The sequence below is a fragment of the Dethiosulfovibrio peptidovorans genome, assembly GCA_002748665.1.
Taxonomy (GTDB): Bacteria; Synergistota; Synergistia; order Synergistales; family Dethiosulfovibrionaceae; genus Dethiosulfovibrio; species Dethiosulfovibrio peptidovorans_A.
In genome coordinates this window covers 1-57671 of sequence record PDTB01000022.1, presented here as the reverse complement: position 1 = coordinate 57671, position 57671 = coordinate 1, and the positions used below count along the sequence as shown (strand labels likewise).

General features: G+C 53.9%; 54 protein-coding genes, 2 tRNA genes, 1 pseudogene and 1 riboswitch (1 of these 58 running past the window's edge). Of the genes and pseudogenes, 26 read left to right on the top strand and 31 right to left on the bottom strand.

Annotated elements, in window-relative coordinates; genetic code table 11:
• The 7 genes from CSA35_06500 to buk (CSA35_06470) form a co-directional block, all read right to left on the bottom strand.
• Nucleotides 1-657, bottom strand: the start of a protein-coding gene (locus tag CSA35_06500; GenBank protein ID PIE54400.1) for a histidine ammonia-lyase. 930 nt of this gene lie to the left of the window's left edge; 657 of the gene's 1587 nt are visible here — the first part of the coding sequence; it begins with the start codon at nt 655-657; its stop codon lies off the left edge, out of view.
• A gap of 28 nt (nt 658-685) precedes the next feature.
• A complete protein-coding gene (locus tag CSA35_06495) occupies nt 686-1987 on the bottom strand; it encodes a sodium-dependent transporter (GenBank protein PIE54361.1) in 1302 nt (433 codons plus the stop codon).
• 302 nt (nt 1988-2289) lie between these two features.
• Complete coding sequence (locus CSA35_06490; GenBank protein ID PIE54360.1) at nt 2290-3240, bottom strand: hydroxyacid dehydrogenase; 951 nt, start codon at nt 3238-3240, stop codon at nt 2290-2292.
• Entirely contained in the window at nt 3237-4310 is a 1074-nt protein-coding gene (gene buk / locus CSA35_06485) for a butyrate kinase (GenBank protein ID PIE54359.1), read from the bottom strand. Before buk (CSA35_06485) ends, CSA35_06490 begins: the two co-directional genes overlap by 4 nt.
• A 76-nt stretch (nt 4311-4386) precedes the next feature.
• A complete protein-coding gene (locus CSA35_06480) occupies nt 4387-5316 on the bottom strand; it encodes a phosphate butyryltransferase (GenBank protein ID PIE54358.1) in 930 nt (309 codons plus the stop codon).
• 128 nt (nt 5317-5444) lie between these two features.
• Nucleotides 5445-6338, bottom strand: coding sequence for a phosphate butyryltransferase (locus tag CSA35_06475; protein PIE54357.1), 894 nt, complete (start codon nt 6336-6338; stop codon nt 5445-5447).
• Between the two features lie 6 nt (nt 6339-6344).
• A complete protein-coding gene (gene buk / locus CSA35_06470; GenBank protein ID PIE54399.1) occupies nt 6345-7433 on the bottom strand; it encodes a butyrate kinase in 1089 nt (362 codons plus the stop codon).
• Nucleotides 7434-7621: 188 nt separating this feature from the next.
• Between buk (CSA35_06470) and CSA35_06465 the strand changes: the two genes are divergently transcribed.
• Complete coding sequence (locus CSA35_06465) at nt 7622-8239, top strand: hypothetical protein (GenBank protein PIE54356.1); 618 nt, start codon at nt 7622-7624, stop codon at nt 8237-8239.
• Between the two features lie 76 nt (nt 8240-8315).
• On the opposite strand, the gene CSA35_06460 is transcribed toward CSA35_06465, so the two are convergent.
• The 10 genes and pseudogenes from CSA35_06460 to CSA35_06415 all read right to left on the bottom strand — a co-directional run bounded on the left by CSA35_06460 (nt 8316) and on the right by CSA35_06415 (nt 16768).
• Complete coding sequence (locus CSA35_06460; protein PIE54355.1) at nt 8316-9320, bottom strand: hypothetical protein; 1005 nt, start codon at nt 9318-9320, stop codon at nt 8316-8318.
• A gap of 42 nt (nt 9321-9362) precedes the next feature.
• Nucleotides 9363-9986 (bottom strand): hypothetical protein, encoded by a 624-nt coding sequence (locus CSA35_06455; protein ID PIE54354.1) that lies wholly within the window; start codon nt 9984-9986, stop codon nt 9363-9365.
• Between the two features lie 115 nt (nt 9987-10101).
• The gene (locus tag CSA35_06450) at nt 10102-10461 is read right to left on the bottom strand and encodes a dinitrogenase iron-molybdenum cofactor (protein PIE54398.1); all 360 of its coding nucleotides are present in this window, start codon (nt 10459-10461) and stop codon (nt 10102-10104) included.
• A gap of 19 nt (nt 10462-10480) precedes the next feature.
• Complete coding sequence (locus CSA35_06445) at nt 10481-11359, bottom strand: ATPase (protein PIE54353.1); 879 nt, start codon at nt 11357-11359, stop codon at nt 10481-10483.
• The gene (locus CSA35_06440) at nt 11356-12201 is read right to left on the bottom strand and encodes an ATPase (GenBank protein PIE54397.1); all 846 of its coding nucleotides are present in this window, start codon (nt 12199-12201) and stop codon (nt 11356-11358) included. Before CSA35_06440 ends, CSA35_06445 begins: the two co-directional genes overlap by 4 nt.
• On the bottom strand, nt 12198-12506 hold the full coding sequence (locus CSA35_06435; GenBank protein PIE54352.1) for a BMC domain protein: 309 nt from the start codon (nt 12504-12506) through the stop codon (nt 12198-12200). The genes CSA35_06440 and CSA35_06435 overlap by 4 nt, the downstream gene beginning before the upstream one ends.
• Before the next feature lie 476 nt (nt 12507-12982).
• Nucleotides 12983-13267 (bottom strand): annotated as a pseudogene (locus CSA35_06430) (hypothetical protein).
• Nucleotides 13268-13433: 166 nt separating this feature from the next.
• Nucleotides 13434-14600, bottom strand: coding sequence for a hypothetical protein (locus CSA35_06425; GenBank protein ID PIE54351.1), 1167 nt, complete (start codon nt 14598-14600; stop codon nt 13434-13436).
• A 33-nt stretch (nt 14601-14633) separates the two neighbouring features.
• Entirely contained in the window at nt 14634-15668 is a 1035-nt protein-coding gene (locus tag CSA35_06420; GenBank protein PIE54350.1) for an AI-2E family transporter, read from the bottom strand.
• A gap of 200 nt (nt 15669-15868) precedes the next feature.
• Nucleotides 15869-16768, bottom strand: coding sequence for an EamA family transporter (locus CSA35_06415; GenBank protein PIE54349.1), 900 nt, complete (start codon nt 16766-16768; stop codon nt 15869-15871).
• A 177-nt stretch (nt 16769-16945) separates the two neighbouring features.
• Here CSA35_06415 and CSA35_06410 point away from each other — a divergent pair, with 177 nt between their 5' ends.
• From CSA35_06410 to CSA35_06390, 5 genes are all read left to right on the top strand, one after another.
• A complete protein-coding gene (locus CSA35_06410) occupies nt 16946-17482 on the top strand; it encodes a transcriptional regulator (GenBank protein PIE54396.1) in 537 nt (178 codons plus the stop codon).
• Nucleotides 17479-18432: a hypothetical protein gene (locus CSA35_06405; protein ID PIE54348.1), complete on the top strand. Its 954-nt coding sequence runs from the start codon at nt 17479-17481 to the stop codon at nt 18430-18432. Before CSA35_06410 ends, CSA35_06405 begins: the two co-directional genes overlap by 4 nt.
• The gene (locus CSA35_06400) at nt 18429-19526 is read left to right on the top strand and encodes a UDP-N-acetylglucosamine 2-epimerase (non-hydrolyzing) (protein ID PIE54347.1); all 1098 of its coding nucleotides are present in this window, start codon (nt 18429-18431) and stop codon (nt 19524-19526) included. The genes CSA35_06405 and CSA35_06400 overlap by 4 nt, the downstream gene beginning before the upstream one ends.
• A gap of 104 nt (nt 19527-19630) precedes the next feature.
• Nucleotides 19631-20074, top strand: coding sequence for a hypothetical protein (locus tag CSA35_06395; protein PIE54346.1), 444 nt, complete (start codon nt 19631-19633; stop codon nt 20072-20074).
• 64 nt (nt 20075-20138) lie between these two features.
• The gene (locus CSA35_06390; protein ID PIE54345.1) at nt 20139-22037 is read left to right on the top strand and encodes a hypothetical protein; all 1899 of its coding nucleotides are present in this window, start codon (nt 20139-20141) and stop codon (nt 22035-22037) included.
• Between the two features lie 79 nt (nt 22038-22116).
• Here the strand turns inward: CSA35_06390 and CSA35_06385 are convergent, their stop codons facing one another.
• Entirely contained in the window at nt 22117-22803 is a 687-nt protein-coding gene (locus CSA35_06385) for a methyltransferase type 11 (GenBank protein ID PIE54344.1), read from the bottom strand.
• Between the two features lie 79 nt (nt 22804-22882).
• Nucleotides 22883-22988: riboswitch (SAM riboswitch) on the top strand.
• A 92-nt stretch (nt 22989-23080) separates the two neighbouring features.
• On the opposite strand from CSA35_06385, the gene CSA35_06380 reads away from it, so the two are divergent.
• Complete coding sequence (locus CSA35_06380) at nt 23081-24274, top strand: methionine adenosyltransferase (protein ID PIE54343.1); 1194 nt, start codon at nt 23081-23083, stop codon at nt 24272-24274.
• Between the two features lie 129 nt (nt 24275-24403).
• On the opposite strand, the gene CSA35_06375 is transcribed toward CSA35_06380, so the two are convergent.
• Nucleotides 24404-25528 (bottom strand): glutaconyl-CoA decarboxylase subunit beta, encoded by a 1125-nt coding sequence (locus tag CSA35_06375; protein ID PIE54342.1) that lies wholly within the window; start codon nt 25526-25528, stop codon nt 24404-24406.
• A gap of 142 nt (nt 25529-25670) precedes the next feature.
• Here CSA35_06375 and CSA35_06370 point away from each other — a divergent pair, with 142 nt between their 5' ends.
• On the top strand, nt 25671-26621 hold the full coding sequence (locus CSA35_06370; protein ID PIE54341.1) for a C4-dicarboxylate ABC transporter substrate-binding protein: 951 nt from the start codon (nt 25671-25673) through the stop codon (nt 26619-26621).
• Nucleotide 26622: 1 nt separating this feature from the next.
• On the opposite strand, the gene CSA35_06365 is transcribed toward CSA35_06370, so the two are convergent.
• On the bottom strand, nt 26623-27450 hold the full coding sequence (locus CSA35_06365) for a hydrolase (GenBank protein ID PIE54340.1): 828 nt from the start codon (nt 27448-27450) through the stop codon (nt 26623-26625).
• A gap of 104 nt (nt 27451-27554) precedes the next feature.
• A complete protein-coding gene (locus CSA35_06360) occupies nt 27555-28532 on the bottom strand; it encodes a hypothetical protein (GenBank protein ID PIE54339.1) in 978 nt (325 codons plus the stop codon).
• Between the two features lie 88 nt (nt 28533-28620).
• Between CSA35_06360 and CSA35_06355 the strand changes: the two genes are divergently transcribed.
• The 13 genes from CSA35_06355 to CSA35_06295 all read left to right on the top strand — a co-directional run bounded on the left by CSA35_06355 (nt 28621) and on the right by CSA35_06295 (nt 45054).
• On the top strand, nt 28621-31242 hold the full coding sequence (locus tag CSA35_06355; GenBank protein PIE54338.1) for a pyruvate, phosphate dikinase: 2622 nt from the start codon (nt 28621-28623) through the stop codon (nt 31240-31242).
• A gap of 238 nt (nt 31243-31480) precedes the next feature.
• Nucleotides 31481-32317, top strand: a complete 837-nt coding sequence (locus CSA35_06350) for a hypothetical protein (protein ID PIE54337.1) — start codon at nt 31481-31483, stop codon at nt 32315-32317.
• 580 nt (nt 32318-32897) lie between these two features.
• On the top strand, nt 32898-33299 hold the full coding sequence (mce, locus tag CSA35_06345; protein PIE54336.1) for a methylmalonyl-CoA epimerase: 402 nt from the start codon (nt 32898-32900) through the stop codon (nt 33297-33299).
• A gap of 277 nt (nt 33300-33576) precedes the next feature.
• A complete protein-coding gene (locus CSA35_06340; protein ID PIE54335.1) occupies nt 33577-34944 on the top strand; it encodes an aspartate aminotransferase family protein in 1368 nt (455 codons plus the stop codon).
• A 1-nt stretch (nt 34945) separates the two neighbouring features.
• Nucleotides 34946-35653 carry a branched-chain amino acid dehydrogenase gene (locus CSA35_06335; protein ID PIE54334.1) on the top strand — a complete coding sequence of 236 codons (708 nt, stop codon included), beginning with the start codon at nt 34946-34948 and terminating at the stop codon, nt 35651-35653.
• On the top strand, nt 35637-36332 hold the full coding sequence (locus tag CSA35_06330) for a succinyl-CoA--3-ketoacid-CoA transferase (GenBank protein PIE54333.1): 696 nt from the start codon (nt 35637-35639) through the stop codon (nt 36330-36332). Before CSA35_06335 ends, CSA35_06330 begins: the two co-directional genes overlap by 17 nt.
• Before the next feature lie 2 nt (nt 36333-36334).
• Nucleotides 36335-37525 carry an acetyl-CoA C-acyltransferase gene (locus CSA35_06325; protein PIE54332.1) on the top strand — a complete coding sequence of 397 codons (1191 nt, stop codon included), beginning with the start codon at nt 36335-36337 and terminating at the stop codon, nt 37523-37525.
• 43 nt (nt 37526-37568) lie between these two features.
• Entirely contained in the window at nt 37569-38525 is a 957-nt protein-coding gene (locus tag CSA35_06320; GenBank protein ID PIE54331.1) for a TRAP transporter substrate-binding protein, read from the top strand.
• Nucleotides 38526-38622: 97 nt separating this feature from the next.
• Nucleotides 38623-40560 carry a hypothetical protein gene (locus CSA35_06315; protein PIE54330.1) on the top strand — a complete coding sequence of 646 codons (1938 nt, stop codon included), beginning with the start codon at nt 38623-38625 and terminating at the stop codon, nt 40558-40560.
• Between the two features lie 689 nt (nt 40561-41249).
• Entirely contained in the window at nt 41250-41537 is a 288-nt protein-coding gene (locus CSA35_06310) for a hypothetical protein (protein PIE54329.1), read from the top strand.
• 89 nt (nt 41538-41626) lie between these two features.
• A complete protein-coding gene (locus CSA35_06305; GenBank protein PIE54328.1) occupies nt 41627-42052 on the top strand; it encodes a flavodoxin family protein in 426 nt (141 codons plus the stop codon).
• 482 nt (nt 42053-42534) lie between these two features.
• Complete coding sequence (locus tag CSA35_06300; protein PIE54395.1) at nt 42535-43932, top strand: symporter; 1398 nt, start codon at nt 42535-42537, stop codon at nt 43930-43932.
• A gap of 42 nt (nt 43933-43974) precedes the next feature.
• Nucleotides 43975-45054, top strand: coding sequence for a lactate dehydrogenase (locus tag CSA35_06295; protein ID PIE54327.1), 1080 nt, complete (start codon nt 43975-43977; stop codon nt 45052-45054).
• Between the two features lie 121 nt (nt 45055-45175).
• On the opposite strand, the gene CSA35_06290 is transcribed toward CSA35_06295, so the two are convergent.
• On the bottom strand, nt 45176-45997 hold the full coding sequence (locus CSA35_06290; GenBank protein PIE54326.1) for a radical SAM protein: 822 nt from the start codon (nt 45995-45997) through the stop codon (nt 45176-45178).
• Between the two features lie 165 nt (nt 45998-46162).
• Here CSA35_06290 and CSA35_06285 point away from each other — a divergent pair, with 165 nt between their 5' ends.
• Nucleotides 46163-46702, top strand: coding sequence for a hypothetical protein (locus CSA35_06285; protein PIE54325.1), 540 nt, complete (start codon nt 46163-46165; stop codon nt 46700-46702).
• Here the strand turns inward: CSA35_06285 and CSA35_06280 are convergent.
• Nucleotides 46699-47481 (bottom strand): hypothetical protein, encoded by a 783-nt coding sequence (locus CSA35_06280; protein ID PIE54324.1) that lies wholly within the window; start codon nt 47479-47481, stop codon nt 46699-46701. The two genes, CSA35_06285 and CSA35_06280, sit on opposite strands and share 4 nt — an antisense overlap.
• Before the next feature lie 206 nt (nt 47482-47687).
• Here CSA35_06280 and CSA35_06275 point away from each other — a divergent pair, with 206 nt between their 5' ends.
• Complete coding sequence (locus tag CSA35_06275) at nt 47688-48266, top strand: protein tyrosine phosphatase (protein ID PIE54323.1); 579 nt, start codon at nt 47688-47690, stop codon at nt 48264-48266.
• Between the two features lie 128 nt (nt 48267-48394).
• Here the strand turns inward: CSA35_06275 and CSA35_06270 are convergent, their stop codons facing one another.
• The 3 genes from CSA35_06270 to CSA35_06260 form a co-directional block, all read right to left on the bottom strand.
• A complete protein-coding gene (locus tag CSA35_06270) occupies nt 48395-49366 on the bottom strand; it encodes a hypothetical protein (protein ID PIE54322.1) in 972 nt (323 codons plus the stop codon).
• A 50-nt stretch (nt 49367-49416) separates the two neighbouring features.
• Nucleotides 49417-49491 (bottom strand) — tRNA-Gly (locus CSA35_06265).
• 12 nt (nt 49492-49503) lie between these two features.
• Nucleotides 49504-49580: transfer RNA gene (locus CSA35_06260), tRNA-Asp, on the bottom strand.
• 78 nt (nt 49581-49658) lie between these two features.
• On the opposite strand from CSA35_06260, the gene CSA35_06255 reads away from it, so the two are divergent.
• The 3 genes from CSA35_06255 (at nt 49659) to CSA35_06245 (ending at nt 53017) form a co-directional block, all read left to right on the top strand.
• Nucleotides 49659-49997 (top strand): hypothetical protein, encoded by a 339-nt coding sequence (locus CSA35_06255; GenBank protein PIE54321.1) that lies wholly within the window; start codon nt 49659-49661, stop codon nt 49995-49997.
• A gap of 179 nt (nt 49998-50176) precedes the next feature.
• Nucleotides 50177-51064 carry a methyltransferase gene (locus CSA35_06250; protein ID PIE54394.1) on the top strand — a complete coding sequence of 296 codons (888 nt, stop codon included), beginning with the start codon at nt 50177-50179 and terminating at the stop codon, nt 51062-51064.
• A gap of 42 nt (nt 51065-51106) precedes the next feature.
• Nucleotides 51107-53017 carry a hypothetical protein gene (locus tag CSA35_06245; protein PIE54320.1) on the top strand — a complete coding sequence of 637 codons (1911 nt, stop codon included), beginning with the start codon at nt 51107-51109 and terminating at the stop codon, nt 53015-53017.
• Nucleotides 53018-53068: 51 nt separating this feature from the next.
• Here the strand turns inward: CSA35_06245 and CSA35_06240 are convergent, their stop codons facing one another.
• The 5 genes from CSA35_06240 to CSA35_06220 form a co-directional block, all read right to left on the bottom strand.
• A complete protein-coding gene (locus CSA35_06240) occupies nt 53069-54499 on the bottom strand; it encodes a hypothetical protein (protein PIE54319.1) in 1431 nt (476 codons plus the stop codon).
• Nucleotides 54500-54535: 36 nt separating this feature from the next.
• Nucleotides 54536-55144, bottom strand: a complete 609-nt coding sequence (locus tag CSA35_06235; protein PIE54318.1) for a hypothetical protein — start codon at nt 55142-55144, stop codon at nt 54536-54538.
• 33 nt (nt 55145-55177) lie between these two features.
• Nucleotides 55178-55702 (bottom strand): hypothetical protein, encoded by a 525-nt coding sequence (locus CSA35_06230; GenBank protein ID PIE54317.1) that lies wholly within the window; start codon nt 55700-55702, stop codon nt 55178-55180.
• A gap of 268 nt (nt 55703-55970) precedes the next feature.
• Nucleotides 55971-56912 carry a carbamate kinase gene (gene arcC, locus CSA35_06225; GenBank protein ID PIE54316.1) on the bottom strand — a complete coding sequence of 314 codons (942 nt, stop codon included), beginning with the start codon at nt 56910-56912 and terminating at the stop codon, nt 55971-55973.
• A 48-nt stretch (nt 56913-56960) separates the two neighbouring features.
• Nucleotides 56961-57665 (bottom strand): hypothetical protein, encoded by a 705-nt coding sequence (locus CSA35_06220; GenBank protein PIE54393.1) that lies wholly within the window; start codon nt 57663-57665, stop codon nt 56961-56963.
• Between the last annotated feature and the right edge of the window lie 6 nt (nt 57666-57671).

Genomic DNA, 57671 nt, shown 5'->3' with positions numbered 1-57671 from the left:
AGCATCATAGCAGTTAAGTGCTCCTAATCCTGTAAACATGGTTGTTCCATTTATTAGAGCAAGGCAATCTTTAGCTTTAAGTTGAAAAACAGAAGGGAAAATCCCTGCTTGTTGGAGTGCATCAGGTGCCGAAAGCCTTCGTCCCCTGTAAAAAGCCTCTGCTTTCTCGTATCCGATGAGCACTGACGTCATATGCGCAAGAGGCCCTAAGTCACCGCACGCACCAACAGAGCCCTGATAAGGGATAACAGGATGAACCCCTTTGTTGAGCATTTCCAACAGCCTGTCAACAACTTGTATGCGCAGGCCTGAAAAACCTAAGCAAAATGCATTAAGCCGCACAAGCATTGTGGCACGAACAACTTCTTCCGGGGCAGGCTCTCCTACACAACCACAATGACTCATCACAATATTGTTTTGAAAAATATCCTTTTGATCCATGTCGATATTGAAGTCTTTAAGTTTTCCAACTCCAGTATTAAACCCATATACCGGAGGGGCTTCAGGGGAAAGCCAATTCTCCTCGATATAATTTCGCACACGGCAAATTTCAGCCCGCGCTTCTGGAGCAATTTCCACAGGTACATTATGGCGTGCAACCGCAACAACATCAGGAATAGTTAAGTCTCGACCGTTTAACGTTACCGTCTTAGGCAACAATTTTCTCACCCCTTAGGCTTAAACTTTAAAAAATCCATGATGCCCATACAAGTAAAATCGCTACTGGCACAAAGTATTTTAAAAGGATAATCCATGTTTTGTGTCCGCTCTCGATAGACGCAGCTTTCATCATAGCAGGAACCTTCCACTTCCAGCCAACAAAGAGTGCTAGCAGCAAAGCACCTCCGGTCAAAAAGATATTACTTGTAACATAATCAAATATACTAAATATCTTCATAAAGTTTGCGTTGATGTAAATGAGCACACATAACAGCGCAGCTAGAATCCAAATAGCTCTTTCTCTTGCTACTTTAAGCGTCTCTTCCATAAAGCAAACAACCGTTTCAAAACAAGCTACTTGGGATGTGAGCATGGCAATCATAAAAAGGAGAACAGTTGCACAACCAATCATAGTGCCCATCGGAAGTTGGTTGAAAACATTGGGGAGAGTGACAAAAAGCAGCCCACCACCAGAGTTAGGTTCCAGGCCAAAAGCAAAGACACTGGGGAATATCATAAGCCCTGCCAGAAAGGCTACTAGCGTATCACCGACACAAACAACAGCGGTTTTACGAGTGATGGAGGAATTGTCTTCTGGTAAGTAACTACCAAATACAATTCCAACTCCCACAGCAACACCAACAGAAAAAAGAGCTTGTCCTAAAGCACCGAGTACGGCCTCAAGAGAGAGTTTAGAGAAATCTGGTTTCAGGTAGAACTCCAGCCCCTTAGCGGCCCCAGGAAGCGTAAGGGCCCGAATAATTAAAACTACGAGGATCACAAACAAAATAGGCATAAGAATATTGTTTGTCTTCTCAACTCCCTGGCGAACTCCTTTTCTCACGATAAAAACAATCAACGCAACCAATGAGAGAGAGAGCAAAAATACTATATTACCCTGGGCAATAAATGATGGGAAATGTACTGCAATTTTTTCTGGAGGCATGGATTTGAACGTACCCATAGCAATTTTAAAGAAATACCCTAAAAACCATCCGAAAATAGGGGTCAGGTATGCAAGCCACATAAAGGACACAGCCACATTCAGATATCCTCCCAAAAACCATCGTGTGCCGGGAGCAAGTGTTTGAAACGCTCCCACAGGATCTTTGCGTGTTTTGCGTCCCATAGCGACCTCGGCGGTCAAGAGGGGGAAGCTGATAAAAGCTACAATAGCAACGTATACAAAAAGAAACGCTGCTTCACCATACTTGCCCACCATGTATGGAAAACGCCATAAATTACCACAACCAATAGCTGCTCCCATAGTTGCAAGAACAAAACCTAGTTTGGTGCCCCAATTTTCTTTGGATGCCATGTAAACCATCTCCCTTCTCTATATATTTTGCTAGTAACAAGCTTATGTTTTATATCATGCACATAAGACGTCAAAAAATCGTCAAAAAATAGGGGAAAAACGAGGCACTGTTCAGCAATTTTGAACTTTAATACCTCAAGCCAACAGGCTCATTTTAAAGACATCTATACCAGTGTACGACAGCGGTTTTTTCGCTCTCGTGTGATGAATTTCCCGGTTTAGTCGTTCCAACAAATTGCTCTGTGAATATAATCAACATAAACGAGGGGGCCTGAAGAACCAGGCCCCCTCGTTTATGTTGATTATATTCACTATATAACCACGTTGATCGGTGTCCCCGAAAGCCAGTTGATCACGTTAGAGAAGGCCATGGCTGCGCGCTTCTCCAACGCCTCCGCCGTGGCGAATGCCACGTGAGGGGTGAGAACGCAGTTAGGAGCATCCAGAAGGGAGTGTCCCTCCGGAAGGGGCGGCTCCACATCGAATACGTCGATCCCGGCACCGGCCAAGTCGCCGGAACGAAGTCGGTCAGCCAGAGCCTGGGTATCCACCACGACACCGCGGGCGGTGTTGATGAGTACCGACGACGATTTCATGATAGCCAGTTTTTTCGCATCAAGAAGGCCTTTAGTCCGCTCGGTGCCAGGCAGGTGAAGAGTGACCACGTCGCTGACAGCAAGAAGCTCTTCCAGAGAAGCATACCGTATCCCCTCATCGATCAGCTCGGGTCGCTCCGTCCGGCTGAAGGCCACCACGGAGCACCCAAAAGCTCTGAACAGCTGAGCCACCCGGGAGCCTATAGCTCCCGTCCCAACGACGCCCACAGTCTTACCCGCCAGCTCCCGTCCCGGCAACCCCATCCTGGTACCGCCGCTGCGCACTGCCCCGTCAGCTGGGACGATTTTCCTCAGCACTGCCAGGGTCAAACCCAGCGTGAGTTCCGCAACCGAGTCGGTCGAGTATCCGGCGCAGTTAGAGACCACGATATTCCTGTGATCACACGCCTCCATATCCACGTGGTCATAGCCCGTGAAGGCAACTGATATCATCTTGAGACAGGCTGAACTCTCTATGACCACCCCGGGCAGAGGCATGTCGGCGATCATGGCCACGTCGGCATCGGATAAGCGACGAATGCTCTCATCAGGATCGTCGTTCCGCTCGTGGATGACGAACTCGTGTCCCTGTTCGATCAGAGGAGCAGCCAAGTCATCCAGAGAGGTCTGATGAATCCCAAGAGGCTGGAGGAGAACGACCTTCATCGTGTGTAGACCTTAGGCTCTTCCTGACCAGACAGGACTCGAAGAGCCCCTTCAGCCAGAGCCTTGAGCTCGTCCTCGCCAGGGTATACCCGCACAGGAGCGATAAAGGCCACCCGACGCCGAATCTCCTCGACAAACCGATCCGAGTAGGCCAACCCACCGGTAAGGAGAATAGCGTCGACAGCTCCATCGAGAGCGACAGACCTCAAACCTATTTCCTTGGCCACCTGATACGCCATACTCCGAAAGACAAGGTCGGCCTTACCGTCACCATCGGCGATGCGACGCTCAACCTCTCGAAGGTCATTGGTTCCCAGATGAGCCACTAAACCACCCTTGCCATTTATTTTCTTCCTCATCTCGGGCAAGGTGACCGAACCGCTGAAGCAGAGCTTGACCAGGGCACCAGTTGGAAGAGAGCCTGCCCGATCCGGTGAGAACGGGCCTTCACCGTCCAGGGCGTTATTGACGTCAATAACCCGTCCCTTACGGTGGGCACCGACGGAAATTCCGCCTCCCATATGAGCGACCACGAACGACATATCCTCGTAGGGTTTTCCCATCTCGTTTGAGGCCCGACGGGCAATGGCCTTTTGGTTCAGAGCATGAAAGACAGAACGCCGGGGAATTTCCGGCAACCCTGACAAGCGAGTCTCCTCTATGAGTTCGTCCACCACCACGGGATCCACTATAAACGCATTTTCCGGATGCCCTGCCTGGGTGGCCAGACGAAGAGCCAAAGGGGCTCCCAAGTTACTGGCGTGAGAACCATACGATGCCAACGCCAGATCCTCCAACATAGCATCGTTCACCCGATAGGTGCCTCCTGGAATAGGGCGAAGAAGGCCGCCTCGGCCCACGACACCGTCCAGATCGGCGGCAGTGACGCCCTTACTCTCCAGGGCTTTTTCAATTTTCTTGAGTCGAAAGTCCTCCTGAGCTGTCACCGAGGCGAACTGCCCGATCACGTCCAAATCGTATCTCTGGGTATTCTCCCAGAGTTGATTCTCATCCTCGAACAAAGCTATTTTAGTACTGGTGGAACCGGGGTTGATAGCCAGTAGTTGCACTGAAACAACACCTCCTTCAGTCAGTTAAGTTCGAGCTTTCTTTTATGTAGATCACTTTCTACATCTGCCTACCATTTTATTTACTGAAATCAGCGTGAACGACCGCAGCGGCTATGGAGATGAGCTTGGCCCTCGGAGAGTCGGCCCGGCTTGTGAGGATGATGGGTGCCGCCGCCCCCAGGATCATGCCGGCCGTCTCGTTCTTTGAAAAATAGACAACGGCCTTGGCCAGCATGTTACCTGCATCGATGTTGGGAACCAGGAAAATATCGGCTTTCCCAGCCACAGGAGAGGATATGCCCTTGGTTTTGGCCGATTCTTCGCTGACGGCGTTGTCCAAAGCGAAGGGACCGTCGACGATGCAGTTTTTGATCTGGCCCCGAACGTTCATCTGAGCTAAGGCTGAGGCATCCAACGTAGCGGGCATATCGGGGTTCACGACCTCCACAGCCGCCAGAACGGCCACCTTAGGGCACTCCACCCCGAAGGCTCGCGCCAGGTTTACGGTGTTCTGGATGATCTGAGCCTTCTGGTTCAGGTCGGGATACATGTTGAAGGCAGCATCGGTGATGAAGAATATCCTGTCAAACCCCTCAATTTTATGAAAATAGCAATGGGAGATAACGTTCTTGCCCCTACGAAGCCCGACTTCCTTGTTGAGCATGCCCCGGAGGAAATGATTCGTGTGGATCTGACCTTTCATGTAGACGTCAGCTTGACCGGAGGAAACGAGCTTGACGGCCTCAAGGGCCATCTCGGGCTCACTGGCAACATCCACCATCTTATAGTTCGCCAAATCCACACCAGCCTCTTTTGCAGCTCCCTCGATAGCCGACGCCTCACCAACCAGGTAGAAGTCCGCAATACCTGCCGTCCGGGCCTCCTCAAGAGCCCCCAACAGCCCCGGATCATCAGCCTTGGCGACGCTGATTTTCTTCCTGCCCTTCTCGACACCGATCTTCTTTGCATATTCCAACAAAGCGCTCAACGAACGAAGCTGTTCCATAAAAAATAACCCCCTATAGATTAGTATATATCCGCTGCCGTCCTCAACGCCCTCCCGTTTAACCAAAACGAGAGCAACTCTTCGTACATTATACAACGAAGAATCGTATGACAACGCGCACAAGCGACTCAGGAGATGGAGGCCCCCAGAGCGATGGACAGTAACTTCGTATCCATGGAGTCGAAGCGACTGGTCATGACAACAGGGCAACGAGCACCCAGGAGGACACCGGCAATTCGGCATTGAGCAAGAAACATCGCTGTCTTGCCCACCAGGTTTCCCGCCTCAATATGGGGCATCACGAGCAAATCTGCCTGCCCGGCTACAGGCGACCGAATGCCTTTGATGGCAGCTGCCTCGGGGCTCACGGCGTTATCCAGAGTCAGGGGCCCATCGATGAGACAACCTCTGATCTGCCCCCGAGCGCCCATGATCGTCAGAGCTGCGGCATCTAAGGAGCAGACCATATCAGGGTTCACCGACTCCACAGCGGCCAAGACAGCGACTTTAGGGCAATCGATACCCAGCCTGTGATAGCAGACCACAGCGTTTTTGATGATCCCCACCTTGGCCGTCAAATCGGGATACATATTCATGCCACCGTCGGTAATCCCCAGCACCCGCCCCAGAGTCGGGACCTCAACCAGAACCAGGTGAGACAGGAGAGAGCCTGACCGAAGGCCCCATTCCTTGTTCAGCACGGCTTTGAGCAAAGTCGCCGTCTTGACAAGCCCTTTCATGATCAGATCAGCCTCACCGGAAGAGACCAACCGAACGGTGGCCTCGATGGCTGCATAGTCATCGGAGGCCTCTACCATCTCCATACCCTCCAGGGAGAGCCCCAACGCCTGAGCCTTGTCAGCAATTTTTTCGGGCTCTCCGACAAGAATCGCCGTCACAATATCCTGTTGATGGGCCACCCGTACAGCCTCAAGTACGTCATGGCCGTATGGACAGGCAACAGCAATTCTCTTTTTTTCCCGGGATGAACACCGATCGAGCAAAAACGAAAGATCCTTCACCTCTGATCACCGCTCTCCTCTCACCGTATCCCCGTAGGACAACGGTCGTTCCTGGCCTTTGAGCACCCGGAAAGCTCCTTGGGCCAGAGCCTCCATCTCTCCCTCGCCCGGATAGATAAAACATGGAGCGATCCACTGCACTTTTTTTTGAATGGACGCCACAAAATTCTCATCGTAGACGACACCACCGGTGAAAAGTATCCCATCAAGCCGTCCTTCCAGAAAAACCGCCATAGCACCAATAGCTCCTGCTATCTGGAATACGAGACTCTTCCAAACCAGCCTGGCCTTGTCGTCTCCTGATCGGGCACGCTCAGACACGGTTCTCATATCGCTGGTTCCCAAATAAGCCATAACTCCCCCCTGACCGACCAGACGTTTTTTCAGGCTGGGTAGATCGGTGGAGCCATCAAAGCACAAGGACATCAACCCCTCCGCGGGAAGTCCTCCGGCCCTCTCAGGCGAAAAGGGACCACCGTCGTTGCCGCTGTAGAACTCGGCCAATCGACCGTTTCGAAGGGCACAGACGGAGAGCCCTCCGCCGATGTGAGCCACCACGAATCTCGTCTTCCTCCAGTCCTTCTCCAGATCCCTGGCCGCCTTTCGCACAGTGGCTTTGACGTTCAAAGCGTGATTCAGGGATATACGGGGCAGTTCGGGCAATCCACTGAGCCGGACGACATCGTCCAGCTCGTCCACCGAAACGGGGTCCACGATCACAGCGGGAATCCCTCTGGGGGATGCGATAGCCTCAGCGATGATGCCGCCTAAATTGGAGGCATGATCCCAGGGCTTACCACTCCGAAGCCGCTGAAGAAGAGCCTGATCAACGGAGTACGTTCCCCCGGGAATGGGATCGACGATCCCACCCCGACCGACCACGATATCCAGACTATCCAGGGAGTATCCCTTGGTTTGCACGGCATCTTCAATGGTATCCATTCGAAAACGGTATTGGGCTACGGTACTCGGGAAAGAAGCGATCCGACTGGGATCGTGACGAACGGTCTCGGACCATCGCTCCCGATCACCGTCGAACCAGGCTATCTTGGTACTGGTCGATCCGGGGTTGATGACGAAGATCTCACTGGACAACAGGACCACCCTCTCTGTTCACCTGAATTGAGTCGGCCAAAATCCAAGATCAGGTACACCATACCATAAAATACTTAAAATCCGGAAAAGCCCTTGCATACTGATGCGAGAACCCCTATGATATGATCTATCTCAAAAATTGATGGCTCTAAGGGGTCTATTTTAACTTTAAAAGGAGAGTGTTTAATATGACCGGAAAAAGTTTGTTTGCGGGGATCGCCGCATCGCTTCTGGCCGTCGTAATGGGCTCTATGGCCTCGGCAGCGACTATCTCAGGGACATTGGTCATGTCCAACGGAAAGGCTATGATCCTGAATCAGGCTACGGTTCAGCTCGCCGTTTGGGAAAATTCGTCTCAGTCAGATGAGCGTCTTGTCTCCCAGTCGGTAATGTGCGCCGAGAGCCAGGTTCCGCTGCCCTTCTCCATCGAGTACGACCCAGCCAGCCTGAAGGACGACAAGGCCTACGAGGTGACCGCTACAATATCGGCTATGAATGGACGACTTCGCTGGATCGGCAGCGTACCGTTACCCCAAAAGGGCACCTCGACCTCGAACGTAACCGTGCCCTTGGTCGAGGTGGATCCAACAGCTGAAACTGCGGAAGTCCTCACCTATGTCTTCGACGGATTTCGCATCCTGGCCCGCTTCGGTGACGACTCGGTAACGCTGTACATGCCCGAGGGGACCAAAACTTTGCCCCTTGCCGTTTCTGCCTCGGGAGCCCGATTCTCCGACGGAGAGACCACCTTCTGGACCAAGAGAAAAGAGGTCTACCTGGAGACCTCGGGGCACCTTGTGGAATAGATCACTTCATAACCACACTGACTGAACCGGAGGCATGTTCACACGCCTCCGGTTCAGTCAGTACGCCTCTATACGCTCAGTTCCACCGGGTCTCCCCAGGAGAGCGCCTGGCCTTAGCCAGGATCTCTGCTTCCAGCCGATCCAGATCTTCAAGCTGATCGGGGTCCATAGTCCGCCTGATTTCCTCCCTCATGGCGGCCCCTAGCGCCATTCTATCTATTTTCCCCCCGGAGTTGACGTCAGTCCAGCTGATCTTGCGCTTGGTCTCGTACAGGTCGAAGTCAGCAAATCGTTGATCACCCTCAACGTACTCAAGACCGATCAAGACTTTTTTGACGATTTTGGGATCAAAATAGGAGAAGAGGCGGAGGCAGTAGACCGAGACCGGCATAAGGATATGTGCGTAATCCTTCCCCCATCCCTCTCCCACAAGTAACCCAAGCTCCAGGTCCTCCAAAGCCTTGGTCAGACGTTCCACGTGAAGACGGTACCGTCCGTAGGCATCGTAGATACGGATCTCCAGATACCGCCACTCGGATTTATCCATACTTCGGTTGAAGAGATAGAGCGCCCGTCGACGAAGCCTGGTCCTCAAAGCCTCGTGAGGCATAGGTATGCATACGACGTGGTCCGCTACATCGCTGGTGACCAGGGACTTCGTCAGAGACTTTTCCGTAAAACAGATGAGCACACCGTGATCCGAGCTCCAGTCCCAGAGTCTATCCAGAGGAGCGATCTCGCCGTGAAAGTCCTTAGCGATGTCCTCCATAACCGGTCGGTAGTCGCCGTGAACCCGAAACAGGATGCTTCTCGGGAAACGCCGGACTGACGACACCATGGAGCAAGCCCTCTCGGTTAACATGGTTGCCATGATCACGTCAGGGAAACTATCAACAGCCACATATCTCTGGGGTTCCTTTGCCCCAAGGATCAACACGGTACTGTCTTCCCCCATACCGTCGAATACATGTTCCTTCGGAGCCTGACGACAGGAAAAACGAGGCTCCAACCATTTCAGAATGGCATCCTCATCTCCCTCTATTTGAACAACCCTCGGGCCGCTTCTGACTATGGACAACATAGCCGAGACCTCCTTTCGTTCGTCTCCATCCCTTACGAACGATTACAAACTGACTCGTCTCTTGAGCTGACGCATATCGTCGAGATACCCCGGGTATTTGATGCGATAGACTCCTCCGGTCTTAAGGGAAAAAAGGTTGATATCGGTCAGGCCGTTCAATCCTCGAATATCACCCGACGGAACTGAGAGATCGTGGCCGAAGAGCCCTACCGCCTCAGGACGGTCGGGCAGTTTCCAGGCGTAGTGACTCACGACAAAATCCCAACCGTAAACCTGAAAAGCCCCCACATCGTTCACCACATGACAGTGAGGGAAAAAATCCTGAACCGTCGGCCCATGATCGTGGTTTCCCAGCACAATAACAGCCTGGAAAGCCCCCCGAGCCGAACCACCATCCAACAGTTTAGCCAGTCGGCGAAGCTTGGTCCGATATCCTTCAATCCGAGCAGGATAGATCTCCAGCTTGATTTGGTCCACCAGATCTCCGGTGTGGACCACCCAAGCCGGTTTCACCTTAGCAATGATCCGAGCCAAATCCGAAAAAAAGGGCGACGGCGTATCCGAGATGTGAAGAAGGAACTCCCCCGGACGATCCATCACCTCCTCTGGAACGTAGACCGCGCCCAAAAGCCGGCATGCACCCGCCAGCCATCTTCCCATACGCATACCCCCCCATACACATTTTCTCTCTAGTAAAGGCTCTTTGTCAAAGTGAGTATACAGCCCTTTCACAAAAAGGTGGACGTTGGAGGCTCAAACCAGCAAGGGTGTCACGAAAACCTCAATCTCCACATTCATCAGAGTAGGAATGCTCCTGACAGACCGCCCCTGTCGAGACGAGCTCGCCTTTGAGATACGCTTCGACCGATTCTCTACAATCACCTGAGGCACCCACAACAACCTTTATGCCACGTCCCTCAAAAATTTCCACGGCTCCCCTCCCCATACCGCCGCTGATGATCACGTCCACACCCCGATCAGCCAGAAAGTTGGGCAGGAATCCTGGCTTGTGGCCGGGATTGCTGACCAACTCCTCCGATCTGAAGTGATCGCCCTCCACGGTGAAAATCCAAAAGCCCTCACAGTGGCCGAAATGTTGGGCTACTTTTTTCTCCTGACACGCCACGGCAATTTTTTTCATAACACTCTCCCTCTCATCGTTATTTTCCATCCGAATCCCTCATCAAGAGACGGAGGACTCGATCGAACAGACATCTCACAGCCATACCTGCAGGACAATCCACGTCCACCAGCGTTATCCCTCTGTTTATAGCTTCTCCCGCCGCCTCATCGAAGGGAATTCGCCCAAGACAGAGGAGTCCTCTCTTTTCACAGTATCTCTCGATCCGTTCGGTATTCTTTTCATTGATATCCCATCGATTGACACAGACAGCCATGGCGATACCAAAATGCTGACCGGTTCGTACGATACGCTCCAGATCACTGAGCCCCGAGATGGACGGCTCGGTGACAACAAGAGCCATGTGGACACCACTCATGGAGGCGACGACAGGACAACCGATTCCCGGCGAGCCATCGATCACGGCCAGATCGGTCCGAGGAGCCTCCTCGATCATCCGCCTCTTGACCCGAGAGACCAATTTCCCCGAGGTTCCGCTACCCATCCGAAGCCGAGCGCTGGAAAAAACCCTGTCGTTGTCTCGGTATAGCGTTAGATCGCCAGCGACAGACGGCTCCATACGGACAGCACCCTCTGGACAGAGGGCTGCGCAAAGTCCACATCCTTCGCAGGCGTATGGATCGACCACCCATTTTCCATCGGTTTCCCTGATCGCATCAAAGCGACAGCTCTCCCGACAGACGTCACATCCCACACACCTATCTTCGTAAATAACGGCCGTGGGCATTCCGTAAAAATCGCTCATCTCGGAGCTCATCCCAGGGTACATCAGATGAAGGTTAGGAGCGTCGACGTCACAGTCAGCAAACGCTCTGGCCTCGGAGAGACGGATGAAGGCTCCGGCAATGGTCGTCTTTCCCGTACCGCCTTTTCCACTTATGATGAGCAGCTGTTTCATCTGTTCATCCCAACCGTCTCGACAGCTTCCAGGATCGCCGCAAACCGGTCCCTGTAGTCTGGAAGTTCCCGAACGGCGATACCACCGTCGGAGTTCAGGCTCCCCAGATCGGCGTCAAAGGGAATTCGAGCAAGGACAGGCAGTCGATCACGGACACAGATATTTTCCGATGGGTTTACTTTGCCGTCGCATTTGTTCAGCACGACGCCGAAGGGTTTCCCGAACTTTTCCACTAACTCACGGACCATAACCAGGTTATGGGCCCCGAAAACCGTGGACTCTGCCACCAACACGCAGACATCGGCGTCCCTGATGCTCTCCATGACTAAACAGGCGCTTCCAGGCGGGCAGTCCAGCACGACGAGATCGTCTACCTCCTTCGCCACCTGATGATAGAGCTCTCGGATAACAGGCGTTCCCGATACTGTTCCTGTCTTCATGAACCCGCTCAGGACGGTTACGTTGCCGGACCGGCCTTTTCGGACCTCTCCAACCACGTGAGGGACCTCCGTCACGGCTCCGTGGGGACAGAGGCTCAGACAACCGCCGCAGGAATGACAAAGATCCGGGAAAAGACGGGGTTTCGCCCCCACAAAAGCCAGGGCGTTAAAGGCACAGAAGTCAACACAGATCCGACAACCGGTGCATCGGCTCTGGTCGAATTGAGGCAGGGGCACGGTGACGACGCTCCGTCCCTCCGGATCGGGCCGAAAGAACAGATGACCGTTAGGCTCCTCCACATCGCAATCCACGTACACAGACCGATCGGCTGCAGCCGAGAGATTCACCGAGACAAAGGTCTTACCGGTTCCTCCTTTTCCGCTGAGCACAGCGATCTTCAATTTTTTTCCGAAGCTCCATAGCATGTAACGGCCTCAAGAGCGTTTTCGACGGCACTGGTATCCCCAAAAATCCCCAGACATACTATATGTTGAGGGCAAGTTCCCTGGATCTCAGCCACCCAAACGTTCGAACTCTTCTCCGCCATGTCCCCGGCAACCAGAATATCGGCCAACAAGCCCTGACAGACCCCGAGAGCACTGAACTCCCCCCGCTTTATGCGTTCCCGGATGGCCTGATCGGGAACCTTTCGGAGAATGATATTCCACGTCCCAGCCGACACGTTTTTTATGAATCGAGTCTGCATGGTCAATCTCCCCCGCGACCATGATATCCCTCATGAACCTCACTGAGTTTTTGCAACGTCCCTTCCCGATAAGCCGACACGTTGTCCGAGAGATCGCCTCCTCGGGCCAGAAACAGCTCCACCTCTCCAGCCTGAAGCACGTTGGCGGCATTTTCACCGCACTGAGGCGTCACCACAGCCTGAACGCCCCAATCCAAAAGGGTCTGGGCAACCTTGATTCCAGTGCCACCCTGACTATCGGCTCCAGGGTTGATTTTGAATTGAACCTGATCAGCTTCCAGGTCAATCAAGGCAAACAATGGAGCTCTCCCCAAGGTTCCGGCTACGGTAACTCGGTCGTCATTGACCGGGATAGCAACGCTCATTCTCCAACTCCCTTCTCGTCTATCGCTCTGGTGCATAAGACAGAGCTCGTCTCTCTTTTCTCGAGCCCAACAACACGCCCGTCTTCGAGATCTCCCATGATTGCCCGAACAGAGGGTAAACTCTCCCCCCTCAATGAGTAGGCGCTTCCCATTAACCAGACAATCGGCCAGCTTTCCTCTCGCCCGGTCGTACATGGCCTGTACGGTCGTTCGCCCTACGCCAATATGTTCGCAGCATTCCTGCTGTGTCAATCCCTCGTCGTCGATAAGCCGAAGAGTCTCGTACTCGTCTACTGTTATAACGACAAGTCCACGCCCTCGATACCATCCAAGAGGTCCAAAGACCTTATTTTTCGGCAAAGCACACACCGTTCTGGATTTTATAGGTCGAACCATCGACACACCTCCAAATCATTTCGTTATCTCCTTCAGTCATCTTACCCGAGTTTTTGACATATATCAATAACCATATCAAGCATAGCATAGCCCTTCAAAAACAAACGGGAGAAAAGGTCCTGGACGGACTTCTTCTCCCGAGAGGATTTGCGACAAATTTCAGGGTTCACGTCACAGAACAGGCATCAGAACAGGCTTTTAACCAAACATCCAGAGAACGACATTTCGTTTGGCCGGAGAGGATTCCACCTTTTCCTCCTCCACGAGCCCCTAAAGCCTCGCAGTTCAAGAGTGCCCTCACATCCACATTCACAGAACCTCCCCAACATAAAATAAAGGGAACTGCATGGCTCTCTCCGTTGTCGGCGATGGCCAGAACTAACCGATCTCCAGCTTCCCGCATTTTCTTTCGAGCCTCGGCAGCAACGAGCTCCCGAGGAAGTCCCACGACATGGACCACATCGCAGGAGAGCGAACCGATAAGACGTTCCTCCCAAGGCAGGAATACGTAGGGCTGGAGCTTCTGAAGCTGCTTCCTAAGTGTGGCGTTCTCGGTGCCCAGACGCTCCACCAGCTTGACGATCTCGTCGGGACGACAGTGAAGCTGGGAGAGCACTCGACGCATTCCTCTCGCCAAGTCACGATCTCGATCACTTGATATGGAGAAGGTGACCTCCCATTCGGGAGCCGATCCTTTGAAGGACTCGACCGAGATGGTACCAATTTCCCCTGTATCGGAGACGTGGCTGCCTGAGCAGGCGTTCAGGTCGAAGCCGGGAATACGGACCACCCGGATAGTATCGTCTGACACCCGATCCCACCGGGCCTTGAGTCCCGGTAGGGCTTTAGCCTCGTCCAGCGAGAGCTTCACAATCTCAACGGGCAGCTGAGCGTCGATGATTGTGCGGGCCTGGTTCTCGGCGTCAAAGAGAAAATCCCAGTCGACGACCCCCTCATACCGGAAAAAAATCGTGGTGAGCTCCTCCCCCACAGCCACTTTATACACCCTGAGATCTGGACGGATGTTTTCCATCACACGGGACAGAACATGCTCTCCCGAATGCATTCGGGAGAGCAGCCAACGACGCTGCTCGTCTCTTTGAAGGGTGATCTCGCACCCCACATCGATAGCACCAGAAAGCCTCGAAACATCCAGATACAGCAGACCGTCCCGAGCCTTTCTGGTATTGCTCACCGAGCCAGAGCCCCCTGTCCAGGAGATGCTCCCCGAGTCCCCGGGCTGCCCGCCGCCCTCAGGACGCCAGACGGCCCCTTCCACCAGGAAGACAGCGTTCTTTTTTTCCCTTCGTACCTCCATGACCCGAATCGACACGTATACCCCCCCTAATTCAGAACCCCAGCTTTGCTAACACAGATCTCGACGATAGGAGCGCCCCGAACCCATCATTACTCCGATGACGTGCAAAGACTCAACGTTCTCACAGATAATCTTGATGATGGCAGCGATGGGGACGGAGAGCAAAGCACCCACCACGCCCCAGAGCCACCCCCAAAAGAAGAGGGAAATCAATATGACCACCGGGCTCAGATCCAAAGTATCTCCCATGATTTTCGGGGTAACCACGTTGCCGATGATCATCTGGATGAAAAGCAGAGCGACGGCAGCTCCCACGGCCGGAAAGGTGTTGGGATAGTATTGGACAAGAGCCAGAAGGATGGGGGGCACCGAGGCCATGATGGAACCGATGGTAGGGATAAAGTTCAAAGCGAATGCCAGGACACCCCAAGTGGCTGCGAAATCCACTTTCAGATACGACAGAGAAAGCCAGACGAACAAACCTGTGACCATGCTTATGAGGAACTGAAGGGTCAGATACCGACCAATCTGGGCCGAGACGGCCTTAAGGATCAGGAGAACCCGAGCCCCTGAATCAATTGAAAATGCTTTTTTTATTTTGAATTCCACATAGGGGGTTCCCAATAACATGAAGACCAGAAAGACCACGACCAAAACCAACTTGGACAAAAGGGAAACCAAGGAGCCGGACAGGGACAGGAGATATCGCCCCACGCTCTCACCCCAGTTGATACTATCCCAAAAGTCAGGAGGCAGATATTTGCTGTTAGTAAAACTCTTTGTCAAAGCGATCAGTTGATCGTAGTACTTCGGGTAGGCCGAGGCAAAGGCCACGATCCTGGTGTTCATGAACACGGCCACGAGAAAACAGACGCCCAACAACACGGCAAGAACTAACGCCATGGAGATGACCATGGGGATTCTTCGCCGCGCCATAGCACGGACGACCGGACTGAAAATATATGACAGAAGCCATGCGATGACGAAGGGAAGAATAACGCTCTGAGTAGCTTTTAAAACACTCCCCACAGCGACCAGGGTCAATATAAAAACACAGGCAACCACAATATTGACGTTTTTCATCAAGCCACTCCTTAAAAACCGTCTGTGTCGTCCAATTATACATCCTTCTTGCCATTCCGAAAGCAAAAAAACCCCACAGAAACCACAAAGATTTATCACCAAACAAAAATACAATAAAACCGCTTCCAACTTGACCATCCAGGGCCTCGTCCAGAGCCGCATTTTAGATTACGAATTTTTATAAAAATCTTAAAAATTTCTCAAGTTTCTCCTCGCTGCTTCGCCCACCCTATCAAATCCAGCTCAGCGATCAGAATGGAGACAAAAATAAGCCCACAGCCCATCACAAGGCGGAGCGTCAAAGCCTCTCCCAGAAAGATCACCCCGATGATCATGGCAAAAACCGACTCCATCATGAGGAGAAGGGTGACATGGGTAGGGGATGTGAGCTGTTGAGCTTTTATCTGAAGGGAGTATGGAATTAATGTACATCCTACCGACAGATAAACAAGCCACCACAGCCCTGTGAGTGAATCCAGCCTGGGCAGGGGTTCCATGATCAGAGCACCGATCAGGCAGGCTACGGCGCTCAGTCCCATCTCCACCATGCTCAAGGTCAAAGCATCTCGACCCTGAGCCAAGCGATCTATCGCGACGATCTGGAGAGCAAACCCAACAGCACACATGAGAGTCAGCATCTCCCCCAAACCGGGCCTCAAGGCCCCATCCAAAGAGATAATCCCTATACCGACCAGGCATATTCCCGATGCGATAAAGGGTTTAAGACCAGGACTCTTCCGAGCAACTGCCCAGGTGGAAAAGGGCACCATCACCACACAGCAGGCTGTGATGAAGGCCGATTTCCCCGTCGTGGTGTATTGAAGTCCTATCGTCTGAAGAACCATGGCGACCAGAAGCAGAAGTCCTATAGTCCCTCCGCGTACCCCATCCCGTCTGGTCATATGCCGAATACGCCGTGGAGAGACGATCCCGATCAGAAAGGCACTGAACCCGAAGCGAAGAGTCAACAGCCACAGAGGTCCCATGTATACTAAGACCTCCTTGGTGGCCATAAAGGAGACTCCCCACAGGAAAGCACACGTCAGGGTCGCCAAATCCCCCAAAAACATCTCTTTTCGATCATACACTCGATCAGCCATATTTTCTCCGGCGCCTGATGCGTCCCGTCCCTCCCGTTATGTCGATGAACGACATGTATTTTGCTAACTGTACCATAAGAGGACCTCAAGGGCTTCTCTTTAGCAGCTGTTCGAGTTATATTATGACTCGACCCGTTTTTTGAAAGGGTGGATTGGAGCAAGTACCGTACCAGATTCATTGATCACCTCAAAACAAGAGTTCGATTATTATTAAAACTATTCCTGAACCCCGACGTATCAGGATATCTTCGGGAGCTGGCCGAGGAATTCGGCGAGTCCACCAACACGATTCGAGTTGAGCTCAATCGTCTGACCGACGCCGGACTGCTCGAATCGTCGTCTGAGGGCCGGACCAAGATGTATCGGGCCAATAGGCGGCACCCCCTGTTTCCTGAGATTCAGGGGGTCGTCCGAAAAACTTTGGGAATTGATCACCTTGTGGAGTCCGTGCTGGTAAAGCTGGGGGACGTGAGCCTGGCCTTCATGACGGGCGACGACACTCGAGGTGTCAATTCGGGACTCATGGACCTGGTCTTAGTCGGACAAATGGTGGACCGAAACTATCTTCAGGACCTGATCGCCCGGCTGGAAAGCGAGTTGGGCATAAAAATTCGTTGGCTTATACTGAACAGAGAGGAGTTCGCCAGACTTCGGGAAACCTTTGATTCTCAGAATACCCTGGTCGTTTGGAAAAGAGAGGATGATGACTTATGATTCGTAGAGCCCTCGTAACAGGGGGTGCCGGATTCATCGGCTCGCACTTGTGTGATCGCCTCATCAGCGATGGATGGTCTGTCACGGTGCTGGACAACCTGTCGTCGTCAGATGGGACAAATCTGGAGCACCTGAAGGGATCGAACCTGGCGATTCACCATGGAGATATCCGTGATCTGGACCTCATTGTCAGGCTCTTGCACCAGGCCGATATCCTGTTTCACCTGGCTGCCATGATATCGGTGCCTCAATCCCTTCAGGAACCTCGCCTCTGCTACGACGTGAACGTAAGGGCTTTTGCCGACATATTGGAGACCCTTCGGGATCGCCCTATCCCCGTGCTGTATACTACCTCGGCGGCTGTCTATGGACCCGGAGGAAAGGGGCCTCAGAGAGAGGATTCGTCCCTCGCTCCCCAGTCACCCTACGGTGCCAGCAAGGCAATGGACGAGATTTTGGCAGCGGCATCAACGGCCGCCTGGGGTATCCCCACGCTAGGCTTTCGACTCTTCAACGTCTACGGTCCCAGACAAAACCCCGAGGGGCCTTATGCCTCTGTGATCCCCCGATTTGTCACGGCTTTTCTGAGGAGAAGGCCCGTGACGATCTACGGCGACGGAGAACAGACAAGGGACTTTGTCTACGTAGGCGATGCGGCCCGTGTAATGGTACTGGCAGAGAGCAAGACCGAGATCCTGGCGGGATCGGTTATCAACGTGGGATGCGGACGAAGCACCTCGGTTACCCGAGTTCGGGAGATTCTCACGGAATTGGTCCCGTCATCGACGCTCCCTGTATATCAGGACGAACGCCCCGGCGACATTCGCCACAGCATAGCGGATGTCGACCGCCTGTCCAGGATATGTGACCTGGACACTTTTTATCCCCTAAAGGACGGCATCGTCAAAACCCTCGATTGGTACCGATCCCACGAGGAGAAGGACAGATGACCTCCCCAGTCGTCGTGCTGGCTCTCGGGACCCGCCCTGAGGCCATAAAGATGGCTCCCGTCTACGGAGCCCTGCGTCAGGAAAGGCTGATCCCCAAGGTCCTGGTCAGCGGCCAGCATGGAGACCAGATCACTTCCGTCCTCAGGCTCTTCAACGTACCGGCTGACAAGAAGCTGGACGTGCTTGTTCAGGGGCAGTCCTTGACCGAGCTGGCCGCCCGGATACTTCCCAGTACAGCGGCGGCCCTCAGGGAGATGGAAGCTAACTACGTGCTGGTTCACGGTGACACCCTGACCACCTTCGCCGTCGCCTGGGCTGCTTTTCTGGAGCGGATCCCCGTAGGGCACGTGGAGGCTGGTCTCCGATCAGGCTCCATGACGGAGCCCTTCCCAGAAGAGGCCAACCGGATTCTCACCGATGTCGTCTCCGATCTGTACTTTGCCCCTACCGAGGGAGCGAGAGCCAACCTTCTGGCAGAGGGGAAACCGGACGAGCGAATCGCGATTACCGGACAGACAGGTATCGACGCCGTTTTGTATGCAGCCAATCAAGGGGACCTTCCCGTGCCCATGCCTGCATCGGGCAAGCTGGTCACGATAACCCTGCATCGTAGAGAAAACTGGCCGATCCTGTCCGATCTGGCTCAAGCCCTGGCACGAACAGCTCAAGAGCATCGAGATCACCAGTTCGTCTGGCCCGTTCACCTGAACCCCCAAGTGGCCCAGGCTGTCACTCCAGCTCTTGAGGGCAAGCCCAACATCACAGTACTTCCTCCCCTGGAGTACGGCCCTATGGCAGCCTTGCTGGCGGCCAGTCGACTCATCGTGACGGATTCTGGAGGACTCCAGGAAGAGGGGGCAGCCCTAGGTATTCCCGTGGCGGTCGTCCGAAACGTAACCGAACGTCCCGAAGGGCTGGCTGCCGGTATACTGACCCTGGTCGGCACTGATCCCGATACCGTAGGTACCCGAATCTCGTCCCTACTCAGCGACGACGACAGGCTGAGACGAATGGCCGCCTCACCCAACCCTTACGGTGACGGCCACGCAGCTGATCGAGTGGCTCATGTTCTGGGGGAACACATGCGTTCTTAGCTCTTCTTTCGGTGGTGCATACTCGGTAAAACTGGTACACTGAACGCGAAGCTCTGTATGTGGGGCTGTTGGACGGCGGGCTTCTCTCGTCGAGAAGATGTACAATGGGGGAGGTCAAAACTATGAATAACGGGTATCGTGAAAAGAAAACAATCATCATCCTGAACGCCAAGCTGAAAGTCGGCGTTGCCTTAACGGCTGCCGCTCAATTAGGAGCTTCTATGGGATTCCACGGAGAGGAACACATGGGGCAGGAATGGCTCACCGATAAGTCGGGCATCCGGCATCGTGGGATGTTATGTCACCCTCTGGTGGTGTTCAAGGCCAAGGTAGCCCAGCTTCGGGAGGCTCTGAACAAAGCCCGGGAGATCCCTGAGCTTCTGGTGGTCGATTGTCCGTCGGCTCTCATGGAGACCGCCGGGGATCAAGAACTGGCTGAGAGCTTGGAGTCCATGGACGAACATGAGATTGAATATCTCGGGATCCTTATCCACGGTCCCAGAGACACGGTTGAAAGCCTGTGCGGGAAGCTTCGCCAGTGGTGGTAATTTCTCAAGAATTGAGCGGAGTCGACCACGTCGGTCGTCTCCGCTTTTTTAAAGGAGTGAGAGTATGAACACTACCAAAAGACTCTTGAACGTTTTTTCGATGGCAACGATTATCACGATAGCCTTGGCATCTGCAGCCTGGTGTCGCGTGGCCCCCCTGAACCCCACCTTTGAGGAGTTCATCCTGGAGCAGCAGACGGGACGAAAGGCAGGCGACATAACATATGGTGCTCGTATCCCTTCGCCTGTGGATCTCAGCCACCTGGCAGGGGTTCATCTGTTTCCTGATATCCAGAGTAACAAAGCTGTCACGTCTTTTCCGGTCTCATTCGACCTTCGAACGCAAGGTTTTGTAACCCCCGTTCGGAACCAAGAGCCCTATGGGACCTGCTGGGCCTTCAGCGCCCTGGGCTCTCTGGAATCGACAGCTTTGAAAGCCGGTGTGCCAGACCCCGACTACTCGGAACAGTATTTGGCGTATTTCGGGAGTGTGAACCAGACATCGACCCTGGTGGGGTTCGGGAACCACGATCCTGAGGACTTCCCCCGCTTCATGAACTTTGGTGGCGATGACTTTCAAGCCATCGCACTCCTGGCCCGGGGAACCGGTGCCGTTCCCGAGAGAGCTGCGCCCTACGGTCGCATTCCAGCAGCCGATACCCCTGCGTCGTGGAGCCTGCGCCACGCCTATAATTTTTACTTTAACTATGAAAAAATAAATGGCGTAAATACACGATTTCAAAAGGCCAACGAGGCAAACATAAAGGAAGCACTCATGACCTACGGTGCGGTCTCCGTGGGCATGTTTGCCAATGATCCCCAGGGAGGAAAGTGGGAGAGATCCCCCTATTTCAACCCCGAGACGTTCGCCTCGTACACACCTCCGAGAAACTCCGATGGATTGACGGTGGGCAGAGCCAACCACGGCGTCACGGTGGTCGGATGGGATGACACGTACCCCAGGACCAGGTTCAACCTGGCCAATCAGCCAAGCTCGAATGGCGCCTGGATCGTCAAGAACTCTTGGGGGCCTGATTGGGGCGACAGGGGATATTTTTACCTCTCTTATGAGGACACAGTAATGGACACAGGGGTCGCTTACGTAGGGGGCAAGCCCCGTCAATTCAACACGATCTACCAGTACGATCCTCTGGGATGGTGCAACTCGTATACCCCGGCACCCAACGAGAACGAGAGCGCCTGGATGGCCAACATCTTCACGGCAGCCACCGACTTCGACCTCAAAGCCGTCTCGTTCTACACCGGAGGCGTAGGGACAACCTATTCCCTCTCGGTCTATACCGGAGTGATGTCGAGCCCGACCTCGGGGAGGATCTCTCTTCAGGCACAGACGGGAACCCTGCAAATGCCAGGCTATCATACGGTGGAGCTGGATCGGGAGGTACGAGTCCCCACAGGAGAGACCTTCTCCGTCGTCGTGCATCTCACCACACCAGGATACGGCTATCCCATCGCTCTCGAGACTCGGGTACGAGGCTACAGCGACAAGGCCTCTTCCTCAAAGGGACAGGGGTACGTCTCCCTTGACGGTACAACCTGGACCGACATAACCTCTGAGACTCCCGGCGCCAGCATCTGCCTCAAGGCCCTGGGAAATCACGTTGGGAGCTCGGCGCCCGGATCCATCACAGTGACTCTCTGGCCAGCGGAGGCCGTGAACGACGGAGCCAAGTGGAGCCTGGACGGTGGCAAGACATGGAACAAATCGGGGACAACCGTTCGGGGCCTGAGCCCCGGTCAATACACCGTCACCGTCACCGATCTTTTTTTCTGGAAAAAAGAAGAACCTCAAACCGTCACGGTGGTGACAGGAAGGGAAACATCTCTCAAGATGACCTACGAGGGAGCTCTTCCGTTCATAGGTAGCGGGGGCTGTTCTGTCGGCTTCTCTCCCTGGATTCTCGTTATGGGGATGCCTCTTTTATTCTTCAAAAAGCCCTAGCCTTGACATCACAAAAACCTTCAAGCAATCCACAAGGGTGGGAACAATTCAATGACGGAGGGAGATGCCCCTTCGTCATCTATGTTTTGATGGCCACAAGGTAGACAGCCGAGGCCTCCTCGGTCTGGAGAAGCTCTCTGTGAGTGACCAGGAAACCAGCTTCCTCCAGGAGCTCCTTCGTCGAGGCCACAGTGAGAGGATCTCTCACCTCAGGCGGTGGCCCAAAAGCCTTGAGGTACCGCTCGATCATGCCCTCAAGGGCCTGGGGAGTCATGCCGTCAATGGTGAAGCTCAAAACTATAACCCGACCACCAGGCCTGAGCACTCGATGTGCCTCAACCAGAGCACCCGATGGATTGCCGATCACGTGGAGCAGATTACCCATGAAGACCGAGTCGAAACGGCCATCGCTGTAGGGAAGGTCCATACAGTCCGCTAATTCGACCGTCACGTTGTCCATGGAGGCAGTCATCTTTTTTGCTTCGGTCACCATGGGCCTGGAGCAGTCTGTCGCCACGATGGATCGAGCCTGTCCAGCCAGGGATGGGGTGAACCCGCCGTCACCACATCCCAGCTCCAGGAGGTCGCCCAGGTCGGTAAGTTCCTCCAGGATCCTCTTGATGAGGGCAATCATGGCCTCGCCGGTTATGAAGGCCTGACGCCTGTGGAAATCCGAGGCCAAGTGGCCCCAGTGATCTTTTGTCGCCATCGGCTTTTGCCTCCTCGTTTTTGTAAGTATATACAAACTTTCTCGAGAGCATACCATGATTCCGATACGTCCACAAGCGATCCTTTCTTGACACCACCGGTTCGACGGTGTACTCTTTGGGTCGATACAATTGAATCTCTTATCGAGAGTGGCGGAGGGACTGGCCCGATGAAGCCCGGCAACCTGCCCGCAAGGGTGTACGGTGCCAACACCAGCGACCGGCGGTGGTCGAATGATGAGAGGAAGGCCACGAATCTGATCACGAGACGGGACCCTTCCTCTGGATGGGTCCCGTTTTTCGACCCTGATTTTTCTGTGTATGGAGGTATGAGATATGAGTGAGAAGATTTTGATCTCGTCCGAGTCCGTGACTGAGGGACATCCCGACAAGGTGGCCGATCAGATTTCAGACGGCATTCTGGACGCCATCCTGGTCGAGGATCCCATGGGCCGGGTGGCCTGCGAGACCCTGGTGACAACCGGTCTCGTGCAGGTGGCTGGGGAGATTTCAACCAGCACGTACGTGGATATTCCCAAAATCGCTCGGGAGATCGTCAAGGGCATCGGCTACACCCGGGCCAAGTATGGATTTGACGGAGAGACCTGCGCGGTCCTCACCGCCATCGACGAACAGTCAGCCGATATCGCCATGGGCGTGAATAAGGCTCTGGAGCTTCGGGAGGGCGATATGAGCGAGGAGCAGATCAACGCTATCGGCGCAGGCGATCAGGGGATGATGATCGGCTTCGCTACTGACGAGACCGAGGAGTACCTGCCCATGCCCTTCGCCCTTGCCCAGCGCCTGGCCCGACGGCTTACCAAAATCCGTAAAGAGGGAGCACTGGAGTATCTCAGGCCCGACGGCAAGACCCAGGTCACCATGGAGTACCAAAATAATCGTCCGGTACGAGTAGACACGGTGGTGGTCTCCACCCAGCACAGCCCGGACATCTCCCTGGGAGAGATCCGGGAAGACCTCATCAGACAGGTCATCACCCCGGTTATTCCTCGAGAGTTTATCCAGGGTAATTTCCGCATTCTGGTGAACCCCACGGGGCGCTTCGTCAAGGGCGGTCCTATGGCCGATTCGGGGCTCACAGGGCGCAAGATCATCGTGGACACCTACGGCGGCATGATCCCCCACGGAGGCGGTGCCTTCTCCGGTAAGGATCCTACCAAGGTTGACCGTTCTGGGGCCTATATGGCACGATATGCGGCCAAAAACGTCGTGGCCTCAGGATTGGCCTCCCGCTGTCAGATCCAGGTAGCCTACGCTATTGGCGTAGCCCATCCTGTCTCCGTGTTTGTTGAGACTTTCGGCACCGGAAAGGTCTCCCAGGAGGAGATGACTGCCTTGGTTCGGCGCCACTTCGATTTCCGTCCCGCCGCCATGATCCGTGACCTGGAGCTTCGGAAGCCTCAGTATCGCCGCATCGCCGCCTATGGTCATATGGGGCGGATCGACCTGGCCCCCCAGCCAGCCTGGGAGAGGCTGGATCGGGCGGAAAAGCTCAAGGCTGACGCCTAGGTCTCAAGCTTTCGCTCCATGATCGATCATCGATCTTTCGGCGTCACCTCTCACGGTGGCGTCGTTTTTCGATGCACGGAGTACGACGGGGAGGTTCTGTCGCGATCTGGCGATTCTCCACTCTTTGAGCTAGCCCAGGAAAGCAAGGAGCAACCCACCGGCCAATACCGAGCCAATCTGCCCCGAGACGTTTGCACCTACGGCCTGCATGAGGATGAAGTTGCCTTTATGAGCCTGGGTCGCCATCTGCTGGACCGTCCGGGCCGACATAGGAAAGGCCGAGATCCCTGCCGCACCAACCATGGGGTTGATCTTATGGAGACGAAAGATATTCAAAGCCTTGGCCGAGAGGACCCCCACCGCTGTATCCAGGACGAAAGCCAAAAGCCCCATGACCAGGATGAGCAGGGTTTGAGGCTGGATGAACCGCTCGCCCGTCATGGATGCCGAGATAGCCAACCCCAGGAGAATGGTCACGATATTCGCCAATTCATTTTGAGCACCCTGGGCCAGCCGATCCACCACACCACTCTCTCGTAAGAGATTGCCGAACATGAGGAATCCGATAAGGGCCGCTGACGGTGGGGCGATCATCCCGGCGACCACTGTGACGACGATGGGAAAGAGAATTTTCGTCCGTCGGGAAACCGGCTTTTCCGAGCAGGTCATGGGAAGACTCCTTTCCTCTTTAGTGGTCAAAAGCCGGATCACCGGAGGCTGAATCAAAGGGACCATGGCCATATACGAGTAGGCCGCCACCGAGATAGGGCCTAGCAGGTGAGGAGCAAACCGAGCCGAGACGTAGATGGACGTAGGACCGTCGGCGGCGCCTATGATGCCGATGGACGCCGCCTCTTTGAGGTCAAATCCAAGCAGAAGAGCCACACCCAAGGTGAGAAAGATGCCCGCCTGAGCGCTGAGACCAAAGAAAAAAGTGATCGGCGTCTGAAACAATGGGGTAAAATCGATCATGGCCCCCACAGCTATAAAGATAAGCAGGGGGAAGAGCTCGGTGGCGATGCCCATATCAAACAAGAGACTCAGCGCCCCATGCTGGATCTGCCCCCCGGCCATGTGGGTGAGGGCTGACGACAGGGGGATATTCACCAGAATGGTCCCGAACCCCATGGGGAGCAGGAGGGACGGCTCAAATTTCTTTACCGCTGCCAGATAGATCAGGGCGAAGCCAACGGCTATCATGACGATTTGCTGAGGCGTGATCTGGATCAGGGACTGCAAAAGGGTTTCGACCATCGGTTGGGCCTCCCATACATTCGTATGAGGAGCAGGCTGGCTGCTCCATCGAGGCTATTATACAGGGACCACGCACAGCTTTCACCCCGACGCTGTTCATGTCTGTCTACAATACAGAGAGAATTTAGAGGAGGGACTCGTAATGCGTACAACTCTATCCGTACTCGTGCTTATTGGAATTCTACTGACCACCTCAACCGAGGAGGCGTCTGCCAAAATACTCATCTCGTTGGCGACAGGAGAAACGGGGGGGACATACTATCCCGTTGGGATCGGTCTGGCTAAGTTGATTTCCCGTCATTTGCCCGACATACACATGGTCTCCGAAAAAGGGAACGCCTCTGTGGCCAATCTGAACCTTATCGGCACTCACGAGATCGAGATGGCTTTCGTACAGAACAACGCAGCGCATTGGGCCTATCACGGCCAGAGGATGTTCAAGACACCGTACAAGAATATCCGGCTTATCGCATCCCTGTATCCCGAGCACATTCAGTGCATCACCCTTAAAGGCATTGGAGTGAAGAGGCTCATGGATATCAGGGGAAAGAGGATCTCCATCGGGCTTCCAGGCTCGGGAATTCAAGGCGACGTATCGGCTATTCTTCAGGTTGCCGGTATCAAGGATTCTGAGATCAAGGCCAAGTTTCTTGACTTCAACGACACCGCCCGACAATTCGAGGAAGGTCAGATGGATGTGGGCTTTATCACCGCAGGATATCCCACGTCATCCATCGTGGACCTGGCTGCGACGTGCCACATCGATCTGGTTCCTTTCAGCGATTCGTTCATGGACAAGCTGACCAACACCTTCAGCTATTTCGTCAAGAGTACCGTTCCCGCCGGCACCTATAACGGTGTGGATCACGATACGCCTACTCCGGCTGTGATGGCCATGTGGATTTGTGACGCCGACCTACCTGACGATTTAGTGTATAAAATCACCAAGGTTTTTTGGTCAAACGTAGAGGAGATGCATAAGATTCATCCCAAATGCACATACTTTACATTGGGGAATGCCCTTATGGGCGCCTCGGTGCCCCTCCATCCCGGCGCCGCCAAGTACTATAGGGCGATGAACGTGATACAGTAGGTCACTCGTCCCATCGATAGGTCTCGGGGCGACGGTTTGTCAGGTTCGGCAACGATTTCCGAAGCGTATCCACTCTGTCCAGGTCAATCTCTGCCAGGATAAGACCTTCTCCCGAGGCTTTACAGGCGATCACCGTGCCCCAGGGATCGACGATCATGGACTTACCGTTAGCATTGTACCTGGGCTTTTTGCCGATCTGTCCCGGAGCGATCACGTAGGCCAGGTTCTCGATGGCCCTGGCTCGAAGAAGAGGCTCCCAATGCTCCTTGCCGGTCGCAGCGGTGAAACACGCCGGGACCGTAAGCAACTGGGCACCTCGGAGAGCAAGTATCCGAAAGAGCTCGGGAAATCGGAGGTCATAGCAGATGGAGAGGCCGATAATACCCAGATCGGTCTGCACAGCGACGATCTCCTTCCCCGGAGCGTAGCTGGTTGACTCCGTGACCGAGGGGCCCTGATCAATATCGACATCGAACAGGTGGATTTTGCGATAGATAGCGGCTATAGAACCATCTGGATCCAGAAGGACCGAGGTATTATAGCTCCGCTCATCTCCGTCAACTCGCTCCAGGATGCTGCCGCAATGGACCCATATCCTGGCCGAACGAGCCCTGGCGGCCAGAAAATCCACCGAAGGGCCGGGAATGGACTCAGTCGCGTTCCTGCGTTCGCTGCCCGTTGAAGGAAGGATAACTGACATCTCAGGGAAGACCACCAAGGAGGCCCCCTTATCGCCAGCTTCCTGGATAAGGCTTTCCATTCTCATGAGATTACTATGCCTGTCTGGTCCACTGTCCATCTGGGCTGCTGCCGCGACAAACTGCCTCATCTCTCGATCAACCTTTCCTCATGCGCATCCATGACCATAAGCCCTCCCTGCACTCTCTCCAACAGGCACTTTCTGAGCACCGACCGAGATCTGTCAATCTGAATTCAGACGTCCCGCTTCCAGCTTCCGAATCCCTGCCCCAACACCTCCGTGGCGTCTGACAACCTCAAAAACGCCTTCGAGTCCGTTTCTTGAAGGTGCCTCTTCAGCAACATGGCCTGTCGGGCCGTAAGGAGCGTCATCAAAATCTCCCTCGGGACATCGGAGAAGCCCCCCTTACCCGTGAAGACCGTAACTCCTCGATGAAGTTCTGTGGTGATGAAATGCTTCACCTCAGTTGGATTGCTGCATACGATAAGAGCTTCCTTTCGAAGTCCGAAAGAGCGCATAGCACCTCCCATGACCGTTGTTGTGATATATGAAAGGACAACCCCGTAAATCAGGTTTTCAAAACTGACCGCCGTAAGGGAGAGGGCGAGAACAGCCATGTTCGCAACCATGGTGAACTGGCTCACCTCCATACCAGTCTTGCGACGCACGGCCATGGAGATGATATCTGTCCCCCCAAGAGAACCACCGGCGGAGAAAATCATAGCACAGGGAATTCCCTGAAGCAGGCCTGCCACCACGATAAGCAAAAACCGATCATGTATGACAGGAACTGGCAGGGCCACCGCTGTCAGCTTGAGGAAGATAGTGAACAGGACAGTGCCGTAGATACTCCAAAGCGTAAATCGACGGGGCAGAACCTTCCAGCCATAGATAAACAGGAGGGTGTTCAGCCCCCAGATGCTGAGAGGAAGAGGGACCCCCCAGAGGTAATTTAAAAGCAGGGCGATACCATTGACACCCGTTCCCGGCAATCGTGCCGGAAGAACAAAGAGCTGGATTGCCGCGGCGAAAACCGCCGCACTTAAAGTAATCACCACCAGGGAATGGCCTTCGTCCTTAAAAAAACGACGAGTTGCTGCCAAAAACTCTTTTGTATTTCTGAGACCTCTCAATGAGGACCCTCCTTTCGTGTCGGTATATATGGAGCCACTCCGTTCGTGGAAGCATAGCACATCGTCGTTTTTGGACAAGTCCTTTCGGGGTTTGCTTCCGAAGTGATATTATTATGTATAAAAGAGTCCGCTGGCCATTGGCCGAATGAGACCCAGGAGGTGGATCATGGTCAAATACGTGTACGATTTTTCCGAGGGATCCTCGGACATGAAGGAGCTTTTGGGTGGCAAGGGAGCCAATCTGGCCCAGATGACCCGGGAAAAGTTGCCGGTTCCACCTGGTTTCACCGTCTCTACCCAGGCCTGTCTTCAGTTTCTGGAGAAAGGATCGTCCTTTGTGGAATCCCTGTGGGGCGATGTTCGATCAGCCATGAAGCGTCTGGAGAAATCCACAGGAAAGACCTTCGGCTCAGGCCCTGAGCCTCTCCTGGTGTCGGTGCGGTCTGGAGCCCCTGTCTCCATGCCCGGCATGATGGATACCATCCTGAATCTGGGGCTCAACGGAGACACCCGGTCGGCCCTAGCTGATATGGCCCAGAATCAGCGTTTCGCCTGGGACAGCTACCGCCGTTTTATCCAGATGTTCGGCAATGTGGTCCAAGGCGTCTCGTCAGATAAATTCGAGACGCTACTTGATGAGGCCCGACGGACCCAGGGTGTCACCTACGACCATCAGCTGAGCGTCGAGACCCTGGAAAAACTGGTTGAGAGCTACCGAGACCTCTACCGTCGGGAAACCGGCGAGACGTTCCCTGACGACCCATGGGAACAGCTCAGGCTGGCCATCGAGGCGGTCTTCAACAGCTGGAACACCCCCCGGGCCAAGACATACCGGTCTATCCATGGCATCGATCATCGGATGGGAACAGCTGTCAACGTAGTCGCGATGGTCTACGGCAACCTGGGAGGGGATAGCGGCACGGGGGTCTGCTTCAGCCGTAACCCGGCTGATGGTGAAAAGTGTCTGTATGGCGAGTTCCTTATCAACGCTCAGGGAGAGGATGTGGTGGCCGGGATCCGAACGCCGCAGCCCATCGCAGCTTTGGAACAGGCCATGCCCAGGATCTACAGCGAGCTGTGCTCCATCGTCGATGGCCTGGAACGACGCTTCGGTGACATGCAGGACGTGGAGTTCACCGTTGAGCATGGGACTCTCTATATTCTCCAGACCAGAACGGGGAAACGTTCGGCCCAGGCAGCCGTCCAGATTGCCGTGGACATGGTCTCCGAAGGACTGGCAAGCCCAAAAGATGCCGTGGCCCGTATCTCCCCCGATCAGGTCGAACGCCTTCTTCACAGCCAGATCGACCCGGCTTTTGCGCCCGAGATCCTGACTCAGGGGCTTCCCGCATCGCCGGGAGCAGCTGTAGGTACAATCGTTTTTGATCCTGACGAGGCCGTTCGACTGGCTGGGAGCGGAGAGGACGTGCTGCTGGTTCGCACCGAGACCACCCCCGACGACATCCACGGCCTCTACGCCGCCAAGGGAATTCTCACCTCCCGTGGGGGCATGACCAGCCACGCTGCCGTAGTTGCCCGTGGCCTGGGCAAACCCTGTGTCAGCGGTGCTGAGGAGCTGATCATCGACGGAGAGGGAAAACGACTCATCATTGGGAACCGAACGTTCTCCCGGGGTGACGTCCTGACTATAGACGGTTCTACAGGACGGGTAATCGAGGGAGCCGTTCCCCTGTCACCGCCGGTCATCTCCCCAGAGATGGAGACCATCCTCCAATGGGCCGATCAAGAGGCTTCGCTCCAGGTGTGGGCCAACGGCGACACTCCTGGGGATGCACGTAAGGCTCGTGCCTTTGGGGCCAAGGGGATTGGACTATGCCGGACCGAACACATGTTCATGGCAGAGGACCGATTTCCCATCATGCAACGCATGGTTATAGCCGATTCCCTTCAGGAACGTCAAGACGCTTTGGCTAAACTGCGAGTCATGCAGAGCTCGGATTTTGAGGGTATCTTTCAGGAAATGGACGGCCTGCCGGTTATCATTCGCCTTCTGGATCCCCCCCTTCACGAGTTTTTGCCGAGGATCCCCGAACTGGATACCCGAATCTCTCAAGCTGAGGCCAACGGCGATGACGTCGCCCTGCTGAGGCAGATGAGGAGCCGAGCCCAGACGCTGAAGGAATCCAACCCCATGCTTGGTTTTAGGGGCTGCCGTCTGGGGATCGTCTATCCCGAGATTTACTCCATGCAGGTTCGAGCCATCTTTGACGCCATGAAGGCCCTCCCCGGTGTAGATCTCAAGGTGGAGATCATGATGCCTCTGGTTCAGACCAAGCGAGAGATGGGCCTCCTGCGGGAGATGGTGGAGAGCGTCGCCGGAGAATACCGCGCCAGAGGCTACGATCCCGTGTACAAGGTGGGAACCATGATCGAGCTCCCCCGAGCAGCTCTGAGAGCCGGGGAGCTGGCCGAGGACGCCGAGTTCTTCAGCTTCGGCACAAACGACCTGACCCAGACGTCCCTGGGCTTCTCCCGTGACGACGTGGAGGCCAAGTTTATGCGGGAGTATGTGGAAAAAGGGATCTTCTCCGCAAGTCCCTTCCACGTTCTGGACAGAGACGGCGTGGGAGAACTGATGTCTATCGCCTTCAAACGGGGGCGGACCGTCCGCCCCGATCTCTCGGTGGGGATCTGTGGCGAACATGGCGGCAACCCTGAGAGCATCGCTTTCTGTCACAAACTGGGGATCGACTACGTAAGCTGTTCCCCTTTCAGAGTCCCCGTAGCCCGAATCGCCGCTGCCTGGTCGGCCCTGGGGCTTATCTGAACAGAGAACCCTGTGGGCTATCTCTGTTAAAATTTGACAAATTCTCTGAGAAAATCCAGACTAATCCAAATCCTGGATCGGCCCAAGTACAAAAAGTGAGCCCCAACCCGACTATGGATGGGGCTCACTTTTTTCACGTTTGACAACGATACTCTTCAAGCTATAATAGAATAAAGACGGAAATCCTGCTTTTTATAGCTGCGTGATTTTTTTCCGTCTTGCAGAAGGAGAGAGTACAGTGCTTAAGCAAAAGATCGTCGAAAGGATGGTCTCCTTCTCTGGAACTCAGGCAAAGGTTGCCCGTTTTATCCTTGAAAATTCCAGGGAGGCCCCATTTATGACAGCCAGCCAGATCGCCCAGGCCGTCGGTGTCAGTGAATCCTCGGTGATTCGTTTCGCATCGTCGTTGGGGTACTCGGGGTATCCAGAGTTAAAAGACGCTATGAAAAGTCTCCTCCTGGATCAGATGACCACTATCGAGAGAATGGCCATGCATGATCACGAGCCAAACGATTCCGCCTATCACAGAATGATAGCCATGGATATTCTGGACCTCAGAGAGGCTCAATCCAGACTGGACTTTCGACTGATCAGGGAGTGGGCACGAGAGGCCGTTGCGGCACCGTCCCTCTATCTGGCTGCTCAAAGGAGCTCGGTGATTCTTGCCCAGTATCTTCGATTCTATCTGTCCTGGTTTTTGCCATCGGTACGCCTTTTGGACGATACTCTTATCAGAGAGCAGCTGTCGGTGGCTCCTCCGAGAAGCATGGTTATAGGGATCAGCTTCCCGAGGTATTCGAGGTGGACTGTGGAAGCCATGAACATGGCCCGATCATTGGGATTCCGTCTGACCGTCATCACCAACCGTTCCGATGGTCCCATGAGTGACGTCAAGCCTGAGTACGTTCTGACGGTTCCCAGTCGGCATATATCCTTTGTCGACTCGTTTACCGCTCCCATGAGTCTGATTAATTGCCTTATCGTGGCTGTGGCGGATCAGTTAGGGGATTTGACAAAGGAGAGACTGCGGAGACTGGAGGCCATGTGGGAGAGGGATTCAGTCTATATGTTTTAGCGATACAGAGACATGACGTAAATGTCTCTGTATATTGAGCATGAGGAGGGGGTACTGTGTCGACTCTTTCGAAGTTCAGCAAGCAAAACCTTATACCCAGAACATAACTAGAGAAAGCTCAAAACGAATACTTTAACACCAGCTGTCAGCATATGGGAGAACTGATTGAAAAAGAGGGGAGGAGAAAAACATACGAATCAAATATTCTTACAGACCTGCAAGAAAACACCTTAAAAGCTACCGTAAAGAAAAAAATAGATCTTACATTTGCGTAGAGTCTTACCCTGAGTACCAAATCTCCATGATGAAGATCCTGAGGAGGCAGAGTTCCTTTAACTCGTTTGGGAAAGGCTTTGGAGAATCTGGACATCCAATCGGTAAAAGTATCTTCTCCGCAAGCCAAAGGACGCATCAAACGCCTTTGGAACATTTTCTTGAGAACTACATAAAACGTATATCTGAGCACTTCGGAATGTGTCCTGTAAAAGAGGAACGCCGTTATTTCTTTTTTTACATTTCAAAAAACTCACTAAATGATATCTAATCATTTCACCTAGACCGAGAAAAGGAGTGCTTTTTGATGAGCCCAACGATTATCGATCATATAGGGATCGCTGTGAAAAGTATTGATGAAGCTTTGAAGTTCTGGGAGGGCACGTTGGGTGTTCGTTGCACAAAGGTTGAGACGGTCGCAGATCAGAAGGTGAATACAGCTTTCCTCCCATTAAAAGACTCAGAAGTAGAGCTCTTAGAGGCGACAACGGAGGACAGCCTTTTAGCAAAGTATATCGCCAGAAAGGGTGAGGGAATTCACCATATTGCACTTCGTGTGAATAACCTGGAGGCCGTCCTTACCGAATTAAAGGAGAAAGGCGTGCGTCTTATTGATGAGAAGCCTCGCAAAGGTGCGGGCGGAGCCATGATTGCCTTTATCCATCCGGCAGCAACAGGGGGGGTCTTGCTAGAGCTTTCTCAGCGTTAAGGCGTTAAAAATACGGACCCTTTTTCACGAATTTTGGAGAAGTTAGGGTGTAAAGGTATTGAGGCTCATGACTTTACAAGTATACATACTTTCATTTTGCGGCCTTGACAGTTATTAACAGGTTTGACATTTGAACAAATTCTCATAGGAATAGCAAACAAGATATGTAATCTGAAAAATAAGGATATTCTGTCCCTTTTTGCTTTTTATGTCTCTAAAAATCGGCATACGGTAACTCTCTTCTCAAGAGAGTACAAAACGAGGGAGGTTTTTAAAAATGCCAAGAGCAAAAAAGCCCACCAGACGAGCTCTCATCCCCAGGACGTATCTCGAAAACTTCAAGACAGCAGTTCGAGGTGAGGGAATCTACCTCTACGATCAGGAGGGAAAAAAGTACATCGACGGGTGCTCCGGTGCGTTGCTCTCCAGCATTGGGCACGGGAACAGGGAGATTGCAGATGCGGTCTACAAACAGATGACGACTCTGGAGTTCGCCCACTCATCCCGCTGGAAGACTGAGGCGTCGGAGGAAGCCGCTCGTGAACTAACCTCACTCGCACCAGGCGACCTGAACCACGCTTGGTTCGGTAGCGGAGGCAGCGAAGCCGTGGAATGCGCCATGAAACTCGCCCGTAATTACTTCATTGAACGTGACGGACCCGGAACCGCAAAATCCGTGTTCATAGCACGCTGGAACTCCTATCACGGCTCCACCCTCTCCACCATGGCACTAGGGGGCAACATGATCCGCCGTAGGCCTTATTCACCTCTCTTCAAGGAATGTCCCAAAATCGAGACCCCATACATCTACCGCAGTGAGATTCGCGACCGCTCCGAACACGAACAGGCGGTCTATTACTCCCAGCTCCTAGAGCGCGAAATTCGCCGCATAGGTAGCCAGTACGTCGCTGCCTTCATCGCCGAGCCGGTAGTTGGTTCCTCCATCAGCGCTTCTGTGCCCCCGGAGGGCTACTGGCAGATGCTGCGCGAGATATGCTCCCGCTACGATGTGCTTCTCATTGCCGACGAGATCATGTCGGGCATGGGCCGCACGGGAAAACCCTTCTGCGTCCAGCACTGGGATGTCGTTCCGGACATCATGACCTCGGCTAAGGCTCTCTCTGGGGGGTACTCCCCCGTCGGGGCCGCCATCGCCTCGGACAAGATTATCGACACTATCCTCGCAGGAAGCGGCGTTTTCGGACACGGACACACCTACAATGCCAACCCATCCACAGCTGCCGCTGTCGTCGCAACGATCCGCTACATGAAGAAGAACAACGTCTTCGACAATTGTGCGGCTCGGGGGAAGGAGTTGAACGAATATTTGAACAAAATGCTGGATATCCCGATCGTCGGGGATGTCCGGGGTAAAGGTTTGATATGGGGCATCGAGCTGGTTCAAAACAAGGAAAGCCAGGACCCCTTCGACCCAGCTAGAAAAGCCGCTGCTCTCGTCACAGCTGAATGTTTTGAGCGCGGCTTGATTGTCTACCCGAGTACAGGGCAAATTGACGGCCTTGCAGGCGATCAGTTCCTGCTAGCTCCTCCCCTCATCGTCACCCCCAAGCAGGTAACGGATATAGCAGAACGTCTGAGAGACGGCCTGGAGGCTGCTTCCAAGAAATTGCTCGGAGGCGTTTGATATGGCTAAAAAATGGATCAAGCCCGTTCTTTCGGCCGCAGAGGCGGTGGCTCCCATCAGAGAGGGAGCCTCGGTGATGGTCGGCGGCTTCAACTACGGAGGAATCCCCTATACCCTCGTGGACGCCCTTGTCGAACAGGGCACAAAGGACCTTCATCTCATCTGCAACGACACTGTCTATGGAGAAGACCATGCCCCTGGTGGGATTGGGCACGGGAAACTTGTCGTGGCCGGTCAGACACGCAAGGTGACGGCCTCGCACATCGGGTTGAACAGGCAAACCCAGGATTTATTTAACGAGGGCAAACTGGAACTGGAGCTCGTTCCTCAGGGAAGCTTCGTGGAGCGCATTCGCTGCGGCGGATTTGGAATCGGCGGCTTCCTGACCCCCACGGGGGTCGGAACCAAGCACGAGGAGGGCAAACAGACTCTTGAGCTGGACGGGAAAAAATATATTTTAGAGCTCCCCCTCAAGGCGGACGTCGCCCTCGTTCGGGGCTTTCAGGCGGACAGGGCAGGCAACCTGACATACTTCGGCACCAACCGAAACTTCAATCCCGTCATGGCCACAGCGGCTAAATACGTCGTTGCGGAAGTAGACGCCATTCTGCCCATAGGAGAGATCGACCCTAACAACATAGTTACACCGGGAATATTCATCGACGTCCTCGTTATGAAAGGAGACGGCTACTATGCTTCCCGAACTTAACGAGAAACTTATGCGATGCAGGATCGCACGCCGTATCGCGCTTGACCTTGAGAACGGTAACATTGTCAATTTGGGAATCGGGATTCCAACCTTGGTCTCCGACTACCTGCCCGAGGGGGTTTCATTGCTGCTTCAGTCCGAGAATGGCGCCCTCGGAGCAGGGCCCAAGCCAGCGGAAAACGACTGGCGTTTCATGGGAGCCGGGGGGAGTTGCCTAACCCTCATTGCCGGTGGTGCCTTTGTCTCGAGTGACATGAGCTTCGGCATGATCCGGGGCGGGCACTTGGATGCCACTGTTCTAGGTGCTTTGGAGGTAGATCAGGAGGGTAATCTCGCCAACTGGTGGATTCCTGGAAAGAAGATCCCCGGAATGGGAGGAGCTATGGACCTCGTCTCCGGAGTCAAAAAAGTCTATGTCGCAACTTTTCACTTCAACAGAAAAAAACAATCCAAACTTCTGAAACAATGCAAACTGCCTCTGACTGCTGTCAACGCAGTGGACGTAATCGTTACCGAGTTTGCTGTGATTCGGAGGCTAGAGGGCAGAATGACGCTCTGCGAGATCGCACCAGAGATAACAGCAGAAGAGCTCATCGAACATACGGAGATGGAACTGAATCTGGCAGACCCCATTGTCACAATGCTTGGGGTCGAAGACGAAAAGAAGGAGGATGAATAGAAATGGGCGATAAAAAACCCGTCATTCTCAGTGCCTGCCGAACGGCGGGCGGTAAGTTCGGGGGAGGCTTCAAGTCCTTGGAGGCCTCTGATCTAGGAGCTATTGCCATTCGTGAGGCCGTCTCCCGCTCACAGGTTGCCCCTGAGGATCTCGGCGAGGTAATTATGGGAAACGCCTGGCAAGCGGGAGTCGGTACGAACCCAGCTCGTATCGCCGAATACAAAGCCGGGCTTCCAGACAATATCCCGGCCTTCAGTATCAACAAACGCTGCGGTTCTGGACTGAAGGCCGCTATGTTGGTCGCAGACAGGGTGCGTCTGGGCGATATCTCAGCCGGAGTCGCAGGGGGAATGGAAAGCGCCTCAAATGTCCCTTATATCCTTCCCGAAGCCCGCTGGGGTTACCGTATGGGAGAAAAATCCGCATTGGATCTCCTCCATAAAGACGGATTTTTCTGCCCTTTCTGCGAGATGCTGATGGGCGCCACCGGAGAGGTGCTGGCGGAGGAAGGGGCCATCTCCCGTCAAGTTCAGGATGAATATGCCCTGGAGAGTCACAGAAAGGCCGTTTGGGCCATAGAAAACGGCTGGTTCAAGGACGAGATCGTAGATGTGATCGTCAAGGACAGGAAACGTGGGGAACTGGTGATCAACCAGGACGAAATCCCCCGCTCGGACACCAGTTTGGAGAAGCTCGCCAAACTGCCCACAGTATTCAAAAAAGACGGCACCATCTCGGCCGGTTCCAGCTCTGCCCTCTGCGATGCAGCGAGCGCGTCCGTGGTCGCAGATGGAGATTGGGCCAAGGCCAACGGGCACAAACCCATGGCTGAGATTGTGAGCTACGCCGTCGGAGCTCTGGACGCGCTGCATATGGGGCTTGGGCCCACGGTCGCCATGCCTCTGGCTCTGAAAAAGGCGGGAATGAACCTTGAGGATATGGATATCATCGAGATCAATGAGGCCTTCGCCGCCCAGATTCTGGCCTGTCATAAAAAAATGCCCTTTGATTTGGCAAAATTGAACCCCTGTGGAGGGGCTATCGCTTTGGGGCATCCATCTGGAGCTACCGGGATGAAAATATTGACTACCCTGCTCTATTCCCTCAAACGCATGGACAGGGAGCTCGGTATCGTCAGCGCTTGTATCGGTGGTGGTCAGGGCGTGGCCATGGTTGTCAGGAGACTCACCTGATTGTGTTTTGAGAGGTAAAAATTAGGAAGGAGGTAGTGGAATCATGAGGAAAAGTTTTTATATCGTAGGGATAGCAACAATGATTTTTGTCCTTGCGTCAGTATCAGCAGGAGCCGTTGAGTTTGTGACAATCGGATCGGGGGGAGTGGGAGGCACCTATTACCCACTGGGTGGCTCCATGGCAGAGGTGCTCAGCAAGGCGGATATTGGAGTCAAGGCGAACTCCCGTTCCACAGCAGCATCTAAGGAGAACTGCCGCTTGGTCGCTTCCGGCAAGGCAGAGATCGGTATGAGCACGGGGTCTACCCTTTGGCAGGCCTACAACGGGGTTGAGGTATTCGAGAAGGACGGCAAGCTGCCTTTGAGGATCCTGATGAATATGTACCCCGCGCCTCATCACCTGGTCACCACCACAAAGACCGGAATTACAAAGTTCGAAGACATCAAGGGTAAAAAGGTCTCTCTCGGAGCACCCGGCGGTGGCGATCAGATCCTCACCCTCCTGATTCTCAAGGCTGCTGGCATAGATCCTGAGAAGGACCTTAATAAACAACAGCTGACCCAGCCTGAGGGTGCAACCGCTCTGAAGGACGGGCACATTGACGCAGTGTTCTGGAACTTCGCTGCACCGGGATCCGCCGTTCTTGAGGTCGCAGCAGTCCGCGATGTCGTTATCGTCCCATTTCCTCAGGAGTTGGTCGACAAGGTCATAAAGGATAACCCCATGCTGCAGACCTATACGATCAAGGCCGGCACCTATCCCAAACAGGATCAGGATATCCTGACTGTTGCCGACGCAAACTTCTTAGTCGTGCACGAGAAGATGAGCGAGAGCCTCGCTTATAACCTATTGAAAACCCTTCTAGATAACAAGGATGTTTTCATGAAGGTGACACCCCATGCATCCCACTTTGTGCCTTCTGAGGCAAGCATCGGGATCATACCATTCGCCGATGGTGCCGTGAAATACTTCAAAGAACAGGGTATCGAGGTAAAATAGCCCCTTAAAACGAGCAGAACGTTGAATCTTTTACACGCATCTTCAGTTCTCCACCGGGGAAACAGGGGATGCGTGTAAAACATTAAGGAGGCATTTTATGTCCAAAATCACAAAAGCAGCGCAGGGAAAAAACGACGCTCCAGATATCATCAAAAAAATGGAGAGTTCCAAAAGAGAACTTTCTGGTTGGACAAATATTCTGATATGTGCCCTGGCTCTCTCCGCTTCCTGTTTCCACCTCTACACAGCAGCCTTCGGACAACTGGCAGCGATGTACCAGAGAGGCTGGCATTGGCTCTTCATGGGTGTACTCCTCTTTTTACGCTATCCCATAAGGAAGTCCCGTCCCAAGAATAAAATAGACCTTTGGGACTGGGGATTTGCGATCCTTATGGCCGTAGGCTGTATCAATATTCTTGTGAACTGGGAAACCATCGCCATCAGGGAAGGCGCACCCATCGTTTCCGATATGGTGCTGGGTGCAATCATGATATTCCTAGTTCTGGAGGGTACCAGGCGTTCCATGGGCTGGCCCCTGCCCTTCATGGCGGTTCTCGCCATCCTCTACGCTTACTTTGGCCCGTACCTTCCTGGAATGCTGGCTCATAGAGGTTTTGGCTTTGAGGAGCTGGCTCCCTTCCTCTACCTGAGGACGGACGGAATCTTCGGGGTTCCTCTGGGAGTCTCGGCCTCCTTTATCTTCCTTTTCGTCCTGTTCGGAGCCTTTCTCAGCGCTTCCGGCGCAGGGCAATTTTTCATAGACCTTGCTGTCGCACTCGCCGGACGCAGCCAGGGAGGCCCCGGGAAAGCAGCTGTGATCGCCAGCGGACTCATGGGGACGGTATCGGGCAGCTCCGTCGCTAACGCAGTCACAACAGGGTCTTTCACTATTCCTCTTATGAAACAAAGCGGTTACAAACCGGAATTTGCGGGGGCAGTCGTGGCCGCAGCCTCAACAGGAGGGCAGGTCATGCCCCCAGTCATGGGAGCCGCCGCATTTATCATGGCTCAGTTCTTGGGCGTAGCGTACTGGGAGATCGTTATCGCAGCCGCCATTCCTGCCCTGCTCTACTTCGTATCTATCATGGCGATGGTGCATTTCCGATCAGGCAGAAAGCGCATGAAACGTCTGAACAGTGAGGATCTGCCCCGTATCCTGCTCACAGTCAAGGAAGGGTGGCATCTTCTGCTCCCGATCATAACCTTAATAGTCTTTCTGGCCTACGGTTACTCCCCCACTTTGGCGGTCTTCTACTCCCTCCTGCTGCTGATAATTGTCTCCTGGTTCGGCAAACCCGAACAGCGCATGACACCGAAACGGGTGTTCTTCACCCTTATCAACGGAGGACTCAGTGCCATTGAAGTGGCCGCCGCCTGTGCCTGCTCCGGTATAATGATTGGGGTTATCGGCCTTACCGGTGTCGGGCTCTCTTTCTCCTCCTACGTTCTCAGCCTATCGGGCGGGATCCTTCCTTTAGCTCTGGCTCTGACGATGGTTGGTTCCATTATCCTGGGAATGGGCGTTCCCACCACGGCTCAGTACATCATCACCTCCACCCTTGCGGCTCCTGCACTGGCTCAGATGGGGGTTCCTATGCTCTCCGCACACCTCTTCTGTCTCTACTTCGGCGTTCTCGCGGATGTGACACCCCCTGTCGCCCTAGCCACCTACGCCTCAGCGGGGCTTGCCCAGGCAAAACCACTCAAGACAGGCTTCACAGCCCTGAGCGTTGCCTTTGCAGGCTTCATCGTGCCCTATATGTTTGTCTATAACCCCTACCTTCTTCTCGAGGGCTCTCCCTTCTCCATTATTTTGGGCTCTGCCACAGCACTCTTGGGCATTATCGGCCTGGCCTCTGCGGTTCAGGGATTTCTGATAGATGACCTGAACATCTTGGAGCGGCTTCTGCTCTTCTCCATTCCCTTCCTTGTGCTCTACCCCACTCTTATGACCAACGGAGTAGGAATGTTGTTCCTCATAGCCATCTACGGAAAGCAACGGTGGAGCCTGAAGAAAAGACAAGCCATGGTGTAAATCGTCAAATGATCTATACAAAGACCTTGGGGATTTCACTCCACCCCTTCCACAAAGACCAAGAGCTCTCGCCTCTTAGGAGCAACAACCCCTTTCCGTAAGGGGCTTTATAAAGCCCCTTACGGAAAGGGGCGACGGGGGGGGGAAGAGAAGCCTCCTCAGGATATATCCCCTTACACAGCATAACAGGCTTAGAACGATTTCCCCATGAGACCTCCTCAGTGGACTTTGTCAAGGGCTTTCTTGAATCAAAACCTCCTCTTCTCTCGTTATGTAAGGAATCTTTGACCAACCAACAGCTCGGAGTCGCTTTCATAGATGGTCAGGAGCAGGGGCGATACTTTATCAAGAATAAAGCGCTCTGGCTTCCCTCTCTTTCACAACAGCGCAAACCATAGTCTATTTTCGACTCCAAATGATAAGGGGGCAACTCCAGAGGACATCGGAGAGGTCATGATGGGAAACGAACGGATGGCAGGCCGGAATGGGAGCTAACTCCGCTCGATTTACTATGCATCGTGCTGGACTTCCCGACTCTGTTCCTGCCTACACTGTGAATAAACGATGTGGCTCCAGCATCAAAACGGCCATGCTGTAGCAGATCGCATCCGTCTTGGAGATATGGTCGCGGGTACAGCCGGAGGAATGGAAGGCACGAGCAAGGTTCCCTAGCTACTGGAGGGAATGCTGTGGGGAATTCGGTGGACTGTATGCATCGAGATGGGGCGATGTGCTCTCTCTCCGATATGCTTATGGGAGCCACTGCTGAGATTCTCGCCTCGGAACACCCTATCTCCCGCCAGAAGCAGGATGAATACGCCCTGAACAGCCATAGAAAGACCGTCGCTGCCACAGAATCCGAAGCCTTCGCAGCCCAGGTATTGGCCGTCCATAGAGTCATGCTCTTCGACATGGACAAATGTAACATCTCCGGCGGGGCCATCGCCTTGCTTTCCTGTCAGCCAGAATCCTACTGAAGGAGTGCCCTTTTTAGTTCCATGTGTTACCATAACGATAGGCCCCAGTGATAGGGGTATCCCAAATGTGAAGGAGGACTCGACAAACGATGAATACCATCGGATTGGCGTATTGGAGTAGCACCGGCAACACCGAGACCATGGCTGAGGCCTTTAAGGACGCTGTGGAGGCTAAGGGGGGAAATATTTACTTTTCTTCCGCTGAGAATATGGACAAGGAGGCCTTCATGTCCGCCGATGTATGGGTATTCGGGTCCCCAGCGTGTGGTACCGAGGAGATAAACGACACGGATATCGAGCCCTTGATCGACGATCTTGGCGATAAACTCAAGGGGCGAAAGGTATTCATGTTCGGCTCCTTTGGGTGGGGCGACGGAGAGTACATGGAGACGTGGACAGCGGATATGGAAGCTAAGGGAGCTATCATCGCTGCCGACCCTGTCACGTGTCTTGAGACCCCCGACGACGAGGCCTTGGGCAAAATAAAGGCGGCGGTCGAGGTCCTTTTAGGCTGATCGCTTTACCATAACGCCTCACAAAAGCACCGCAGCACATGCTGTGGTGCTTTTGGCGTTTCATCCTAGCATAACCCTTCCTGGGCGCTGCTGATGATGCATCATCACGTTGCTTTATTTCATTCTTGACAGAAGTATCAGAGGGGAGTATATTGACCGGAAAGAGTTGGCACCCCTTGGTAACTTGGGGGGGAGAAAGGGCGAATTTTTATGAAACAGATTAGTCCGACGACATTCAGCTTCTGGTACGGTTTTTATTTTATCAGCGTGGGACCCCTCAGGAGGGCCGACGTCTAGTTGCCGTTGGATTCTCTGAGGACCGGTCCCCATGGTGGGATACGGTCCTCTTTTTTTTAGAAAGGAGGTTCTTCTCTCTGTACGAGTAGCATGCGCCCGTAGTATCAACGCGCTCTCTTTAGGAGCCCTTTATTTATGTACGAAAGGACGTTATAGCAGTGAATATCCAATTGATCATCATCGTAATGTACACATTTCTGCTTTTCGCCGTCTCCTGGAAGGCTCTACAGCTCCAGAAACAAAGTGAAGCCACCGGTGCCGTGGCCTATCTTCTGGCTGGAAGAAACCTGCCGTCATCCCTGGTCGCCGTCATGCTGGCCGGGCTGGCCATTGGCGGAGCCTCCACCGTAGGGGTGGCCCAAAACGCCTACACCAGGGGGCTCTCCGCCGGCTGGTATAATGCGGCATGGGGAACAGCGGGCATCGCTGTGGGGCTGGTGGCCGCCAGCTACTTCAGACGGATAAACGTCCGAACCGTCCCGGAAATGATGGGGCGCATGTTCGGTCCTGGGGCCCGGGTTCTCGGAGCAATCGCCCAGCTGGTTATTCAGATGGTTATCACGTCCCTTCAGTACGTGGCTGGCGGAGCCATTCTGACGGCTCTGCTGCCCCAGGTGTTCTCCTTTCAGAGCGGTATGATGGCAACAGCGATCATCTTCATCGGGGTCACCTTGGTGGGGGGATATCTGGCTGGCGGATTGGTGAATCTTATCAACGTAGCGGTTATCTACATCGGTATCATAGCAGCCCTTTTCAGCACATCTCAAGCCATGGGGGGAGTTTCATCAGTATTGGCCTCCCTACCCTCCAACGGAGTGTGGCTGAACTGGACCTCCGGCATGGGGATAGCCATTATAGCCGCCTGGATGGCCGTTATGATAACTCAGGCTTTCTCCGTCCAGGCAGTGAACCAGATCGCTTTCGCCGCCAGAGACGAACGATCAGCCAGAAGGGGCTTTCTTCTGGGAGGAGTCATGATCCTACCCGTGGGTTTTCTCTGCGCTCTCTTCGGCGTCATGGCGGCCTCTCGCTTCCCCGGTCTTGAGAACTCAGCCATGGCTCTCCCCTCCTTGGTGACTTCCATCAGTCCGGCAATAGGAGGACTTCTCCTGGCTGGCCTCTGGGCCGCCGACATCTCCACAGCTGTAGGACTTCTTCTGGGCAGCGCTACCCTGACCCTGGAGGACATGATCAAGCCCCTCTTCTATCGTGGACAGGAGCTCTCGCCAAAACAGGAACTTCTTCTCTCCCGACTGTGCGTCGTTCTCGTAAGTCTACTCACGTTTTTCCTGGCCCTGTCAGTGGTGGGAATACTGAAGACCCTCACGTCGGCCCTCGCAGTAACAGCCTCCTTTACCCTGCTTATCCTGGCAGATATTTTCGTGCCATCTCTGTGCCGTCGAGGATCGGGCTTCTGGACCATTTTGGCCTCTCTGGTCGTATGGGTTCTCTGGACCTTCATCCCAGCTTTCCGGGTAGCCTCCCACATCATCTACCTGGAGTGGCCTATATGTGTTGTCGTCTTCATGCTCGTGGCCCTGATGGACCACCGCCCCGCAGTGCGCCTCGTTCAGTTTTCCTAAAATATCAAAAACAATTGAGAAAAAGGAAGGAGCGACGTATTCATGCTGGTGTCCTACGAAAAGTTGACATCCCACGTCGAGGAGATTCTAAGCAGAGGGTTGGGCTACACCAAGGACCAGGCTGCCATGACAGCCTGGGTTTTGGTGGAAGCCGACGCCCGAGGCGTGCCCTCACACGGCGTGGCTCGACTGGCCTTCTACCGGAAAAATTTGAAAAGGGGCTTTGCTTTCACCGATCGAGAGCCCCATGTGGTTCACGAGACCCCTGTCTCCCTCGTTGTGGATGGATGCTCGGGTATTGGCCCATCGGTGGCAGCCTTTGCTGTGGACCGATGCACCGAGAAAGCCTTGGAGGTGGGCACCTGTTCCTGCACCGTTCGGGACTCGAACCATTATGGCATGGCCGGTCTCTGGGCCGAGCGGGCGGCTGAAAAAGGTTGTATAGCGGTCGCCATGACCAACACCCGTCGATGCTGTATGGTCACTTTTGGGTCACAGCGCCTTCTGGGGACTAACCCAATCGCCGTTGCGATCCCTGGTGAGGGAGAGGACCTTTTCCTCCTGGACATGGCAACACCTGTGGTAGCGCACGGCAAGGTAGAGGTCTACTGTCGACGGAATCAACCCATGCCCTTGGGCTGGGTCGTAGATGAACACGGTCAGGAAACCAGCGACGCTCGAGCCTCCGAGAAACTTTTCCGGGACTCGCCCGACCGGGGGGGGCATCTGTTCTTGGGCGGCGAAGGAGAGACTCTGGGGGGGCACAAAGGCTACGGCCTTGGGCTCATGGTGGAACTCCTGTGTTCGGGGCTCTCTCTAGGGCGCTGGAGCCCGGAAACGTTTGAGGAACCCGGGACTGGTAGTGGCATTACCCATTACTTTGCCGTCACGAAGTTGGATGTTTTCGGCAATTCGGACGCCATACGCCAACGGGTGACGAGCATCCTGAACGGAATTCGAACCAGCGACAGGGTAGATGGACAGGATCGAATTTATATTCATGGTGAAAAGGAGAGGGAGGCTCGGCGAAAAAGCCTTCTCCAAGGCATAAAGCTGGACGACGTCACCACCGAGCTGCTTCAGAGCTATGCTCAAGAGTTCGACATATCTCCTCTGAATTGAGCTGCTGTGACAAAAAAGCCCAGGCCTCTGCGCTCCTGATCTTCTCGCCACACTGTGTCGATTGATACCAACAACCCCCTCGGAACATGACTGAGGGGGCTTCTTCGCTTGGCATCGGGAATCAAAAAAATATCCTGTAGGGAACTTCCATGGCGGAACAGCGTTCGTGGATGGCCAATGTAAGGTCTCGCCAGTACTGTCGCTCTCCATACCTGTAGACAGCCCGATAAAGCCTCCGAAGTGTTGGGTATTGACGCTCCATGAGAGCCAAGACCGGTTCTTTATATGGAGGTCGAAGCTTCAGGCTCTCGAAGAAGACGTAGGATGCCCAAGGAGCCACCGCCTCCAGGATGGCTCCCACATCGGTGACGGCGGGAAACACCGGAGCTACAAAAACCCAAGTTCTCACGCCAGCCTCGTGAAGTCTCCTCAGAGCCTCCAAGCGTTGGGATACCGACGACGCCCGGGGCTCTATCTTGCCCTGAAACTCCTCATCCAGACAGTTGATGGACAGCCCCACCGAGGCATCCATCTCTCGGAAGAGCTCAGTGTCCCGAAGAACCAGACAACCTTTCGTAAGAATCAAAAGGTTGAAGCGACATTGGCTGAAAATCATATCTTCCAGAATACTTCGGGTAGCTTTCTCCCGGGCCTCCAGGGGATTGTATGGATCGGTCACCGAACTGAGGATCACCGTTTTCCCCTCCAGTTTTTTATAAGGAAGCCGCCGGGAACAGAGTTTCACGTCCACAAAATCCCCCCATGATTCGGAGCGGGAACGAAACTGAGGCATGTGCTGAGCCGAGCAGTACAGACACTTGTGAGGACACCCCACGTAGGGGTTGATGGAGTAGTCCACTCCCGGTATGGACGAGGGCGAGGCCAGGAATGAAGTGGGAACTCTCCCCACAGCCACATCTACCGATTGAGCCGATGTCTCCATTCTTTCGTCTTCTCGTCGGTTCCTTCTGTCCTCCTCCAAGCTCGGTCCCCCACCTCTCTCCTGAGTGCACGCTCCTCACCACTCTCGGAACATCGCTCTGTAGTGCATTTGCCTTCTTTCTGCTATGTTTAAATAACTGACAAAAAAATCCAAAAGGAAGGCCCCATGGAAACGATTACCAGGCATAAAAAACGTCTTATTCAGATCGGAATAGTTACGCTCAACCTAACCCTGTTTTTTTCTGTGTTTTCTGAACCAGTCCAAGCCTTGCATCTCAACTGGGCCACCTACCAAAACGCCCGGTTCGGCTACGACCTGGAGTACCCCGAAAGTCTTTTCGGGACACCACAGGAGAGCGATAACGGTGATGGCTGGAGTTCTTCTTCCCCGGACGGAGCCTATAGACTCCGGGTCTTCGGAGGACACAACATCATGAACGACACTGCCCAGTCCCTTCTTCAGGAATTTTTAACCTACGCCAAGGAGAACGGGGGTACCGTGGAGGACATTCAATCCAGGGGTGATGAATGGTTCGCTGTCACCTTTCGGTCGGGAGAGTCGGATCGTGCCGTCATGTGCGTTGTCGTAAACGAGGACGTGACGGCTCAGTTTGAACTGATCTATCCCGACTCGGAGGCTAAGCGACTGGCTCCCGCTATCCAGCGGATGACCGGGAACCTCACCCTGGCTCGTCCGCCCCTCTAGCCCTTAGCGCCGGCGACGTCGTCCAGCTGGATGTTGAGCCAGTCCAGAAGCCGCCGGACCAACTCCATGGAGCCCTCGTTGTGACGACGAAGCCAGAACGAGTAGAGCCAGCCCTCCATGGACGAATCAAACTCGTACAGACTCAGGGAACCGTCCGCAAGCTCCAGCTCCAGAGACTTTTGATACCATGGCTCTCGGTGAACTATCGGGAAACCGGCAATATCGAAGATCCTGGCAAGTCCGGGGCCGTCGTTCAGGCTGCGGTGAATGCGGCCGAATTTTTCCTCCCAGTCCTCGGTGGAGACCACGGCTCTGTAATAGACCGGCAACTCCCGAATGAGGGGCTCGAGCTTCATGGGGAGAATCAGCTGGAATATCACGAAATCCCTCAAATCGAAGGGGCTCTCCTTCATATCCACGGAGCCTCGGTGACTGAAAATCCTCAGGGCTACACTCAGGTCGGGGAACCCCTTCAAAGGCATGGAAGAGCCTTCAACACTCTCCAGACTGGAGAACATCCGGGCCAGCCGGAGCTTGGTCCCCAGGAGGTTCAGAAAGGTTCGATCCTCCATCATGGCCTGCACCATGGCCTCATCTCCGTCGTTCGTAAGAATCCGAAGGTTCTCTCTGGAGGTGTTCAGATCCGCGGCCCTATCGAACGCCTCCATGAGGTACTCCGTCGGACAATCCACCAACGATGCCGATGCCGATGGAACGAGCCCCATCGTCAAAAACGTCGCTGCTGCCACCCCACATAGAATCCATGCTAAGCGTTTCATATAAAAGCCACACTCCCTCGTCTAAAAATTTCTCCTACTATTATTAAGCCTGGTTTTATGTCAATAGGAGAATCAACGAAGCTCTCTGAGATATCTTTTTCTTTGGAACCTCATCCACCCATGAAGCGGTTGTTCACTCCAAAGCCTTGGGGTATTATACACTTGCTTTTTTTCGTTTCTACACACTGTCAAAAACACGGAAAAAAATGAGAGGGGTTCGGGGGGAACCGATGACGATCACCAACTTGAACGATCTATTCACCGCTGCCGTTACGTTCCTCTATCTTCGAGCTGTCAACTTTCACACCGTTTCGAGGGGAGTTCTGTATCGGTCGGCTCAACTCAGCCTGGATCGTCTTGCCCGGTACGTGGAAGCACACCGGATTCGAAGCATCGTCAATCTACGAGGTGCCCAGGACTGGCGCCAATGGTATCGACGGGAGAAGGCTTTTTCTCGGTCACGAGGGATCCTCCACAAAGATTTTGACATTTCGGCCATCCGAACCATCTCGGTACATGAGCTTGATCGCATTCTGGACTTCATGCGACGGGCCCCCAAGCCCATCCTCATTCACTGCTACGCTGGCGCTGACCGGACAGGGCTCATCGCTGCATTGTGGCAACTGGCCGAGAACCAAGAGCCCCCTTCAGAAGCCCTCAGACGTCAGCTCTGTTGGATGAAGGGGCACTTCTCAACATTTCATCTGGGGACAAACGCCATGGTCCACTCCTTTTGGAATTATGTTCAGTACCTTCGCGACAGGGGATACCCTCTGTCGGAATAACCGCAGATTGGTTCATTTGAGTGCACAAAGACATGCACTCCCCCTCAGACCTGCAGCAAAGCCTCCAGACGTCGGTAGAGTCAGTCACCAAGGCACTTTCTTCTCGCAGAAACCCTTAAGAGATACCCCTACATAAGAAAAAACACCAACAAGACAAGGACGAAAAACACCACACCAAAGACGACGAGCTGCATCTCCACAGGCAGTTTAGGGAGAGAGAACCTCTGCTTTCGCTCATCCCGAGCCCCCATTTTTACCTTGAGATTTTTCTTAACGACAGCCACCGCTCTGAATTCATCGGACAGGGAAAAGAGAAGCAAGAGTCGGTCGGTCTCACTGGGCTCGGAGGAGAGAACCTCCCCCTCAAGAATTCCTTGGAAGCTCTCCCCCTGCCGAAACTTCGCGATGGAAAACAACAGACTTTCTTGAGGAATATCAAGCCACACTCGATCTCCGGGCTTAAGCTCACTGGCCGGAAGGCCCTTGACAGGATCCAATAACACTGAACATGAGAAAACAGCCTTAGGCAGCTCTCGTTCCTCTGCCTCGACAGCTTCATTGGATCGTACACGCCATGGCTCGTTTACCGCTCGCTCCTCAGGATAAGACGACATTATCTCATCTGCCTCTAAATCTGACAGGGAGTCGATCTTAATAAACGCAAACCGATCGCCGGAGTGAAGCATAGCGCTCGCTTTCAGGAATATCTTTTCAATGTACCGAAGCTTAGTGAAGTTACCTCCGCTGAGATCGTAGAGCCCCGCATCGTCCAAAAGGCGACGCAGCTCCTGCATAGTCAGGTAAAAGATGTCTGCATCCGATTGATCATCCTGAGAAGCGTCGCTCTCGGAAGACTTGGGCTGCTTGCCACCCACAACGGCATCCTCATCCACAAAGACAGAGAAATCCCGCCACGCTGCTTTTATTCCACCGTGGAGGCAGCTTGAAGCTCCAGGCTCAGTGCAACGACCATGACAGAGCCGAATCCCCCTCTCATCATAGAGAACATAGGCGAAAAACTGCCCTTCGCAGCCCCCGTGCCCCAAATCAACCTGAACCTTGAGCAGACGATAAGCCGCAGATACCCTGCTTTTATTCATCGGAAATCCCTCCTTGTGGCACGTTATAACTGCTCCACCCCGCGGTCATATGGAGCGGAAGACGGGATTTGAACCCGCGACCCCAACCTTGGCAAGGTTGTGCTCTACCCCTGAGCTACTTCCGCACCGAACGTGAATGGCGGGGCCGACGAGACTTGAACTCGCGACCTCCGGCGTGACAGGCCGGCACTCTAACCAGCTGAGCTACGACCCCGCTCTTTACGTTGCGGCGGTTAGTATAACAAAGCTTGAACCAATTGTAAAGGGGGGTGTCGTTGCCTGTCATTGCTCAGTGAAACTCTCCCCCCCAGGTATGAAACAGAAGCGAGTGACAGTGTCGTACAAGGAAATCAAGCGGATCAAGGTCATGGAGCTGCTGGTCAACGGGAAGATGACCAAGCAGAAGGCAGCGGAGTCCCTGAGCCTCTGTCGGAGGCAGATTATCAGGCTCAGGAAGGAGTACAAAGCTCACGGCGAAATGGCCCTCATTCACGGCAACAGGGGCAAATATACCAAGCAGGGGACAGGAGACAGGTGTTTTTATTCAAGGGCATCTCTAAAACCCCACATCCGAGTCTCCCAGTCTCAGTTCGTTCCGCCAGAGCCCTGTCTCGCCCCAACGTATTTTTGACCTGCATGCTCCAAAGAAGATCACAAGACAAAACCAACTGCGATACGAATACGATACCACCAGTATCGTATTGTGTAACACAAAAGCTTTTTTTTCTGGAAAAAAATGGCGTATCGTGCTACTATGACCGTAAAAAGTGAAAAACAGAAGGAAAAGAGGGATTTTCCGTGAACAGGGTTATGAGTGACATTATATACATCGAGAACCTGAGTCACCGATACGGAAACCGAACCATTTACGAGGGACTGAACATGTCAATTCCTCCAGGAAAAGTATACGGTCTCCTGGGGAAAAATGGCGTGGGCAAGACAACGTTGATCAAGATCGTCATGGGCTTTCTGCGCCCCTCATCGGGTCGTTGTACCGTTTTCGGCCAGGATTCTCATGATCTCCGACCAGACACCAGAGCGCGAATTGGCCTTCTTTTTGAGGGACACCTGACCTATGAGTTCATGACAATTGCCCAGATTGAAGCCATGTACGCTCCTCACTATCCCCTGTGGAATCGAGATGCGTACTATAATCTCGTGGATCGCTTGGGACTACCCTATACACACAAAATCAGCAACATGTCCTGCGGTCAACGTTCGCAGGTCGTTTTAGGGCTTATCATGGCCCAACAGCCCGAGCTGTTAATTCTGGACGATTACTCCATGGGGTTGGATGCTGGATACCGACGGCTTTTTCTTGATTATATGGCTGAGTATCTCAAGGAGGGCAAACGAACGGTCTTTCTCACCTCTCATGTGATCCAGGACATGAAAGGTTTTGTGGACGAGGTGATCTTCCTGGAGCGAGGTGGTCAAACTCTTCGAACCTCCCTGGATTCGTTTATGACAACATTTCGACGTTTTTACCTGCCTCGACGCCCTGGGGGACTCGAGCCACGATCCCAGGGGCCTATCAAAAACGTGGAGACCCATCAAGATCATTGGGAGTTATTCAGCTTCGACGAAGAACCTGAAGTGGTCCAAGCTCTTCTGGACCAGGGCCTTGACCCCGAAGGACTCGCCCCCCAGGCCATGACCCTGGAGGACGCCTTTATCGGGTACACCGGGAGGTATTGAGATGATTCGTCCTATTTTATATAAGGAATCCATAAAAATTCGATGGCTCTGGCTGACCCTTCTCGGGGTCAACGGCGCCATTATGGCCGTGATAGCGATGGACACCCATCATTTGTTCGTCATGGACCACCCCGAGACGGTCTGGTACCGAACCCTCCACTTAGGCTACCTCTACTACAAACCACTGAAATACACCTTGGTACTCACTGGAACCTTGCTGGGTCTCGTACAGTTTCTCCCGGAGATGAAGGACGAGCGATTTCGTCTCTCCCTCCACCTGCCCGTACCCACTCACGTCACGGTCATGACACATGTGCTGATAGGCATGGGTTCCGCTGCTTTGATAATGGCCATGGATATGGGGCTTCTGGGTCTTCTCACCGCCAAATACTTTCCGCGAGAAGCCGTGACGACCGCCTGGCTGACGGTTCTGCCTTGGACTATGGCTGGACTGAGTGCCTATCTGGGGGTGACCTTAGGGCTCCTGGAACCCCGATATGCCATGAAGATCCTTCACGGTGCCGTGGCGATCGGAGTGGCGGGGCTCTATCTTCGTCACGTTCCACCGGCAGGATATGGATCCATCCTTCTTCCTCTCCTGCTGCCCTTAGCACTCATGATCCCTGGCGTGTTGCTTCCGGCCTATCGATTTCGTTTCAGGAGGGTGTCCTCATGAGGCGCTTAGCCACTGTAGCCCTCGTACTACTGACCGTGCTCATTTTAGCGGTCTATCTCCCCTCAGCCTACGAGAAGCTTTTTTCTCGATCCATAGGGAAGACACATTTACTCTTCAGCCCCATTATAAAGCGCTTCATTTATAGGGAGCAAATCGTCGGCCCCGTACCCCAAGAAGTCCATTCCAAGGCCGAGGACCATCATTCGGAGATCGCCTATCGGGATGAGGACGGAACGTATTACAGTCGGCACGAATTCGAGAAACTTCTGCCCTTTATTTACTCTAAGAACATGGAGATATGGGGCTTGCTCCCCATGGAAATCGACGGTCGATCTTTTGATCGACGGGCCATCAAAGCTGAGCGCCAGGTCCTGTCACTTACCCCGGAAATTTTGCCTGAACACATGTCCAGAACACCTCTGTGGCCTCTCCTGGAGAGCAAGAGAGGCCAGGCCAGACTTGTCTTTCCCGACGATCTCTATCGGATGACCGACGACGCCATGGAATTTATCAACGCAGATACCAATCAGCTGGATCCCGACCTGACGGCGGCCTTTACCGAAGCGTTGAAGGACAAGGGGTTCGTCTTTCCTGCTCGGTCGGTGAACACCCGCGTCTCGGTGCTCAAACCTTTTGACGAAGGAGCTTTCATGGTGGACCATGACTGGGTTGTGTATCACGTACAACGGCAGAAAGGCCGCCCCGTGGTGATCCGGACACCAATTGATCCCAGACTGAAGACCCGGTTCATCTCCGTTTCGGAGAACACCCGAAAGGCCTATTATGGCCTGATCCTTGCCGGAGACGGTCGTATCGGTCTGCTCACCTACGATAACTACCGGGTAATCCCCCTCCCTGTAGATGGCTACGACCCGGACAGCATGGATTTCAAGCTCATCACCGATCCTCTCTACGTCACGGCCATCTGGTCCGATGAGACAACAATCCACGCTGTCGTCATGAACAGAGACTACCACGTCATCTCCCGATACAGCCACCTCATGTCCCGAGGTGCCGTCACCACGGAAAAACGGATATACAAAGCCCTGTTTCCCTTCTCGATAAAGATAGGCCACCGACGCTCGGGAAGCATGGAGATCTCCGTTGAGCTCGGAAGCGCTTGGGCCATCGCAGTCCTGTTGCTCTGTCTCGTCGTATTAATCGGCATTCGAGCAATGGGCCGTGGGCGGCGTCCAACTGTGGCCGAGCTGGTCATCGTGGCCTGTTTTGGTATATACGGCCTGGTCGCCATCGCAGTAGCGGACCCAGACAGGTAAAAAACAGGCCCGGCATAAGAAACCAGCCGGGCCTGTTTTGTACATAACCTCCTATTTTTTAAGTTTCTTCGCCTTGTATTCCTGAGCAGGAACGTAGTCTGGATTAATCGAGAGAGCTTTGTCAATCCATTCAAGTGCCTTTTCTTTTTCCCTGAGCTTATATGCGCTCACTCCAGCCCAATAGGCCGAGAGATAATTCACAGAGGCATAGGAATCTACGGCCTTTGCGAACCCCTTGTAGGCGTCCTTGTAACGTCCTCGCTTGAATTTATTGTACGCATTACGATGCATGATACCCAGCATGTTTTTGTCTCCTGCAGAAAGAGGGTACGTTTGGATGACCTTTGAGTCCGTCGAGTTGTTGGGGTCAAAGCCAGCGATCTTTTTTGAAGATGGCGCCGGTTTTTTGGTGGCTGGAACTGGTCTGACCTCGGAGGCCTTTTTCGACTCTGATTTTGCAGGAGTCGAAGCAACGGAGTTCGGTGTCGTCTTCTGTTTCCCTGCACCATCCTTCGAGCCAAAGATCTGCTCAAACGTGTCGCTTGATTTAGCAGGTCGTGAGGAGGCGTACTTGATCTTTTTGAGTTTCTTGGGGCTGATAGGCTCGATTTTGTCTCCTCGACGCACCAACTCAGACTTGCTCCCCTTGACGAAGATACAGGTGCTGTAGTTAGCGGCAGTATCTCGAACCTTGAGAACCCCGAGGGCTACTTTCTTTCGACCGATTACCTCGTTGTTTATGCCAAGGATCGTTTCGCCGTCAGCATACACAAGATACAGAGCTCCTTCTTTCGCCCCCATACTGGAACCGATGTCTATCGTGGCCTCCTTACCCTGGACAGCCAAAATGTGGGAGCTCTCACCGCCCAGAGAGTTACGGACTTGTGCGGCCAGACGAGAGACCGCATCGGCAATAGCACGGCTTTCGAGGCCGTCGAACGTGCCCTCAGCAACAACAGCACCGGCAATCATAACGCCGGAGGCTTCGTTGCTGGAGTAGCCCGTCTCGGAGAGCGCCAACGTCACCTCGGCAGTTGAGGTATCAACGACACGCAGATCGATGGTCGCCTGCATTTCCTCTGAACCGCTTGCGACACCGATTCCTCCAAAAATGGGAATCGCTCCCCCCGACGCCTTCTTACTCAACTCCGTGACAGCACCCAGAAGAATATACTGGAGCCCTGCAATACGCCCTACCTCAGCAGCCGTACCGGCATCCACTAAGCCAGACATCCCCAATCTGATCTCCGCACCAACCTTGTCCAATTCCGCTCGTTCAATGAGCGAGATAGATTTTGAATTGGCAAGGGCCCGGGTCATCATGTCCATGACTGCATTGGCCTGCTTTTGCGATACCCCCGCGACCTTGCTCTCGAACTGGTACACACCAAGGCGGACTTTCTCCTGTCCCCACAGAGGAAACACCATAAAAGCGGAGATCACCAACGCCAAGCACAAAGACCGCATCGCCATTTTCTTCATCAAAAAGCCCCTCACTTTCCTGCATATTTTCTCGAACTAGAAGGATTTTTCGCTCATACGCTGTACGTGCTTCAACACGGCTTTACGTGTCGCAGCGGCCAGAATACCGTTGATCTTGCCAGCTCCAAAACCTCCGTATCGGGTTATGAGCCCCCCTACGGTTTGGTTCGAAGCTCCCTGCTCTGCTGCGGCGTAGATGACCTCACCTGTTTGATTATCAATAATGCGAATATCCAAAGTCACATAGGCTGTGTTCGAAGCTCCGCCAACCCCACCTACGCTGGGAATAGGCACGACAGCTCCCGCCGCCTTATAGTAATACTGTGTGACAGCCCCTGTCATCGAATACTGAGCCCCTTTAATCTTACCCAACTGAGGTGCCGTGGATTCATCCATAAGTCCCGACTGTGCCAGTCGAACCTCGTCGGCAACGTATCCCAGCTTTTCTCGCTCCACCAGAGTAAAGATCCCCGCATCATAAAGTTCCGTTGTCATCATCTCTGTAATAGCGGACGCAGGAACGTTCCCCTCCGTCTTGTTTTCAAACTCTCGAACCGCCAAACGCGGCTGTGCCAGGGCAACAGCCGAAAGCAGCACTCCCAGCGCCAGAGTCCAACACAAGACACCGAAAATTCGCCTCATCATCACACCTCCTTACACACAATTCCTCCAGTTGTCCTATTCCGTCATCCTGTTGACCGCCAACTCTGCTGCTGCCTCCAAAGATTTTTGCTGTGCCTCCGACGGAGTGTACCCCACCTGCTTTCCCGCCGTGGTATCGGCATAGACCTGCGATCCATTCGAAGCCGTCACCATCACCGCAATCGACGACGTTCCCGTGTACAGTTTAAATTCATTCTTCACAGGCTGCCCCGCCTGGACGTTAGCGGTGATCATGGTGCTGAACCCGTACCGTCGCCCCAGTTTCATGATCGCATCGACGTTACCCTCCAACGCCAGAGCTGCGGCCTTGCTTTTTCTGATAGCCTGAAGCTTTTTCGGATCCACGACCTTATACCCCTTGGCAATCAGTTTCTGCGTAAAAATCGACGCCACCTGCGCCGCTTCCTGTCGTGATGCACTCTTGACAAGTACCGCGATAGATCCCTTGGGCAACGCAGCCTCCGAGAGGCCATACCCCAAACAGAGAAGCAAACCCCAAACGAAAACGAACGCACTTCCCCAACGCTTCAAGTTTTTCATCGTCTCCTCCTTCTTGTCGCTAAACATTGCGATGACTTATTTGTCGAATGACACACCTTAGCAGCTGGGAACAAACTCCAATCTTTTCTCTTAGAATAAACGATAAAGGAGCTTCTGAACAAGCCCTTCCAGCCCTTCCTCCAGAAACAAATCTGATGCCCAAGTGATACGAAGGCTTGAGGATCTCTCAGAGCAACACAAAAAAGACGGACAACTTTGTGAGAAGAGTGTCCGTCTCCTAACGTCTGCTGAGATTGTGAGACCGTCTTTATTTGACGATCTGAGTTCCCTCCGTGCCCTCGAGAGCTTCCAGGGCCTGGTCCAGACTGGCGATGACAGCTCGAGTACCACCGTTTTCAACAAAGGCCATGGCCGCTGCGACCTTGGGTCCCATGGAACCGGCTTTAAAGTGTCCCTCGGACTGGTAGCCCTTCATCTGCTCGATGGTGACTTTGCCCAGCCACTCCTCATCGGGAGTTCCGTAGCGAAGCGCCACCTTGGGCACGTCGGTCAGGATCATGAACAGGTCGGCGTTCACCTGCTGGGCGAGAAGCTCTCCGGCGAGGTCCTTGTCGATGACCGCCTCAACGCCGTCGTACCCCCCCTTGTCGCTCTTCACCACAGGGATACCACCGCCACCGGAGGCCACCACCACATACCCGTTGTCCGCCAGCTCTTTCACGGCACGGCGCTCAACGATGTTGATGGGCTTGGGAGAAGGAACCACACGTCTCCATCCACGCCCGGCGTCCTCAATCCAGCTTTCTCCCGAGGACTCGATACGGGCCTTGGCTGTGGCTTCGTCGTAAAAGGGGCCCACCGGCTTCGTGGGGTTCACAAAGGCAGGATCGTCGGCCGAGACCTCTACCTGAGTTACCAGGCACAGAGGTTCTTTGTCGAGTTTCCTCTCCAAAAGGGCTTTCTTGAATTCCTGAACAAACATGTAGCCGATGAAGCCCTGGCTTTCTGCACCACAGACGTCCATGGGCATGGCTGGGACTTTCTCTCTCCCTGCTTCGTTCTGGATGAGAATCGCTCCAACCTGGGGACCGTTGCCGTGCGTCAGGACGACCTCGTACCCCGCCTCAATCATCCTGACAATCTGGTGCACCGTCTTCCTGACGTTCTCTCTCTGATCCACTTCCGTCCCTTTTTGCCCTCTCTGAAGGATGGCGTTCCCTCCCAGGGCCACTACGACTCTCGTGCTCATGGTTCGTCCTCCGTTCTGTAAGTTAGTATTTATGCTCCAGGTCGATCATCAACGGACTTTCGGCCTTGGCGCTCGGAAAAGGTATCGTCCCCTGCCCGGTTCGCAGCAGAGTTCACCGTCACAGTAAATCTCCTCTCCTCGAGAGAAAGTGCTCACAACTCGCCCCCTGACCTCCATGCCCTCGTACGGACAGAAATCCACGTTCATGTGAAATTTCGAGGCCGAGAGGCTCCACCGGGCCTGCGGGTCGAAGAGAACGAGGTCAGCGTCGTATCCCGGCAGGATTCGCCCCTTGCCCGGCAAAGCATACCGATCAGCCGGTGCCTGAGACATAACGACGGGCAAGGTTTCCAGCGGCAGGAGACCGGCCCCAACCCCAAAAGAATACACCAGCGGCAAAGAGGTCTCCACTCCGGCAATACCGTAGGGGAGATCGGCGAAGTCTCCCGTCCAGGTTTTTTGCTCTCTGGTGAAGGGGCAATGATCCGTCGCGACGAAGTCGATCCCTCCGATTCGAAGGGCTTTCCACAAAGCGGCCCTGTCTCGATCCTTTCGAAGTGCAGGACTGGCCGAGTACAGATGGCCTTCCGTTTCCTCATATACCGCATCCGTGAGAACCAGATATTGAGGACAGGTCTCCCCGGTGATGTCAACGCCCCGGCCCCGGGCAAGGGCAATTCGACTCGCTCCCAGAGCCGAACTGACGTGTACGATATGAACCGAAGCTCCCGTGACCTCTCCATAAAAGGCCACCTGATC

Coding starts and splice junctions, on each gene's coding strand:
- CSA35_06495 (PIE54361.1), bottom strand. CDS start 1,987: ATGGTTTACATGGCATCCAAAGAAAATTGGGGCACCAAACTAGGTTTT.
- CSA35_06490 (PIE54360.1), bottom strand. CDS start 3,240: ATGAAGGTCGTTCTCCTCCAGCCTCTTGGGATTCATCAGACCTCTCTG.
- CSA35_06480 (PIE54358.1), bottom strand. CDS start 5,316: ATGGAACAGCTTCGTTCGTTGAGCGCTTTGTTGGAATATGCAAAGAAG.
- CSA35_06465 (PIE54356.1), top strand. CDS start 7,622: ATGACCGGAAAAAGTTTGTTTGCGGGGATCGCCGCATCGCTTCTGGCC.
- CSA35_06460 (PIE54355.1), bottom strand. CDS start 9,320: ATGTTGTCCATAGTCAGAAGCGGCCCGAGGGTTGTTCAAATAGAGGGA.
- CSA35_06455 (PIE54354.1), bottom strand. CDS start 9,986: ATGCGTATGGGAAGATGGCTGGCGGGTGCATGCCGGCTTTTGGGCGCG.
- CSA35_06450 (PIE54398.1), bottom strand. CDS start 10,461: ATGAAAAAAATTGCCGTGGCGTGTCAGGAGAAAAAAGTAGCCCAACAT.
- CSA35_06445 (PIE54353.1), bottom strand. CDS start 11,359: ATGAAACAGCTGCTCATCATAAGTGGAAAAGGCGGTACGGGAAAGACG.
- CSA35_06435 (PIE54352.1), bottom strand. CDS start 12,506: ATGCAGACTCGATTCATAAAAAACGTGTCGGCTGGGACGTGGAATATC.
- CSA35_06420 (PIE54350.1), bottom strand. CDS start 15,668: ATGAAAAACGTCAATATTGTGGTTGCCTGTGTTTTTATATTGACCCTG.
- CSA35_06415 (PIE54349.1), bottom strand. CDS start 16,768: ATGGCTGATCGAGTGTATGATCGAAAAGAGATGTTTTTGGGGGATTTG.
- CSA35_06405 (PIE54348.1), top strand. CDS start 17,479: ATGATTCGTAGAGCCCTCGTAACAGGGGGTGCCGGATTCATCGGCTCG.
- CSA35_06400 (PIE54347.1), top strand. CDS start 18,429: ATGACCTCCCCAGTCGTCGTGCTGGCTCTCGGGACCCGCCCTGAGGCC.
- CSA35_06395 (PIE54346.1), top strand. CDS start 19,631: ATGGGGGAGGTCAAAACTATGAATAACGGGTATCGTGAAAAGAAAACA.
- CSA35_06390 (PIE54345.1), top strand. CDS start 20,139: ATGAACACTACCAAAAGACTCTTGAACGTTTTTTCGATGGCAACGATT.
- CSA35_06385 (PIE54344.1), bottom strand. CDS start 22,803: ATGGTATGCTCTCGAGAAAGTTTGTATATACTTACAAAAACGAGGAGG.
- CSA35_06380 (PIE54343.1), top strand. CDS start 23,081: ATGAGTGAGAAGATTTTGATCTCGTCCGAGTCCGTGACTGAGGGACAT.
- CSA35_06375 (PIE54342.1), bottom strand. CDS start 25,528: ATGGTCGAAACCCTTTTGCAGTCCCTGATCCAGATCACGCCTCAGCAA.
- CSA35_06370 (PIE54341.1), top strand. CDS start 25,671: ATGCGTACAACTCTATCCGTACTCGTGCTTATTGGAATTCTACTGACC.
- CSA35_06365 (PIE54340.1), bottom strand. CDS start 27,450: ATGAGGCAGTTTGTCGCGGCAGCAGCCCAGATGGACAGTGGACCAGAC.
- CSA35_06355 (PIE54338.1), top strand. CDS start 28,621: ATGGTCAAATACGTGTACGATTTTTCCGAGGGATCCTCGGACATGAAG.
- mce (PIE54336.1), top strand. CDS start 32,898: ATGAGCCCAACGATTATCGATCATATAGGGATCGCTGTGAAAAGTATT.
- CSA35_06340 (PIE54335.1), top strand. CDS start 33,577: ATGCCAAGAGCAAAAAAGCCCACCAGACGAGCTCTCATCCCCAGGACG.
- CSA35_06335 (PIE54334.1), top strand. CDS start 34,946: ATGGCTAAAAAATGGATCAAGCCCGTTCTTTCGGCCGCAGAGGCGGTG.
- CSA35_06330 (PIE54333.1), top strand. CDS start 35,637: ATGCTTCCCGAACTTAACGAGAAACTTATGCGATGCAGGATCGCACGC.
- CSA35_06325 (PIE54332.1), top strand. CDS start 36,335: ATGGGCGATAAAAAACCCGTCATTCTCAGTGCCTGCCGAACGGCGGGC.
- CSA35_06320 (PIE54331.1), top strand. CDS start 37,569: ATGAGGAAAAGTTTTTATATCGTAGGGATAGCAACAATGATTTTTGTC.
- CSA35_06315 (PIE54330.1), top strand. CDS start 38,623: ATGTCCAAAATCACAAAAGCAGCGCAGGGAAAAAACGACGCTCCAGAT.
- CSA35_06305 (PIE54328.1), top strand. CDS start 41,627: ATGAATACCATCGGATTGGCGTATTGGAGTAGCACCGGCAACACCGAG.
- CSA35_06300 (PIE54395.1), top strand. CDS start 42,535: ATGTACACATTTCTGCTTTTCGCCGTCTCCTGGAAGGCTCTACAGCTC.
- CSA35_06295 (PIE54327.1), top strand. CDS start 43,975: ATGCTGGTGTCCTACGAAAAGTTGACATCCCACGTCGAGGAGATTCTA.
- CSA35_06290 (PIE54326.1), bottom strand. CDS start 45,997: ATGGAGACATCGGCTCAATCGGTAGATGTGGCTGTGGGGAGAGTTCCC.
- CSA35_06285 (PIE54325.1), top strand. CDS start 46,163: ATGGAAACGATTACCAGGCATAAAAAACGTCTTATTCAGATCGGAATA.
- CSA35_06280 (PIE54324.1), bottom strand. CDS start 47,481: ATGAAACGCTTAGCATGGATTCTATGTGGGGTGGCAGCAGCGACGTTT.
- CSA35_06275 (PIE54323.1), top strand. CDS start 47,688: ATGAGAGGGGTTCGGGGGGAACCGATGACGATCACCAACTTGAACGAT.
- CSA35_06270 (PIE54322.1), bottom strand. CDS start 49,366: ATGAATAAAAGCAGGGTATCTGCGGCTTATCGTCTGCTCAAGGTTCAG.
- CSA35_06250 (PIE54394.1), top strand. CDS start 50,177: ATGAGTGACATTATATACATCGAGAACCTGAGTCACCGATACGGAAAC.
- CSA35_06245 (PIE54320.1), top strand. CDS start 51,107: ATGGCTCTGGCTGACCCTTCTCGGGGTCAACGGCGCCATTATGGCCGT.
- CSA35_06240 (PIE54319.1), bottom strand. CDS start 54,499: ATGAAGAAAATGGCGATGCGGTCTTTGTGCTTGGCGTTGGTGATCTCC.
- CSA35_06235 (PIE54318.1), bottom strand. CDS start 55,144: ATGATGAGGCGAATTTTCGGTGTCTTGTGTTGGACTCTGGCGCTGGGA.
- CSA35_06230 (PIE54317.1), bottom strand. CDS start 55,702: ATGAAAAACTTGAAGCGTTGGGGAAGTGCGTTCGTTTTCGTTTGGGGT.
- arcC (PIE54316.1), bottom strand. CDS start 56,912: ATGAGCACGAGAGTCGTAGTGGCCCTGGGAGGGAACGCCATCCTTCAG.